At 73.3% G+C, this 55,416-nt stretch carries 54 protein-coding genes, 1 pseudogene and 1 riboswitch (1 of these 56 only partly in view); of the genes and pseudogenes, 24 read left to right on the top strand and 31 right to left on the bottom strand.

The window, feature by feature from the left end:
• The 4 genes from ACIQUR_RS21495 to lnt form a co-directional block, all read left to right on the top strand.
• On the top strand, positions 1–395 hold the 3' end of the coding sequence (locus tag ACIQUR_RS21495) for an undecaprenyl-diphosphate phosphatase (protein ID WP_403666413.1). The gene continues 478 nt to the left of window position 1, outside the view; 395 of the gene's 873 nt are visible here — the last part of the coding sequence; the start codon falls outside the window, past its left edge; the stop codon is at positions 393–395.
• 121 nt (positions 396–516) lie between these two features.
• The gene (locus ACIQUR_RS21490; protein ID WP_399957075.1) at positions 517–684 is read left to right on the top strand and encodes a hypothetical protein; all 168 of its coding nucleotides are present in this window, start codon (positions 517–519) and stop codon (positions 682–684) included.
• 78 nt (positions 685–762) lie between these two features.
• Complete coding sequence (locus ACIQUR_RS21485) at positions 763–1,260, top strand: nuclear transport factor 2 family protein (protein WP_403666410.1); 498 nt, start codon at positions 763–765, stop codon at positions 1,258–1,260.
• A 31-nt stretch (positions 1,261–1,291) separates the two neighbouring features.
• The gene (gene lnt / locus ACIQUR_RS21480) at positions 1,292–2,857 is read left to right on the top strand and encodes an apolipoprotein N-acyltransferase (RefSeq protein ID WP_403666406.1); all 1,566 of its coding nucleotides are present in this window, start codon (positions 1,292–1,294) and stop codon (positions 2,855–2,857) included.
• On the opposite strand, the gene ACIQUR_RS21475 is transcribed toward lnt, so the two are convergent.
• Entirely contained in the window at positions 2,802–3,707 is a 906-nt protein-coding gene (locus ACIQUR_RS21475) for a Gfo/Idh/MocA family protein (protein WP_403666403.1), read from the bottom strand. The genes lnt and ACIQUR_RS21475 overlap by 56 nt on opposite strands.
• Positions 3,708–3,782: 75 nt before the next feature.
• Here ACIQUR_RS21475 and ACIQUR_RS21470 point away from each other — a divergent pair, with 75 nt between their 5' ends.
• Both ACIQUR_RS21470 and ACIQUR_RS21465 read left to right on the top strand, forming a co-directional pair.
• Complete coding sequence (locus tag ACIQUR_RS21470) at positions 3,783–4,307, top strand: DinB family protein (RefSeq protein WP_403666400.1); 525 nt, start codon at positions 3,783–3,785, stop codon at positions 4,305–4,307.
• Positions 4,308–4,406: 99 nt separating this feature from the next.
• Positions 4,407–4,982, top strand: a complete 576-nt coding sequence (locus ACIQUR_RS21465; RefSeq protein WP_403666398.1) for a hypothetical protein — start codon at positions 4,407–4,409, stop codon at positions 4,980–4,982.
• A 35-nt stretch (positions 4,983–5,017) separates the two neighbouring features.
• Here ACIQUR_RS21465 and ACIQUR_RS21460 read toward each other — a convergent pair whose 3' ends face one another.
• The 7 genes from ACIQUR_RS21460 to ACIQUR_RS21430 form a co-directional block, all read right to left on the bottom strand.
• The gene (locus tag ACIQUR_RS21460; protein WP_403666395.1) at positions 5,018–5,521 is read right to left on the bottom strand and encodes a hypothetical protein; all 504 of its coding nucleotides are present in this window, start codon (positions 5,519–5,521) and stop codon (positions 5,018–5,020) included.
• A gap of 84 nt (positions 5,522–5,605) precedes the next feature.
• Entirely contained in the window at positions 5,606–6,274 is a 669-nt protein-coding gene (locus ACIQUR_RS21455) for a uracil-DNA glycosylase (RefSeq protein ID WP_403667200.1), read from the bottom strand.
• Positions 6,275–6,371: 97 nt separating this feature from the next.
• Positions 6,372–7,955, bottom strand: a complete 1,584-nt coding sequence (locus tag ACIQUR_RS21450; RefSeq protein ID WP_403666392.1) for an ABC transporter substrate-binding protein — start codon at positions 7,953–7,955, stop codon at positions 6,372–6,374.
• Between the two features lie 152 nt (positions 7,956–8,107).
• Complete coding sequence (locus tag ACIQUR_RS21445) at positions 8,108–8,869, bottom strand: SDR family oxidoreductase (RefSeq protein ID WP_403666389.1); 762 nt, start codon at positions 8,867–8,869, stop codon at positions 8,108–8,110.
• Positions 8,870–8,889: 20 nt separating this feature from the next.
• Complete coding sequence (gene fabG, locus ACIQUR_RS21440; protein ID WP_403666386.1) at positions 8,890–9,651, bottom strand: 3-oxoacyl-ACP reductase FabG; 762 nt, start codon at positions 9,649–9,651, stop codon at positions 8,890–8,892.
• 158 nt (positions 9,652–9,809) lie between these two features.
• Positions 9,810–10,193 (bottom strand): DUF3037 domain-containing protein, encoded by a 384-nt coding sequence (locus ACIQUR_RS21435; protein ID WP_403666383.1) that lies wholly within the window; start codon positions 10,191–10,193, stop codon positions 9,810–9,812.
• Positions 10,190–11,035 carry a HipA family kinase gene (locus tag ACIQUR_RS21430; RefSeq protein ID WP_403666380.1) on the bottom strand — a complete coding sequence of 282 codons (846 nt, stop codon included), beginning with the start codon at positions 11,033–11,035 and terminating at the stop codon, positions 10,190–10,192. Before ACIQUR_RS21430 ends, ACIQUR_RS21435 begins: the two co-directional genes overlap by 4 nt.
• Positions 11,036–11,226: 191 nt before the next feature.
• On the opposite strand from ACIQUR_RS21430, the gene ACIQUR_RS21425 reads away from it, so the two are divergent.
• Positions 11,227–13,005: a protein kinase gene (locus tag ACIQUR_RS21425; protein WP_403666378.1), complete on the top strand. Its 1,779-nt coding sequence runs from the start codon at positions 11,227–11,229 to the stop codon at positions 13,003–13,005.
• Between the two features lie 75 nt (positions 13,006–13,080).
• Here ACIQUR_RS21425 and ACIQUR_RS21420 read toward each other — a convergent pair whose 3' ends face one another.
• Both ACIQUR_RS21420 and ACIQUR_RS21415 read right to left on the bottom strand, forming a co-directional pair.
• Positions 13,081–14,475, bottom strand: a complete 1,395-nt coding sequence (locus ACIQUR_RS21420; protein ID WP_403666375.1) for an NAD(P)/FAD-dependent oxidoreductase — start codon at positions 14,473–14,475, stop codon at positions 13,081–13,083.
• Positions 14,476–14,607: 132 nt separating this feature from the next.
• Positions 14,608–15,336, bottom strand: coding sequence for a TetR/AcrR family transcriptional regulator (locus ACIQUR_RS21415; RefSeq protein ID WP_403666372.1), 729 nt, complete (start codon positions 15,334–15,336; stop codon positions 14,608–14,610).
• Between the two features lie 94 nt (positions 15,337–15,430).
• Here ACIQUR_RS21415 and ACIQUR_RS21410 point away from each other — a divergent pair, with 94 nt between their 5' ends.
• Positions 15,431–17,065, top strand: a complete 1,635-nt coding sequence (locus ACIQUR_RS21410; RefSeq protein ID WP_403666369.1) for an amidohydrolase — start codon at positions 15,431–15,433, stop codon at positions 17,063–17,065.
• A gap of 30 nt (positions 17,066–17,095) precedes the next feature.
• Here ACIQUR_RS21410 and ACIQUR_RS21405 read toward each other — a convergent pair whose 3' ends face one another.
• A complete protein-coding gene (locus ACIQUR_RS21405; protein WP_403666366.1) occupies positions 17,096–18,247 on the bottom strand; it encodes a LacI family DNA-binding transcriptional regulator in 1,152 nt (383 codons plus the stop codon).
• A gap of 131 nt (positions 18,248–18,378) precedes the next feature.
• On the opposite strand from ACIQUR_RS21405, the gene ACIQUR_RS21400 reads away from it, so the two are divergent.
• The 5 genes from ACIQUR_RS21400 to ACIQUR_RS21380 are packed head-to-tail and all read left to right on the top strand — an operon-like array spanning position 18,379 to position 23,687.
• Positions 18,379–20,022 carry an ABC transporter substrate-binding protein gene (locus tag ACIQUR_RS21400; protein ID WP_403666363.1) on the top strand — a complete coding sequence of 548 codons (1,644 nt, stop codon included), beginning with the start codon at positions 18,379–18,381 and terminating at the stop codon, positions 20,020–20,022.
• A complete protein-coding gene (locus ACIQUR_RS21395; RefSeq protein ID WP_403666360.1) occupies positions 20,019–20,972 on the top strand; it encodes an ABC transporter permease in 954 nt (317 codons plus the stop codon). Before ACIQUR_RS21400 ends, ACIQUR_RS21395 begins: the two co-directional genes overlap by 4 nt.
• Positions 20,969–21,871, top strand: a complete 903-nt coding sequence (locus ACIQUR_RS21390) for an ABC transporter permease (protein WP_403666358.1) — start codon at positions 20,969–20,971, stop codon at positions 21,869–21,871. The genes ACIQUR_RS21395 and ACIQUR_RS21390 overlap by 4 nt, the downstream gene beginning before the upstream one ends.
• Before the next feature lie 5 nt (positions 21,872–21,876).
• Complete coding sequence (locus ACIQUR_RS21385) at positions 21,877–22,860, top strand: ABC transporter ATP-binding protein (RefSeq protein ID WP_403666356.1); 984 nt, start codon at positions 21,877–21,879, stop codon at positions 22,858–22,860.
• Entirely contained in the window at positions 22,857–23,687 is an 831-nt protein-coding gene (locus tag ACIQUR_RS21380) for an ABC transporter ATP-binding protein (protein WP_403666353.1), read from the top strand. Before ACIQUR_RS21385 ends, ACIQUR_RS21380 begins: the two co-directional genes overlap by 4 nt.
• A gap of 60 nt (positions 23,688–23,747) precedes the next feature.
• Here ACIQUR_RS21380 and ACIQUR_RS21375 read toward each other — a convergent pair whose 3' ends face one another.
• On the bottom strand, positions 23,748–24,377 hold the full coding sequence (locus ACIQUR_RS21375; RefSeq protein ID WP_403666350.1) for a cysteine hydrolase: 630 nt from the start codon (positions 24,375–24,377) through the stop codon (positions 23,748–23,750).
• 89 nt (positions 24,378–24,466) lie between these two features.
• Here ACIQUR_RS21375 and ACIQUR_RS21370 point away from each other — a divergent pair, with 89 nt between their 5' ends.
• Positions 24,467–24,925 (top strand): pyridoxamine 5'-phosphate oxidase family protein, encoded by a 459-nt coding sequence (locus ACIQUR_RS21370; RefSeq protein ID WP_403666347.1) that lies wholly within the window; start codon positions 24,467–24,469, stop codon positions 24,923–24,925.
• A gap of 98 nt (positions 24,926–25,023) precedes the next feature.
• Here ACIQUR_RS21370 and ACIQUR_RS21365 read toward each other — a convergent pair whose 3' ends face one another.
• Positions 25,024–25,932 (bottom strand): LysR family transcriptional regulator, encoded by a 909-nt coding sequence (locus ACIQUR_RS21365; protein ID WP_403666344.1) that lies wholly within the window; start codon positions 25,930–25,932, stop codon positions 25,024–25,026.
• 74 nt (positions 25,933–26,006) lie between these two features.
• On the opposite strand from ACIQUR_RS21365, the gene ACIQUR_RS21360 reads away from it, so the two are divergent.
• On the top strand, positions 26,007–26,990 hold the full coding sequence (locus ACIQUR_RS21360) for a DMT family transporter (protein WP_403666342.1): 984 nt from the start codon (positions 26,007–26,009) through the stop codon (positions 26,988–26,990).
• Positions 26,991–27,059: 69 nt separating this feature from the next.
• On the opposite strand, the gene ACIQUR_RS21355 is transcribed toward ACIQUR_RS21360, so the two are convergent.
• Entirely contained in the window at positions 27,060–28,391 is a 1,332-nt protein-coding gene (locus ACIQUR_RS21355; protein ID WP_403666339.1) for an aminotransferase class I/II-fold pyridoxal phosphate-dependent enzyme, read from the bottom strand.
• A 37-nt stretch (positions 28,392–28,428) separates the two neighbouring features.
• On the opposite strand from ACIQUR_RS21355, the gene ACIQUR_RS21350 reads away from it, so the two are divergent.
• Complete coding sequence (locus ACIQUR_RS21350) at positions 28,429–29,088, top strand: pyridoxamine 5'-phosphate oxidase family protein (protein WP_403666337.1); 660 nt, start codon at positions 28,429–28,431, stop codon at positions 29,086–29,088.
• A gap of 138 nt (positions 29,089–29,226) precedes the next feature.
• Here the strand turns inward: ACIQUR_RS21350 and ACIQUR_RS21345 are convergent, their stop codons facing one another.
• Together ACIQUR_RS21345 and ACIQUR_RS21340 are read right to left on the bottom strand one after the other, a co-directional pair.
• A complete protein-coding gene (locus ACIQUR_RS21345) occupies positions 29,227–30,315 on the bottom strand; it encodes a DMT family transporter (protein WP_403666334.1) in 1,089 nt (362 codons plus the stop codon).
• Between the two features lie 180 nt (positions 30,316–30,495).
• Positions 30,496–31,563, bottom strand: coding sequence for an EamA family transporter (locus ACIQUR_RS21340; RefSeq protein ID WP_403666332.1), 1,068 nt, complete (start codon positions 31,561–31,563; stop codon positions 30,496–30,498).
• Between the two features lie 181 nt (positions 31,564–31,744).
• Between ACIQUR_RS21340 and ACIQUR_RS21335 the strand changes: the two genes are divergently transcribed.
• Positions 31,745–32,173: an SRPBCC family protein gene (locus tag ACIQUR_RS21335; protein WP_403666329.1), complete on the top strand. Its 429-nt coding sequence runs from the start codon at positions 31,745–31,747 to the stop codon at positions 32,171–32,173.
• A gap of 85 nt (positions 32,174–32,258) precedes the next feature.
• Here the strand turns inward: ACIQUR_RS21335 and ACIQUR_RS21330 are convergent, their stop codons facing one another.
• Positions 32,259–32,870, bottom strand: coding sequence for a PadR family transcriptional regulator (locus ACIQUR_RS21330; RefSeq protein ID WP_403667198.1), 612 nt, complete (start codon positions 32,868–32,870; stop codon positions 32,259–32,261).
• Positions 32,871–32,980: 110 nt separating this feature from the next.
• Here ACIQUR_RS21330 and ACIQUR_RS21325 point away from each other — a divergent pair, with 110 nt between their 5' ends.
• Both ACIQUR_RS21325 and ACIQUR_RS21320 read left to right on the top strand, forming a co-directional pair.
• Positions 32,981–33,445: a hypothetical protein gene (locus tag ACIQUR_RS21325; protein WP_403666326.1), complete on the top strand. Its 465-nt coding sequence runs from the start codon at positions 32,981–32,983 to the stop codon at positions 33,443–33,445.
• On the top strand, positions 33,417–33,761 hold the full coding sequence (locus ACIQUR_RS21320) for a hypothetical protein (protein ID WP_403666324.1): 345 nt from the start codon (positions 33,417–33,419) through the stop codon (positions 33,759–33,761). Before ACIQUR_RS21325 ends, ACIQUR_RS21320 begins: the two co-directional genes overlap by 29 nt.
• 287 nt (positions 33,762–34,048) lie before the next feature.
• On the opposite strand, the gene ACIQUR_RS21315 is transcribed toward ACIQUR_RS21320, so the two are convergent.
• The gene (locus ACIQUR_RS21315) at positions 34,049–34,528 is read right to left on the bottom strand and encodes a hypothetical protein (RefSeq protein ID WP_403666321.1); all 480 of its coding nucleotides are present in this window, start codon (positions 34,526–34,528) and stop codon (positions 34,049–34,051) included.
• A 148-nt stretch (positions 34,529–34,676) separates the two neighbouring features.
• On the opposite strand from ACIQUR_RS21315, the pseudogene ACIQUR_RS21310 reads away from it, so the two are divergent.
• Positions 34,677–35,538, top strand: a pseudogene (locus ACIQUR_RS21310) (PhzF family phenazine biosynthesis protein).
• A gap of 29 nt (positions 35,539–35,567) precedes the next feature.
• On the opposite strand, the gene ACIQUR_RS21305 reads toward ACIQUR_RS21310, so the two are convergent.
• Positions 35,568–36,392, bottom strand: coding sequence for a CPBP family intramembrane glutamic endopeptidase (locus ACIQUR_RS21305; RefSeq protein WP_403667195.1), 825 nt, complete (start codon positions 36,390–36,392; stop codon positions 35,568–35,570).
• Between the two features lie 135 nt (positions 36,393–36,527).
• Between ACIQUR_RS21305 and ACIQUR_RS21300 the strand changes: the two genes are divergently transcribed.
• Positions 36,528–38,297: a substrate-binding domain-containing protein gene (locus ACIQUR_RS21300; RefSeq protein WP_403666319.1), complete on the top strand. Its 1,770-nt coding sequence runs from the start codon at positions 36,528–36,530 to the stop codon at positions 38,295–38,297.
• On the opposite strand, the gene ACIQUR_RS21295 is transcribed toward ACIQUR_RS21300, so the two are convergent.
• Positions 38,275–39,822, bottom strand: coding sequence for a glutamate--cysteine ligase (locus tag ACIQUR_RS21295; protein ID WP_403666317.1), 1,548 nt, complete (start codon positions 39,820–39,822; stop codon positions 38,275–38,277). The two genes, ACIQUR_RS21300 and ACIQUR_RS21295, sit on opposite strands and share 23 nt — an antisense overlap.
• 493 nt (positions 39,823–40,315) lie before the next feature.
• Between ACIQUR_RS21295 and ACIQUR_RS21290 the strand changes: the two genes are divergently transcribed.
• On the top strand, positions 40,316–40,903 hold the full coding sequence (locus tag ACIQUR_RS21290; RefSeq protein ID WP_403666315.1) for a hypothetical protein: 588 nt from the start codon (positions 40,316–40,318) through the stop codon (positions 40,901–40,903).
• A gap of 288 nt (positions 40,904–41,191) precedes the next feature.
• The gene (locus ACIQUR_RS21285) at positions 41,192–41,389 is read left to right on the top strand and encodes a DUF5999 family protein (RefSeq protein WP_399958352.1); all 198 of its coding nucleotides are present in this window, start codon (positions 41,192–41,194) and stop codon (positions 41,387–41,389) included.
• A gap of 101 nt (positions 41,390–41,490) precedes the next feature.
• On the opposite strand, the gene gcvP is transcribed toward ACIQUR_RS21285, so the two are convergent.
• On the bottom strand, positions 41,491–44,376 hold the full coding sequence (gene gcvP, locus ACIQUR_RS21280) for an aminomethyl-transferring glycine dehydrogenase (protein ID WP_403666312.1): 2,886 nt from the start codon (positions 44,374–44,376) through the stop codon (positions 41,491–41,493).
• 185 nt (positions 44,377–44,561) lie between these two features.
• Positions 44,562–44,671: riboswitch (glycine riboswitch) on the bottom strand.
• A 113-nt stretch (positions 44,672–44,784) separates the two neighbouring features.
• Between gcvP and ACIQUR_RS21275 the strand changes: the two genes are divergently transcribed.
• Positions 44,785–45,171 carry a PRC-barrel domain-containing protein gene (locus ACIQUR_RS21275; protein ID WP_403666309.1) on the top strand — a complete coding sequence of 129 codons (387 nt, stop codon included), beginning with the start codon at positions 44,785–44,787 and terminating at the stop codon, positions 45,169–45,171.
• Here the strand turns inward: ACIQUR_RS21275 and ACIQUR_RS21270 are convergent.
• From ACIQUR_RS21270 to ACIQUR_RS21225, 10 genes are all read right to left on the bottom strand, one after another.
• Positions 45,078–46,724: a DNA polymerase IV gene (locus ACIQUR_RS21270; protein ID WP_403666307.1), complete on the bottom strand. Its 1,647-nt coding sequence runs from the start codon at positions 46,722–46,724 to the stop codon at positions 45,078–45,080. The genes ACIQUR_RS21275 and ACIQUR_RS21270 overlap by 94 nt on opposite strands.
• A 67-nt stretch (positions 46,725–46,791) precedes the next feature.
• On the bottom strand, positions 46,792–47,427 hold the full coding sequence (locus ACIQUR_RS21265; RefSeq protein WP_403666305.1) for a MerR family transcriptional regulator: 636 nt from the start codon (positions 47,425–47,427) through the stop codon (positions 46,792–46,794).
• A 168-nt stretch (positions 47,428–47,595) separates the two neighbouring features.
• A complete protein-coding gene (locus ACIQUR_RS21260) occupies positions 47,596–48,069 on the bottom strand; it encodes a bifunctional nuclease family protein (RefSeq protein WP_399958364.1) in 474 nt (157 codons plus the stop codon).
• A 53-nt stretch (positions 48,070–48,122) separates the two neighbouring features.
• The gene (locus tag ACIQUR_RS21255; protein WP_403666302.1) at positions 48,123–48,866 is read right to left on the bottom strand and encodes a MerR family transcriptional regulator; all 744 of its coding nucleotides are present in this window, start codon (positions 48,864–48,866) and stop codon (positions 48,123–48,125) included.
• Between the two features lie 43 nt (positions 48,867–48,909).
• Positions 48,910–49,827: an FHA domain-containing protein gene (locus ACIQUR_RS21250; RefSeq protein ID WP_403667192.1), complete on the bottom strand. Its 918-nt coding sequence runs from the start codon at positions 49,825–49,827 to the stop codon at positions 48,910–48,912.
• A 94-nt stretch (positions 49,828–49,921) separates the two neighbouring features.
• Complete coding sequence (locus ACIQUR_RS21245; RefSeq protein ID WP_403666299.1) at positions 49,922–50,728, bottom strand: DUF881 domain-containing protein; 807 nt, start codon at positions 50,726–50,728, stop codon at positions 49,922–49,924.
• Between the two features lie 5 nt (positions 50,729–50,733).
• Positions 50,734–51,066, bottom strand: coding sequence for a small basic family protein (locus tag ACIQUR_RS21240; RefSeq protein WP_003970459.1), 333 nt, complete (start codon positions 51,064–51,066; stop codon positions 50,734–50,736).
• Positions 51,063–51,956, bottom strand: a complete 894-nt coding sequence (locus tag ACIQUR_RS21235; protein WP_403666296.1) for a DUF881 domain-containing protein — start codon at positions 51,954–51,956, stop codon at positions 51,063–51,065. Before ACIQUR_RS21235 ends, ACIQUR_RS21240 begins: the two co-directional genes overlap by 4 nt.
• Positions 51,957–52,036: 80 nt before the next feature.
• Complete coding sequence (locus ACIQUR_RS21230) at positions 52,037–54,541, bottom strand: sugar phosphate nucleotidyltransferase (RefSeq protein ID WP_403666293.1); 2,505 nt, start codon at positions 54,539–54,541, stop codon at positions 52,037–52,039.
• Between the two features lie 96 nt (positions 54,542–54,637).
• On the bottom strand, positions 54,638–55,228 hold the full coding sequence (locus ACIQUR_RS21225) for a CDP-alcohol phosphatidyltransferase family protein (protein WP_403666290.1): 591 nt from the start codon (positions 55,226–55,228) through the stop codon (positions 54,638–54,640).
• Positions 55,229–55,416: the final 188 nt, after the last annotated feature.

Here is a 55,416-nt window from a genome sequence, read left to right as displayed (position 1 = left end):
TGCGCGACGGCCTCATCTTCGGCTTCTGCCAGGCGATGGCGCTGATCCCGGGCGTCTCCCGGTCCGGCGCGACCATCAGCGGCGGCCTCCTGATGGGGTACACGCGTGAGGCCGCGGCGCGTTACTCCTTCCTGCTGGCGATTCCGGCCGTGCTCGCGTCGGGCGCGTACGAGCTGAAGAGCGTGGGCGAGGGGCACGTCTCCTGGGGCCCGACGATCTTCGCGACGGTCATCGCCTTCGTGGTCGGCTACGCGGTGATCGCGTGGTTCATGAAGTTCATCACCACCAAGTCGTTCATGCCCTTCGTGATCTACCGGATCGCGCTCGGCATCGCCATCTTCGTGCTGGTCGGCACGGACGTGCTCAGCCCCCACGCGGGCGAGTCGGCCGGCTGACGGCCGGCCCGCCGCTTCGCGGGGCCCGTCCGGGAACGTTCCCGGACGGGCCCCGCGTCGTTGTGCCCAGGGAGGCGGTTCGCGTCGGGGCGGCCGCCGGACGAGGAACCGGGGGTGCCCGATGGGCGGCCGAGTGGTGCTGGAGCGTTTCCCGGCGGGGAGTCCGCACGGGAGCTGGCCCGCCGAGGAGTACGCGGCGGAGCGGATGCGGGAGGGAGTGGCGGCCGAGGTGGTGATGGACCTGGCCTCGGACGCCTTCCTGGTGGTGGTGCGGCAGCGGGAGCCGTGACGCCGGTTCCGGCCAGTGCCGGAGACCGGTGGCCGCACGGCTCTTGGCCTCGGGGGCCCGCTGTCCCACACTGACCCGATGACGCAGCGTGTGGACCTCGCGACGGTGATGGACCGGATGGCGGTGGACGCCGTGGTGACCGGGTACGCGGTGGCCGTGGACGACGGCGACTGGGTGGCCTACCGGGCCCTGTTCACCCGGGACGGTCGGGCCGACTACACCTCCGCGGGCGGGATCGAGGGACCCGCCGGAGAGGTGGCGGACTGGCTGGCCGAGACGATGCGGATCTTCCCGGTCCGCCAGCACCTGATCGTGAACCGGCGGGTGGAGCTGGAGGACCTGGGGGGTTCGCCGGGGGACCGTGCCGAGGTGCGCGCGGACTTCGTCAACCCGATGCGGCTCACCGACGGCACGGACGGCGCCGGCGGCCCGGACCTCTCCACCGCCCCCAATTTCGTCGCGGGGGGCCGGTACACCTTCGAGCTGGCCAGGACGTACGAGGGCTGGCGGCTGCGGAAGGTCACGGTGCACGAGAAGTGGCGGCACCTCGCCCCCGCCGGGGCGCCGGTCTCCTGACCGGGGCCCACACTGGGAGCGGAGGCGCCTGATGCGGTGGTGGCCCTGGCGGCGGTTCGCCGCCTCCCCGTGGTGGCGCGCGGCTGCCGCGTTCGCGGCCGGCGCGCTGCCCGCCCTCGCGTTCCCGGCGCCGGGGCTGTGGTGGTTCGCCTCCGTGGCCCTGGTGCCCTGGATGCTGCTGGCCCGCTCGGCGCCGACCGCCCGGCGGGCCGCGCTGGACGGGTGGCTGGGCGGGGCGGGCTTCATCGTGGCCGTGCACCACTGGCTGCTGCCCAGCCTCCACGTGTTCCTGCTGCCGCTGGCCGGGCTGCTGGGGGCGCTGTGGGTGCCGTGGGGCGTGCTGGTGCGGCGGATGCTGGCCGGCCGGCCGCCGCCGGTGCGCGCCGCCTGTTCCCTGCTGGTGCTGCCCTCGGCCTGGCTGCTGTCGGAGCTGGTCCGGTCCTGGGAGGGGCTGGGCGGGCCCTGGGGGCTGCTGGGGGCGAGCCAGTGGCAGGTGCCGGCGGCGCTGCGGCTGGCCTCGGTGGGCGGGGTGTGGCTGGTGAGCCTGCTGGTGGTGGCCGTCAACTGCGGCTGGGTGCTGTTGCTGTGCGGGGGCCGTCCGGCGCGGGCCGTCGCGGTGGGCGGGGCGACCGCCTGTGCGGTGCTGACCGGCTCGGTGTGGAGCTGGGCGCCGCGGCCGGAGCCGTACGAGGGGATACGCGTGGCCCTGGTGCAGCCGGGGGTGGTGGGCGGCGCCGACGCCGTGGAGCGGCGGTTCGCCGAGGGTGAGCGGCTGACCCTCGCGCTGGTGGGTCAGCGGCCGGACCTGGTGGTGTGGGGCGAGTCGAGCGTGGGCGCGGATCTGGCGGCGCGGCCGGACCTGGCCCGGCGGCTGGCGGCGCTCTCGGCGCGGGTCGGCGCGCCGCTGCTGGTGAACGTGGACGCGCGGGCGGCGGACCGGGCGGGCATCTACAAGAGTTCGGTGCTGGTGGGCCCCTCGGGGCCGACCGGGGACCGGTACGACAAGATGCGGCTGGTCCCGTTCGGGGAGTACGTGCCGGCCCGGGCGGTGCTCGGCTGGGTGACGTCGTTCGGCAAGGCGGCGGGCGAGGACCGCAGGCGCGGCACCGGGCAGGTGCTGATGGAGCTGCGGGGGCCGGCGGCGGGGGTCCGGGTGGGGCCGCTGGTGTGCTTCGAGTCGGCCTTCCCCGACATGTCGCGCCGGCTGGTCCGCGAGGGCGCCGGCCTGCTGGTGGCCCAGTCGGCCACGTCGAGCTTCCAGGACAGCTGGGCGCCGGCCCAGCACGCCTCGCTGGCGGCGCTGCGGGCCGCCGAGACCGGCCGGCCCTTCGTGCACGCGACGCTCACCGGCGTGAGCGTGGTCCACGGTCCCTCGGGCGAGCGGCTGGGCGCCCCGCTCGGCACCGGGGACCGGACGGCCGCGGTGTACGGGGTGCCGCTGGCCCGCGGCACCACCCTGTACGTGCGGTTGGGCGACTGGCCCGTGTGGGGCGCCCTGCTGGTGCTGGCGGGGGTGTGCGCCGCCGAGGGGGCGCGCGCCCTCAGGAGGCCTGCTCCAGCGCTTCCCGCACCACCCGCTCGCACAGCTCGTGGGTGAGGAGGGCGTCCCGGGCGCTGAGGACCGTACCGAGCTCGACCGCGGCCAGGAAGGTGTCGACGATCTGCTCGATGCCGCGCTGGCGGGCCACCGGCACCCAGTCGCCGCGCCGGCGCACGGTGGGCTGGCCCTTGTGGTCGATGACCTCGGCCAGGTTCACGACCTGGCGCTTGGTGTCCTGGCCGGACACCTCCAAGACCTCCTCGGTGGAGCCGGAGAGCCGGTTCATGACGCCCAGCGCCGTGAAGCCGTCGCCGGAGAGCTGGAGCACCACGTGTTCCATCAGGCCGTCGCGGATCCGGGCGCGGACCCCGACGTGGTCGGCCTCGCCGGGCAGCAGGAAGCGCAGGGTGTCGACGACGTGGATGAAGTCGTCGAGCACCAGGCTGCGCGGCTCCTCGGGGAGACCGACCCGGTTCTTCTGCATGATGATCAGTTCGCGGGGGTGCTCGGCGCACTGGGCGTAGCCGGGCGCGTGGCGGCGGTTGAAGCCCACCATGAGGGTCACGCCGCGCTCCTCGGCCAGTTCCACCAGCCGGACCGAGTCCTCGTAGGCGTAGGCGAGCGGCTTGTCGACGTACGTCGGTACGCCGGCCTCCAGCAGCCGCGTGACGATCTCGGGGTGGACGGCGGTCGGGGCGTGCACGAACGCCGCGTCCAGGCCGCTCGCCAGCAGCGAGTCGAGGCCGGTGTGCCGCTGCGCGGCGGGGATCCTGAGCTGGTCGCCGACCCGGTCGAGGGTGGCCGGGGTGCGCGTCTGCAGGTGCAGGTCCAGTTCCGGACGGGTGCCGAGGACCGGCAGGTACGCCTTCTGCGCGATGTCGCCGAGTCCGATGACGCCGACCTTCACCCTGGGACCTCCTGTGCACGTGGGGGGGACGTGGGCAGCTTAATCCCTGGTGCGGAGCGGGACCGTTGATCCAGGATGGCGGCCATGACGATCATCGAACGTACCGAACCCGCCACCACCGCCGACGAGCGCACCAGCCTGGAGGGCTGGCTGGAGTACCACCGGGCCACCCTCGCCGTGAAGTGCCAGGGCCTGACCGACGAGCAGCTGAGGGTGCGCGCCGTCCCGTCCTCCGAGCTGACCCTGCTCGGCCTGACCCGCCACATGGCCGAGGTGGAGCGCTTCTGGTTCCAGGAGATCACCCTCGGCCAGGAGGTCCCGGACCTCTACTGCTCGCGGGAGGACCCGGACGGCGACTTCCACGTGACGGAGGCGGACGGGTACGCCGAGGCGGAGGCCGCCCGGCAGGAGGCGATCGCCCGGGCCCGGGAGATCGGCGCCGCGCGCCCGCTCGACTCGGTCTCCGAGGGCCGCCACCCGCGCTCGGGCGAGGGCTTCGACCTGCGCTGGGTGTACACCCACATGATCGAGGAGTACGCGCGCCACAACGGGCACGCGGACCTGCTGCGGGAACTGATCGACGGCGTCACCGGGGAGTGACGGCGGGCGGCGTCACCCTGTGGTGACCGATCACCCGTGCGGGGTGAATTTCCGCTCCTGGTTTCCGTAAGGGGGCCGGAGCACAGCAGAGTTGCGCGGGTGCACCCAACCCGAACCACGACAAAACTGCTGCTCGGAGTGGCCTGTGCGGTTTCGGCCGTCTCCGGCTGTGTGAACGTGAACCCCGTCGCCGTGCAGCCCGCCGCCACCGCCGGGCCCCCGGACGCCGATCCGCGGCATGCGCCGCGCGGCGGTGCCGGGGCGGCCCCGGTGGTGGTCCAGGCGCCCGCGCTGGAGGCGCTGGAGGCCGTACCCGCCGAGCGGCGCCGTGCCGGCTCCGGGGACGGAGCCGCCGTGCGGGACCGGACGGAGCGCGCCGCCGGCGACCGGGCGGCCGCCGGGGCCGGGCAGGACGAGGCGGCACCGCGGCCGGTGCCCGCGGCGGAACCCGGGGCGGACGTGGAGCCCCCGCTGCCGGTGCCCGTGGCGGAACCCCCCGGCCGGGAGCACCCCGGCACGGGCGGCCCGCGCAAGGGCGGCAAGGGGAAGCCGGACGCGCTGCCGGCGCAGGTGCCGGTCCGGCCGGCCGACGTGTGCGCGCTGGGGCGCAAGTACGGGCAGTGGAAGAAGGACAGCCCCGAGGGACGCATCTGCTCGGGGGTCTACGGGGAGTAGAGCGCCGCGCCGGTCCCCAGGGGCCGGCAGGGGGCCTAGCGTCCCTCGACGCCCCGCAACCGGAGGTCGAGCCGCTCGATCGCGGCCCGCACCCCGTTGCCGTACCCGTCGTCGCCCAGCGCGCCGGACGCGGCCCGTGCCCGGTCCAGGTGGACCCGGGCCGCGTCCGGCCGCTGGAGCTTGACGTAGTCGGCGGCCAGGTTGAGGTGGAGCGAGGGGTAGAGGGCGCGGACGGCCACGGCCGGTGCGCGGCCGGCCGCCGGCCCGTCGTCCCGGGCCGGCCCCCCGGCCCCCAGGCCCTCCGCAGCGGTGAGGGCGCGGAGGTCCCAGGCGAGCTCGTCGGAGGGGTCGTCCTGGGCGTCGGCCATGTAGTGCGCCAGCGTGCACAGGTGCAGCGGGGCGCCCTCGCAGCCGATCTCCGTCCAGATCGCGGCCAGCCGCTCGCGCGCCTCGGCGCGGTCCCCGGCGTGCAGGAGCATGACCGCCTGGCCGATCCTGGTCATGACGGCGTCCTCCGACGCCTGCTGCTGCTCCGTCACCGCGGCCTCCCGTGCGTACCACCCGTGTGATCACGCCGACGCTATCCGCCGCGGGCGGACTTGCCCCTCAGGCGCGGGCCCGCGTCAGCCGAGGTTCGGGATCCGCCAGTCGATCGGCTCATGGCCCTGGGCGGCGACGGCCTCGTTGATCTGCGTGAAGGGGCGGGAGCCGAAGAACTTCTTCGCCGACAGCGGCGAGGGGTGGGCGCCCTTGACCACCACGTGGCGGGTCTCGTCGATGAGCGGGAGCTTCTTCTGGGCGTAGGCGCCCCACAGGACGAAGACCGCCGGGTCGGGGCGGGAGGCGACCGCGCGGATCACCGCGTCGGTGAACTTCTCCCAGCCCCGGCCCTTGTGCGAGTTGGGCTCGGCCTCACGGACGGTGAGGACGGCGTTGAGCAGCAGGACGCCCTGCTCCGCCCACGGCATGAGGTAGCCGTTGTCCGGGACCGGCAGGTCCAGCTCCGCGTGCATCTCCTTGTAGATGTTGCGCAGCGACGGCGGGGTCTTGACCCCCGGCTGCACCGAGAAGCACAGGCCGTGGCCCTGGCCGGCGCCGTGGTAGGGGTCCTGGCCGAGGACGAGGACCTTGACCCGGTCGAACGGGGTGGCCTCCAGGGCCGCGAAGACCTGCTCGCGCGGCGGGTAGACCGGCCCGTTGGCCCGCTCCTTCTCGACGAACTCGAGAAGCTCCGTGAAGTAGGGCTTCTCGAGTTCCTCGCCGAGGACGGGGAGCCAGGACTCGGGCAGCATGTCGGTCACGTCAACAACCTCCAGGACACGTTCAGTACGTACCCCAGAACCTACCGGCGCCCACTGACAACGCCGCCCGTGCCCCGGAATCCCTGCGTCACCAACTGGTCTTGCGGTAAAGCTCCCACATCTGCATGACGGTCTGCGGGTCGAGGGCGCGCTCGCCGCCGCCGATGTCCTCACCGGCCGCCACGTACAGCTTGCCCTGCCACAGCGGAAGCAGCCGGACGTCCTCGGCGAGGATCTCCTGGGCCCGCTCGAACTGCTTGCCGACCGCGCCGCGGTCGCCCTGGCGGCGCGACTGGGGCAGCAGCTCGGTGGTGATCTCCTTGGCCTCGTACGGCGTACCGACGGCGTTCTCCTTGCCGACGAACGGCGCGATGAAGTTGTCGGGGTCCGGGAAGTCGGGGAACCAGCCTCGGCCGAAGACGGGGTACTCGCCGCTCTTGTAGCCCTCCTGGAAGACCTTCCAGGGCTTGCCCTGGATGGTGACCTCGAACAGGCCGCTGGCGTCGAGCTGCCGCTTGATCTCGGCGAACTCACCCGCGGTGGAGGAGCCGTAGCGGTCCGTGGTGTAGAAGAGGGTCAGCTTGACCGGGTCGGTGATCCCGGCCTCGCGCAGGATGGCCTTGGCCTTGGAGACGCTGGGCTGGCCGAAGCGGTCGTAGAAGGGCGTCTTGTGGCTGGCCACGCCCTTGGGGACCATCGAGTACAGCGGCTCGGCGGTGCCCCGGTAGATCTTGGCGACCAGCGCGCCGCGGTCGATGATCTGGGCCACGGCCTCCCGGACCGCGGTCTTGGCGACCGCGGGGTCCTTGGGGTTGAAGACCAGGTAGCGGATCTCCGCGCCGTAGCCCTCGACCACCTGGATGCCCTGCTTGCGGGCCTCCGCGCCCTGGAGGTCCTTGATCTCCTCGGCCGTGAGGCCCCGGTAGGTCGCGTCGATCTCCTTGGCCTTCAGCGCGGCCACCATCTTCGCGGAGTCGTCGAAGTAGGTGATCGTGACCGAGTCGTTGCGGCGGTTCGCGAAGCCCGTGTAGTCGGGGTTGCGCACCAGCTCGGCGCGCTTCTTGTCCTCGTAGGCCTGCAGCAGGTACGGGCCGGAGCCGGTGACCTTGCCGTCGGTGCGGAGCGAGTCGGCCGGGTACTCCCGGGGCGCGACGAGCGAGGCGGCCGGCGAGCCGAGCACGAAGGGGAAGGTGGCGTCGGGGGTGCTGAGGTGGAAGACCACGGTCAGGTCGCCGCTGGTCTCGATGCGCTCCAGGGAACCGAAGAGGTCCTTGGGACCGACCTTGGAGTTGATCGTGCGGATGCGGTCGAAGGAGTGCTTGACGGCCTTCGCGTCGAGCGCCTCGCCGTTGGAGAACTTCAGGCCCTTGCGCAGGACGCAGCGGTAGGACTCGTTGGCGGAGTCGGTGAACTCGCAGCTCTGCGCGGCGTCGGGCTGGGGCTTGGTGGAACCCGTCGGGAAGGCGAGCAGGGTCTGGTAGACGTTCCGGTAGAGCTCCCAGGAACCGTCCCATGCGGCGGCGGGATCGAGGGTGCTGGGCGAGCTCGTCGTGCCTACGACGAGTTTCTGATTGCCCTTTTCGTCATCTTCCGAAAGCACGCCGCATCCGGCGAGCAGGGATATGGACGCAAGGGCCGCAGCAGTCTGCAGACATCTGGTCCGGTTGAACACGTGCACGCTCCTCGATCAACCACGGTTCGGCCGACCATACCGCAGTACCCCACCGTTCCAACCAGCAGGTTCGGTGGGGTACTTGATCATTTAGACGCCCTATTAGGGGTGCTTTTGCCACCCTTTAGCAAAGCGGTCCGTCCGAATACCGGTCAGCCAACTCCGGCATTCAGAAAGATTCCCCCATCCACGACCAGCGTCTGTCCCGTGACCCATTCCGACTGGTCGGATGTGAGAAATGCGGCAGCTCCGCCGATGTCCGACGGAAGCCCCAGGCGGCCCAGCGGATAGGCCGCGGCGGCTTCCGCTTCGCGCCCCTCGTAGAGGGCCTGGGCGAACTTCGTCTTCACCACGGCGGGGGCGATCGCGTTCACCCGGACCCCCGGTGCCATCTCGTGCGCGAGCTGGAGGGTCAGGTTGACCATCGCCGCCTTGCTCATCCCGTACGCGCCGATGAAGGGCGAGGCGGAGACGCCCGCGATGGAGGCGATGTTCACGATCGCCCCGCCGTTGTCCTTCTGCCAGGCGTGCCAGGTCCGCTGCGCGAAGCCGAGCGCGGAGATCACGTTGGTCTCGAAGACCTTCCGGGCCACTCCCAGGTCCAGGTCCGCGAGCGGACCGAAGACCGGGTTGGTCCCGGCGTTGTTCACCAGGAAGTCCACCCGGCCGAAGGCCTCCATCACCCGGTCGACCGCCACCCGCTGGTGCTCCTCGTCGTGGGCCTTGCCCGCGACGGCGATCACGCGGTCCGACCCGAGGCGCTCGACGGCCTCCTTCAGGGTGTCCTCGTTGCGCCCGGTGATGCAGACCCGGTCACCGCGGGCGACCAGGGCCTCCGCGATGCCGTAGCCGATGCCGCGGCTGGCCCCCGTGATGAGCGCGACCCTGCCGCTGTCCGTGCCGTCGTACGTCATGTCGTACGCCCTCCCCTTCGTCAGTTGAGCGGGCCGCCGGCCACGTACAGGACCTGGCCGGAGACGAAGCCCGCGTCGTCGCCGGTGAAGAAGGCGATGGCGTTGGCGATGTCGTCGGGGCGGCCGACGCGCTGGACCGGGATCTGGGTGGCGGCGGCGGCCTGGAAGTCCTCGAAGCCCATGCCGACGCGGGCGGCGGTCTGGGCGGTCATCTCGGTGACGATGAAGCCGGGGGCGACGGCGTTGGCGGTGACGCCGAACTTGCCGAGCTCGATGGCGAGGGTCTTGGTGAAGCCCTGGAGGCCGGCCTTGGCGGCGGAGTAGTTCACCTGGCCGCGGTTGCCGAGCGCGGAGCTGCTCGACAGGTTCACGATGCGGCCGAACTTGGCGTCGACCATGTGCTTCTGACAGGCCTTCGACATCAGGAAGGCGCCGCGCAGGTGCACGTTCATCACCGTGTCCCAGTCGCTCTCGCTCATCTTGAAGAGGAGGTTGTCGCGCAGCACGCCGGCGTTGTTCACGAGGACCGTCGGGGCGCCGAGGGTGGCGGCGACCCGCTCCACGGCGGCCTCGACCTGGGCGGCGTCGGAGACGTCGCAGCCGACGGCGATGGCCTTGCCGCCCGCCGCGGTGATGGCCTCCACGGTGTCCTTGCAGGCGGCCTCGTCGAGGTCGAGTACGGCCACGGCGCGGCCCTCGGCGGCCAGGCGCACGGCGGTGGCGGCGCCGATGCCCCGGGCCGCCCCGGTCACGATGGCGACGCGCTGCTCGGTGGTGGACATGCTGGATCTCCTCGCCCTTGGGTGCGGCGCCCCGATGCCTGCGCGGTGCGGCGACATTCTCTGAGCAACCGCTTAGTAGCTTCAGCGTGGGAGACGCTAGAAGCCCCGGCACCCGGTGTCAACGGCACCGGGCGCCAGGGCTCCCGGACGGCGTCCGGTCAGCGCACCAGCAGGTCGAGCAGGCGCTCCACCTCGGCTTCGGGATCGGCCGTCAGGCCGGTGTGCACCGGACCCGGCTGTACGACGGTGCTGCGCGGCGCGATCAGCCAGCGGAACCGGCGCCCGGCGTCGTCGCCCGCGGCCTGCCCGGCCCGCTCGCCCCCCGCGCACACCCCCTCGACGGCGTGCAGGGCGGCCCGTACGCCGACCACGTCGGCACCCGGGTCCAGGGCCAGCAGCTTCGCCTCGTCCAGGTGGGTCCTGGCGGCCACGAAGGCCTTGGCGCGGCAGTAGACCACCACGCCGGCGTTGAAGAGTTCACCGCGCTCCATGCGGGGAACCACCCGCACCAGCGCGTACTCGAAGACGTCCCGCTCGCTCACTTGCCTTCGCTCTTCTGCTTGACGGGGTGGGGCCACTCGGTGAGGTGGTCGGTCAGCCAGCCGGGCGGGCCCTGCGGGGCCTTGGCCGGCTTCTCCATGGAGATCCGCTCGTGGATGGTCGCGGCGCGCGGCAGCAGCGCGTCGACGTAGGCCCGGCGCACCTCGTCCGCGGTCGCGAACCCGGGCTCGTCGGCCAGCCACTCGTCGGGCACGTCGGCGGCGACCTCCTCCAGGAGTTCGCGGGTCACCCGGGGCGCCAGCTCGGCGGCCGCGGCCGCGACGTCGGGGCCGGCGGGGGCGAGCACGTGGTCGTGCGCGTTGTACGGCTTGGCCGAGGCGGCCTGCGCGGTGGGCCAGTTGTGGTGCCAGATCATCGTGGCGCCGTGGTCGATGAGCCACGGCTCCCCGTGCCAGACCAGCATGTTGGGGTTGCGCCAGGACCGGTCCACGTTGTTGATCAGCGCGTCGAACCAGACCACGCGGCCCGCCTCGACCGGGTCCACCTGGTACGCGAGGGGGTCGAACCCGATCGAACCGGGGAGGTAGTCCATGCCGAGGTTCAGCCCGCCGCTCGCCTTGAGCAGCTCCTGCACCTCCTGGTCCGGCTCGCCGAGCCCGATGACCGGGTCGAGCTGGATCGCCACCAGCTCGGGCACCCGCAGCCCCAGCCGCTGCGCGAGCCGCCCGCAGACGACCTCGGCGACCAGGGTCTTGCGGCCCTGCCCGGCACCCTTGAACTTCATGACGTACGTACCGAGGTCGTCGGCCTCGACGATCCCGGGGAGCGAGCCGCCCTCACGCAGGGGCGTGACGTAGCGGGTCGCGATCACTTCTGTGAGCATCCGCCCAGGCTAACCCTCCGGCCCGGCATCGCGGCGCGGGCCGGGCGAGCGGAGGCGCCCTCGGCGGCGGAACGGTGCGAACACGACACCCGGCGGCGGGAATCGGCCGCGCGGACCGTCCCCGCACTGCCATGATGACGGCACTACGGCGGGCCGTGGCCCCTTCGCGGCCGGGCCCGGGAGGGGGCAGCGTGAGGCGCGAACCGGAGGCCCTGCGGGCCGGGGATCCCGTGCAGGTCGGCCCGTACCGGATTACCGGGCGGCTGGGCGCCGGCGGGATGGGCTCCGTCTACCTCGGGCGGTCCCGGGGCGGCCGGGCCGTCGCGGTCAAGGTGGTGCGGCCGGAGCTGGCGGAGGACCCGGTCTTCCGGCGTCGGTTCGCCCGCGAGGTCAGTGCGGCGCGGCAGGTCAACGGGGTCTTCACCGCCGGGCTCGTCGACGCCGACCCGGACGGCGATCCGCCCTGGCTGGCCACCGCGTACGTGTCCGGTCCCTCCCTGAACGACGCAGTGCGCGCGCACGGCCCCTGGCCCGAGCAGTCGGTGCTGGCGCTGGCCGCCGGTGTGGCCGAGGCGCTGGAGGCCATCCACGCCCAGGACGTCGTGCACCGCGACCTGAAGCCGTCCAACGTGCTGCTCTCGCCGGACGGGCCGCGCGTGATCGACTTCGGCATCTCGGTGGTCGCCGACGGCGCGACGGACCTGACCAGGACCGGCTTCATGGTCGGCACCCCGGGCTTCATGTCACCGGAGCAGCTCACCGGCGAGCCGGTCACCGCAGCCGCCGACGTGTTCGCGCTGGGCGCGCTCCTTACCTTCACCGCCACCGGTACGGGGCCCTTCGGCGCCGGCACGGTCTCGCAGCTGATGTACCGCGTCGTGCACCACGAGCCGGACCTCGGCGCGCTCCCGGCCCGGCTGCGGGACGTGGTCGGCAGATGCCTGGCCAAGGACCCGGGGGCCCGGCCCACCGTGTCGGCGCTGCTGGAGGAGCTGGCCGGCGACACCGAGGCGACGGCCGCCGACCGCTGGCTGCCCGCGTCGCTGGCGGCGCTCCTGTTCGCCGGGCACACCGGGGGCGGGGCACCGGATCCCGACGAGCCGCGGACGCCGACGGCGGTCGACCCGCGCACCCCCGCGGGAGGGGGCGCCAGCCCCTCCGCCGTCACCAAGACCACGCCGGCCGGGGTCCCGGGTCCCCCGCCGCCCCCGGCCCCGCCGCGCGGCCCGGGCGGGTTCGGACCCGCCCCGGGCGGGTTCGGGCCGCCGCCGGACGTACGGCCCCTGCCGCCCACCGTTCCGCAGGGACCGCTGCCCGGCCCGGCCCCGTACCCCCACCCGCACGAACCGCGGCCCGCGTCGCGCGGCAAGGGCGCGGCGGCCGTCACCGCCGCCGCGGTCGCCGCGGTGGTGATCGGTCTGCTGGCCTGGCTCCTGCCCCGGGCCTGGGAGGACACCGGTTCGGGGAACGGGGGCGGACGCGACGACGCCAGGAACGGCAGCAGTCCGGCCCCCGAGCGGTCGGCCTCGTGGTCGCGCGATCCCGCACCCGCCACCCCGGGGGCCTCGGCCTCCGGACCCACGGTGGCCCCGCAGACGGATCCCTCCCCCTCCGAGGCGGCGGGTCCCGGCGTGGTCGGCACGTGGCGCGGCACCTACCGTTGCACCCAGGGCCTGACCCGGCTCGACCTGACCATCAGCGGGGCGGGCGGCAACGCCCTCCAGGCGGTGTTCGCGTTCTCGGCCCACCCCGACAACCCGACGGTGCCGAACGGCTCGTTCACCATGATCGGGTCGTACGAGGACGGGCGGATGGTGCTGCGCGGCGACAAGTGGATCGTCCGGCCGCCGGGCTACCTCACGGTCGACCTGGAGGCCGAGGTCACCGGCGGCAGTCCCGCCGTCATCAACGGCACGGTCGCCGCGGACGGTTCCACCTGCACCACGTTCGCGGTGGAGCGGCAGAGCTGACCCCCGGCCTCCCGAGCCGCCCGGCACCGGCCCCCGCCCCTGCCCCTGCCCCCCGGCATCGCTCCCCCGGCGGCCTCAGCTGTCGAAGCCGAGGCCGAAGCGGTCCAGGGTCCTGAGCCAGAGGTTGCGCCGGCCCTCGTTGCGGTCGGCGCGGGCCATGGACCACTTGGTGATGCCGATGCCCGCGGCGCGTACCGGCTCGGGAGGGAAGGGGAGCGGCTTGCGGCGCACGAGGTCGAGTCCGGTGCGCTCGGTCCGCTCCCCGGCGAGCAGGTCCAGCATCACCTCGGCTCCGAAGCGGCTGGCGCCGACGCCGAGTCCGGTGTAGCCGGCGGCGTAGGAGACCCGGCCCTGGTGGCTGGTGTCGAAGAACACGCAGAAGCGGGTGCTGGCGTCGATCGCGCCGCCCCAGGCGTGCGTGAACCGGACGCCGGTCAACTGCGGGAAGGTGGTGTGGAAGTGCCGCGCCAGGGTCGCGAACGTCTCGGGGCGCTGGTCGTGTTCGGCGCGGACCCGGCCGCCGTAGCGGTACACGGCGTCGTAACCGCCCCACAGGATGCGGTTGTCGGCGGAGAGCCGCACGTAGTGGAACTGGTTGGTGCTGTCGGCGAAGCCCTGGCGGCCGCGCCAGCCGACCGAGGCGAGCTGCTCGGCGGAGAGCGGCTCGGTCATCAGCGCGTAGTCGTAGACCGGGACGGTGTACGGGCGGTGGCGGCGCAGCAGGGACGGGTGGGCGTTGGTCGCCAGGGCCACGCGCCGGGCGGTGATCCGTCCGTAGGGCGTGCGCACCCCGATCGCGGCGCCCCGTTCGCGGAGCGAGAGCGCGGGGGTGTGCTCGTGGATGCGGACGCCGAGGGCGAGGCAGGCCCGCTTGAGCCCCCAGGCGAGGCGGGCCGGGTTGACCATGGCGACGCCTTCCCGGTCCCACAGTCCGCCGAGGAAGGTCGGCGAGTCGATCTCGGCGCGGACGGCGTCGCGGTCGAGCAGGACGGGCTTGCTGCCGTACCGTGCGGCGGTCTCGGCCCCCTCGCGGAGGCCTTCGAGCTGGTAGGGCTCGGTGGCGACGACGATGGAACCGGTGCGCTCCCAGGCGCAGTCGATGCCGTGGCGGGCCACGGTGTCCTCGATGGCCTGGAGGTTCGCGTGGCCGAGCCGTTCGAGGCGGGCGATCTCGTCGGGCCAGCGCTGGAGCCCGTTGAACAGGCCGTGGGTCAGGCTCGCCTCGCAGAAGCCGCCGTTGCGGCCGGAGGCGGCGCCGCCGGTCTCGCCGGCCTCGACGAGCACGACGTCGGTGGAGGGGTCGCGTTCCTTGGCGACGAGGGCGGTCCACAGTCCGGTGTAGCCGCCGCCGACCACGAGCAGGTCGCAGTCGGTGGCGCCGGTCAGGGCGGGGGCGGGTTCGGGCCGGTCGGGGTCGTCGAGCCAGAACGGGGTCGGTACGGCGTCCCGGAGCGAGGTGAGGTGGTCCATGGGGCGGGCTCCTTCGGGTCGCGGAGGTACGGGCCTCCGGAGTGCCGCCATGAGATCTCTCCCGCCCGGACAACGTCAATGGTGTTGTCATAAGGCGTCCGCGCTGCCCCGTGGTCCCACTGTTTCCCCAGTTCAGGCCGGGTTCTGCCGCTCCTCCGGGTCCGGTGCCGGCAGCCGCGCCGCGGCCGCGTCCAGCAGCAGTTCCAGGGCGAACGGGTAGGCGCTGCCGCGCATGTCGGCGGCGAGCAGCGGGAAGGTGGCCGCGATGTTCGGGTGGGTGTCGGGCGACAGCTTCCCGTACACCGCGTGCCAGACGTCCTCGTCGGCCTCCCGCGCCTGAGGGGGCAGCGCCAGGGCGGCGGCCTCCTGGGCGGCGAAGGCCAGCGCCTGGTCGACGAAGGCGTGGTACAGCCGCACGGCCAGCGGGTCGGGGAAGCCGGCCCGCCGCAGCACCCCGAGGATCGCCTCGACGGCGCGGGTCTCGTACGCGCGGCCGGTCGTGCGGTGGGCCGCGAGCGCCGCGGCCCGCGGGTTGGACTGGTACGAGGCGAGGATCCGCAGCCCGATCGAGCGGAGGTCGGCGCGCCAGTCGCCGGTCGGCCGCCAGCCGTCCTGGGCGCGTCCGACGAGTTCGTCGGCGATGGCCAGAAGCAGTGCGTCGGTGTTGCGGAAGTACCGGTAGATCGCGCTCGGGTCGGCGCCGAGTGCCGCACCGAGCCGCCGTACGGAGAGCGCGTCCGCGCCGTGCTGCGCGACCAGCCGCAACGCCGTGTCGACGATCAGCTGCGCGGAGAGCAGGGCGCCCTGCTTGGTGGGCCTGCGGCGCCGCCGCTGTCCCTCGGGAACCACACGTTCGGCCATGGCCGGAACCTTATGACAACACCATTGACGTGTAAACGGCCGTCCCGCTTCCATGGCGTCCACCTCAACGACACCTCACGTTCTGGAGCAGCCCATGACCCAGGCCGATCTGGTCTTCACCGGCGGGCCCGTGTTCACCGCCGACCCGGCCCGCACCCGGGCCACCTCGCTCGCCGTCGTCGGCGACCGGATCGCCGCCGTCGGGCACGACGAGGTCCGCGAGCTCGTCGGACCGGGCACCGAGGTCGTCGACCTGCGCGGGAAGCTGCTGGTCCCGGGCTTCCAGGACGCCCACGTGCACGCCGTGTACGGCGGGTCCGAGCTGGCCGAGTGCGACCTCTCCGGCACGGTCGGCGTCGGGGAGTACCTGGAGCTGGTCCGGGCGTACGCCGACGCGCACCCGGACCGCACCTGGATCACCGGGGGCGGCTGGTCCATGGAGAGCTTCGACGGCGGCCTGCCCACCCGCGCGCTGCTCGACTCCGTGGTGCCCGACCGCCCGGTGCTGCTGGCCAACCGGGACCACCACGGCGCCTGGGCCAACACCCGCGCCCTGGAACTCGCCGGGATCACCGCGGACACGCCCGACCCGGCCGACGGGCGCATCGAGCGCGAGCCGGACGGCACGCCCAGCGGCATGCTCCAGGAGGGCGCGACCGCGCTGGTCTCCCGGCTGGCCCCGGCCAGCACGCCCGCCGACCGCCTCGCCGGCCTGCTGCGCGCCCAGGAACTGCTCCACTCCCTCGGCATCACCGGCTGGCAGGACGCGCTGCTCGGCCCCTTCAACGGCAAGCCCGACCCGTCGGACGCCTACATGACGGCGGCCCGGGACGGTTCGCTGACGGCCCGGGTGACCGGCGCCCTGTGGTGGGACCGGGAGCGCGGCGGCGAGCAGGTCGAGGAACTGGTGGCGCTGCGCGAGAAGCTGAGCCACGGCAGGTTCCGCGCCGGCTCGGTGAAGATCATGCAGGACGGCATCGCCGAGAACTTCACCGCCGCCATGACGTCCCCGTACCTGGACGGCTGCGGCTGCGCCACCGGGAACAGCGGCCTCAGCTTCGTGGACCCCGACGCCCTGCGCGGGTATGTGACCGCGCTCGACGCCCTCGACTTCCAGGTGCACTTCCACGCGCTGGGCGACCGCGCGGTGCGCGAGGCGCTGGACGCGCTGGAGGCCGCCGTGGCCGCCAACGGGCACCGCGGCAACCGCCACCACCTCGCGCACCTCCAGGTCGTGCACCCCGACGACCTCCCCCGCTTCGCCCGGCTCGGCGCGATCGCCAACATCCAGCCGCTGTGGGCCGCCCACGAGCCGCAGATGGACGAGCTGACCATCCCGTTCCTGGGGCCCGAACGCTCCGCCTGGCAGTACCCGTTCGCCTCCCTGGTCGCCGCCGGCGCCACCCTGGCCGCCGGCAGCGACTGGCCGGTGAGCAGCCCGAACCCCATCGAGGGCATCCACGTCGCCGTGAACCGGCGGAACCCGGACGCCGCCGACGGCCGGGTGTTCCTGCCGGAGCAGCGCCTCGACCTGCCGACCGCGCTGGCCGCGTACACCGCCGGCACCGCGCACGTGAACGGGCTGGACGACACCGGCAGCCTGCGCGCCGGGCACCTCGCCGACCTGGTGGTGCTCGACCGCGACATCCTCACGGCACCGCCGGAGGAGATCGCCGAGGCCCGGGTGGAGCGGACGTACGTCGGCGGCGCCCTCGTCCACGGGAGCTGACCCGCCGTGTCCCGCCGACCGCCGGCCGGCTCACCCCGCGTCCGGGCGCAGCGAGGACGCCCGTACCTCCAGGGAGGTGGGCACCAGCACGCCCGACGGTTCCTCGCGGCCCTGCTCCAGCGCGGCCACCAGGAGTTCGATGCCGGCCTCGGCGATCTCGCGGGGGCGCAGGCTGAGCGTGGTCACCGGCGGCACGGTGTGCGCGGCGGTCTCGTCCTCGCTGACGCAGACCACCAGCAGGTCGCCGGGCACGTCGTAGCCGTGGCGGCGGGCCGCGTCCAGCACCAGGGGCGGGCTCGCCTCGGCGACGACGAGCAGCGCGTCGGGCCGGCCGGCGGCTTCGGCGGGCAGCGCGTCGGGCCGCCCGGCGGCACCGGAAGCGGGCGCGGCACCGCCGGCCGGATCCGGGGCCCCGCCCGTACGGTCCCCTCCCCCGGCCAGCACCGCCTCCACGGCCCGCACCACCGGTCCGTTGCCGATCTCGCCGGCCAGTCCGGTCCGTTCCGGCACGCCGTGCTCGGCGCACCAGCCGCGGTAGCCGGCCAGTGCCCCGGCGTGGAAGCCGGTGGTGCTGTCCGGCAGGACCATCGCGGGCCGGCGGGCCCCCTGCCCCGCGAGGTGGTCGAGCACCTCCCGGACGGCCCGCGCCGCGTCGACGTCCACCCAGTGGGCACCCGGCCGCCCCTCCACGGAGCGGTCGCTGAACACCGGGATCCGGGCGGCGAGCAGGTCCTCGACGATCCGGTCGTCGGCCACCGGGTCGGCGACGATCACGGCGTCGAGCGGCAGGTCGCCCCACTCCTGCTGGAGCGAGCCCGAGGGCAGCAGCACCAGGGCGTAGCCCCGGCGGAGCGCCGCGGCGGCCGTCGCGCTGGTCAGCTGTGCGAAGTACGGCGACTCCAGGAAGGTCCAGGGGGCGCCGGCGAACTCCCCCACGACGTACCCGATCAGCCGGGCCCGTCCCGCGCGCAGCTGGCGCGCGGTGGCGTTGGGCCGGTAGCCCATCCTCCGCGCGGTCTCCCGGACCCTCTCCCGGACGGCCGGCGAGAGCCGCCCCGTGCCGTTGAGGGCCGCCGAGACGGTGGTCTTGGACAGGCCCGCCTCGCGGGCCACGTCGACGAGCCGGACGCGGGGCGGATTGGGCGGCGAGGTGTGCCCGCCGGGCCGTGCAGCTTCGGTCATGAGGCCGATGCTGCCACCCTCGCGACCTGCGCAAAACCGTTCCCGCAAGGCCTTGTGCGGGAACGTTCCCGCATCAATACTCGCTCCATCCCCCAGCGCCCGTCACTACACCCGTAAAGGGGTGGGTCCCCATGCGCATGCCCAGAGCCCTGACATCGCTCCTCTGTACCGCGGCCCTCGCGGCCACCGCCACCGCCTGCTCCGGCGCCGAGAACCCCGCAGGAACCGGGACCGGCACCGGCCCCGCCTTCCAGGTCACCCCGACCTCCGCGCCCGCCAAGGGCCCGCTGGACTCCCTCACCTGGTCCCTGTACGCCGAGCCGTACACCCTCGACTACGCGCTCGCGTTCGACTACCCGCCGAACACCGTGCTCGCCAACGTCTGCGAGCAGCTCCTCCGGGTCACCCCCGAGGGCAAGCTCGAACCGGGCCTGGCGACCGGCTACCGGCAGACCGACCCGCGCACCGTGGTCTTCACCCTCCGCCCCGGCGTGAAGTTCCACGACGGCACCACCATGACGGCCGACGACGTGGTCGCCTCCCTCAAGCGCCACATGGACCCCGCCACCGGCTCCCCGTGGACCTCCTCCTTCAAGCGCGTCAAGGCCGTCGAGAAGACCGGCCCGCTGGAGGTGACCATCCGCCTCAACCGGACCGACGTGCTGCTGACCGAGCTGATGGCCGCCTCGCCGGGCACCGTCGAGAGCGCCGCCACCCTCGCGAAGTACGGCAAGGACTACGGGACCCCCAAGGGCTCGGTGAACTGCACCGGCCCGTACGCCCTCGACACGTGGGCGCAGGGCGACAGCATCACCCTCAAGAAGAACCCGGCCTACTGGGACCCGAAGCTGACCCCGAAGACCGGCACGGTCCGCTTCACCTTCATCGAGGACTCCGCCGCCCGCACCAACGCCTTCCTCTCCGGCACCGCCGACGGCGGCTACCTGGTGCCCTCCACCTCCTACGGGCAGCTCAAGTCCAGCGGCAAGGGACAGCTCCTGTTCGGCCCCAACACCGCCGCCGCCGACCTCTCCGTCCTCAACTACGAGGGCACCCTCGGCGACCTCAAGGTGCGCCAGGCCCTCTCCCTGGCCCTCGACCGCAAGGGGATCATCAAGGCGGCCGCCGGCGGTGTCGGCGTCCCGGCCAAGGCCCCCGCCGCACGCGGCGCCTGGTCGCTCGTCCCGGAGAAGACGGCCGGCTACTTCGACGCCCTGCCGGAGCCCGAGTACGACGTCGAGAAGGCGAAGAAGCTGATCGCCGAGGCCGGCGCCAAGGGCAAGAAGCTCGTGATGGTGACCAGCCCGCTCGCGGCCGAGATCAGCGTCGTCGCCAACGCCGTCCAGGCGGCCGGCCGGCAGATCGGCCTCGACGTCGAGCTGAAGACCGTCGCGCCCGACGCGTACAGCTCCCTCTTCGTCGACCCCAAGGCCCGCGCCGGCTACGACCTGCTGGTCACCAACGGCTACATCAACACGCCCGACCCGCTGGAGTTCTACCAGTACCTGCGCACCGGCGACTTCGGGAACTACGGCAACTGGTCCAACGACGAGTTCGACTACGTCTTCGACCGCGCCAACGCCGAGACCGACCCGGTCAAGCGCTCGGACCTCACCGCCCGGCTGCAGAAGATAGCCATGGCCGAGCTGCCGGTCATCCCGCTCTACGAGGCGCCGTACCCGGTCTTCCTCGGCAAGCGGATCACCGGCGCCCCCACCGGCATCCAGCAGCTGTACTACCCCTGGGCCGCGACGATCGGGGCGGCGCAGCCATGACCCGCTACCTCGTCGGACGGCTCCTCGGCCTGGTGACGGTGCTGTTCGTGACCTCGCTCCTGGTCTTCGGCGCCCTCCACCTCGCCCCCGGCGACCCGGTGTCCTTCCTGCTCCACGGCCGCCCCGCCACCCCGGAGACGGTGGCCGCGCTGCGCGACCAGTACCACCTGGACGAGCCGCTGCCCGTGCAGTACGCGAAGTGGCTCGGCGGCGTCCTCCAGGGCGACTTCGGCCGCTCCGCCCAGTACCACCAGGACGTCGCCGGCCTGCTCGGCTCCCGGCTCCCCGGTACCGCCCTGCTCGTCGGGTACGCCGCCCTGCTCGTCACGGTCCTCGGGGTGGGCGCGGGCCTCCTCGCCGCCCTCCGCCCCGGCGCCGCCGACCGGACCGTGCTGCTCGGTACCGGCGTGGCCACCGCCACCCCGTCGTTCGTCACGGCCATCGCGCTGGTCTCGCTGTTCTCCGTACAGCTGGGCTGGTTCCCCGGTCCCGGCGGCACTCCGGAGGGGTTCGGCGACCGGCTGTACCACCTGACCCTGCCGGCCTTCGCGCTCGCGCTCACCTTCGCCGGCCTGCTGGCCCGGGTGACCCGCTCCGCGATGCTGGACGAGCTCGGCCGCGACCATGTCGAGGTGGCGCGCGCCCGCGGGGTCGCCTCCCGGGCCGTGGTCCGCCGGCACGTGCTGCGCAACGCGCTCGCCCCGGTCGTCACGGTCGGCGGCACGCTGCTCGCGTCGCTGCTGATCAGCACCTCGATCGTGGAGACGGCCTTCGACGTCCCCGGCATCGGTTCGCTGCTGGTGCAGTCCGTGACGGCCAAGGACTTCGCCGTCGTGCAGGCCGTCACCCTGCTCAGCGTGACGGCGTTCGTCCTCGTCAACCTCGTCGTGGACCTGGTCGCCCCGCTCATCGACCCCCGGCTGTCCCTCCACGGGGAAGGCACGTCATGACCCTCACCGCACCCCCGGCCGCCGGCGCCCCCGGCGACGCGCTGCGCCGCCGGCCCGGCCTGCGCGGGCTGCGCCGGCTGACGGCCCTCGGGCAGGGCCCGCTGTTCACGGCGGCCCTGACCGTACTGGCCCTGCTCGTCCTGGTGGCGCTCCTCGCACCGGTGCTCGCCCCGTACGACCCCGAGGCCGTCGACCTGTCGGCCAGCCTCGCCGGCACCTCGGGCGACCACCTCCTGGGCACCGACCAGTCGGGCCGCGACATCCTGTCCCGGCTGCTCCACGGCGCCCGGACCGGCCTGCTCGGACCGCTGCTCGTGGTCGGCGTCTCGACCCTGCTGGGCACCCTGCTCGGCGTGGTCGCGGCCTGGCGCGGCGGCTGGACCGACACCGTGCTGTCCCGCTCGATGGACCTGGCCTTCGCGATACCCGGCCTGCTGCTGGCCATCCTGCTGGTCGCCGTCACCGGCCCCGGGATGACCGCGCCGGTGATCGCCATGGCCGTCGCCTACACCCCGTACGTGGGACGGCTGGTGCGCGGCATCGCCCGGCAGGAGAAGGCCCGCCCGTACATCGAGTCGTACCGCGTGCAGGGCTGGTCGGGCTGGACGATCTGCCTGCGGCACCTGCTGCCCAACATCGCGCCCACCGTCTTCGCCCAGTCCGCGATGAACTTCGGGTACGCGCTGATGGACCTGGCCGCGCTGTCCTTCCTCGGCTTCGGTGTGCAGCCGCCCACCGCCGACTGGGGAGCCATGATCAACGAGGGGCAGGCCGCGATCCAGCAGGGCGCGATGCTGCCGGCCCTCGCGCCGTCCGTGTGCATCGTCCTGGCCGTCGTGGCGTTCGGTGTCGTCGGCGAGGGGCTCGCCGACCGGATCGCGAGGCGGGAGGAAAGGTGAGCACCATGAACGACCGGACGCCGGCTCCGGTGCTGGAGATCGACGGGCTGGGCATCAGGCTGCCCGACGCCAGGGCGGCCCGCCCCATCCTGGACGGCGTCAGCCTGCACGTGCGCCCCGGGGAGACCGTGGGCCTGGTCGGCGAGTCCGGCTCGGGCAAGTCCGTGGCCTGCCGCAGCGTCCTCGGCCTGCTGCCCGCCGGCGCCTCGGCGAGCGGCGCGGTCCGGGTCGGCGGCCGGGACGTCCTGACCATGAACCGCGCCGAACTGGCCGCCCTGCGCACCCGCCGGGTCTCCATGGTCTTCCAGGACCCGCGGGCCTGCGTCAACCCGCTGCGACGGGTGGGCGACTTCCTCACCGAGGGGCTGCGCGCGGCCGGGGTGCCGGCGGCCCGCGCCACCGCCCGGGCCGAGGAACTGCTCGACGCCGTCGGCATCCGCGACCCGCGCGGCGCACTGCGCCGCCACCCGCACCAGTTCTCCGGCGGGATGCTCCAGCGCGTGGTCATCGCCGCAGCCCTCGCGGGCGAGCCGGACCTGATCGTCGCCGACGAGCCGACCACCGCCCTCGACGTCACCACGCAGGCGGAGATCATCTCGATCCTCACCCGGCTGCGGGCCGAACGCGGCACCGGGCTGCTGTTCGTCACGCACGACCTGGAGCTGGCCTCGGCCATCTGCGACCGGGTGTACGTGATGTACGCGGGCCGGATCGTCGAGACCCGCGGCACGGACGAGCTGTTCGACCGGCCGCGCCACCCGTACACCGCCGGGCTGCTCGCCTGCACCCCGCGCATCGAGGCCGGCGCCCCCGCCCCGCGGCCCATTCCCGGCCGCCCGGTCTCGCTGGCCGAGGCACCTCCCGGGTGCGCCTTCGCCGCGCGCTGCGCCCACGCGCTGCCGCGCTGCTCGGCGGAGACGCCCGTACTCGCGCAGCACGGCGGTGGTTACGCCGCGTGCCACCGCGCCGACGAAGGGATCACGCTGTGACCACTCCACCGAAGGCGCCGGCGGCCCCCCGCGGGCTGGTGGTCGAGGGGCTGTGCAAGCGGTACGGGGACCACGCCGCGGTGGACGACGTGTCGTTCACCCTGCCGCCCGGGGGCTCGCTGGCCCTCGTCGGCGAGTCCGGCAGCGGGAAGACCACGACGGTACGGATGCTGGTCGGCCTCGAACACCCCGACGCGGGCGCGGTCTCGCTGGACGGCCGCGACCGCTCGGCCCGCCCGCGCGGCCGTGCGGGCCGGCTGGCGCGGGCCCGGGAGATCCAGATGGTCTTCCAGGACCCGTACCTGTCGCTGGACCCCCGGGTCCCGGTGGCCGGCTGCGTCGACGAGGTGCTGCGCCTGCACACCACGCTCGACGCCGCCGCCCGCCGGGCCCGGGTGACGGAACTCCTGGACCAGGTCGGCCTCGGCGAGCGGGAGGCCACGGCACTGCCCCGCCGGCTGTCGGGCGGCCAGCGGCAGCGGGTGGCCATCGCCCGCGCCCTGGCCGTCGAGCCGCGGGTGCTGGTCCTCGACGAGGCGGTGGCCGCGCTGGACGTGTCCGTCCAGGCCCAGATCCTGGACCTGCTGGCCACCATCCGCCGGGAGGCGGGGGTGGGCTACCTCTTCGTCACCCACGACCTCGCCGTGGTGCGGCACATCGCGGACGAGGTGCTGGTCCTGAAGTCGGGACGGGTCGTGGAGTCCGGGCCCACGGGCCGGGTGCTGGACGCGCCGGAACACCCGTACACCCGGCTGCTGCTGGGCTCGGTGCCGCGGCGCGGCTGGGACCCGTCCGCCGCGGCTCCGGTCAGGCGAACGCTGGGCTGACGGGCGCCGGGCCGACGGGCGCCGGGCGCCGGGCCGAGGAGCCGAGGGGATGCCGGCTTGCTACGCCTTCCAGCAGCCCAGGACCTCCTCGGTGGTCGCGACCGTCGCGACCAGGGCCAGCGAGTGGCGCAGCACCTGCGGGGCGTAGTCGGCCGGTACGCCCGCGATCGCGTCGGAGGGGACGACGACCGTGTAGCCGAGGTTCACCGCGTCGAACACGGTGTTGGGGATCGCCACGTTGGCGGAGACCCCGGTGACCACGAGGGTGCGGCAGCCCAGGTTGCGGAGGAGGGGGTCGAGGTCGGTGCCCGCCATGGGTGAGAGCCCGTGCAGCCGCCGGACCACCAGGTCCGCCTCGGCCACCGCGATCGGGTCGGCGACCTCGACGGCCCGGGTGCCGGTGAGCTGCTGGACGGGCAGCCTGCCGGCGGCCCGGAAGAGCCGGGCGTTGCTGTTGGCGCCCCGCCCGTCGGGGCGCCGCTCGGCCACGGCGTGCACCACCTGCACCCCGGCCGCGTGCGCGGCGTCGACCAGGGCGGCGATCCGGTCCAGGGCGCCGGACGAGCGGGCCGCCCCGGCGAGTTCGGGCAGCGCGCTCTCCTCGCCCACGACGCCCCGCTGGCACTCCACGGTGAGCAGCACGGTGGTGGCGGGGTCGAGCTGGCCGGCGAGGCGGTCGTTCCCTGTCATGGCACTCCCTGGGGTGCGTGCGTTGCGCGGCGCGGGAAGAGGCCCCATGCTTCCTGACACATAGTCAGATGTGAAGGGGTGGAGTGCAGATGGACGCCACACAGCGGCGCGGCCGCCGGATCATGATGACGGGCGCGGAACTCGACGCGTTCCTGGCCGGGCAGCGCACGTGCCGGGTGGCGACGGTGTCGGCGGACGGGCGGCCGCACGTCGGCGCGCTCTGGTTCGCCTGGGACGGCACCGCGCTCTGGCTGTACTCGATCACCCGCAGCCGCCGCTGGTCGGACCTGCGCAAGGACCCCCGGGTGTCGGTGGTGGTCGACGCGGGCGAGGAGTACGCGGAGCTGCGCGGCGCGGAGCTGTCCGGCAGCGTCGAGTTCGTGGGCGAGGCACCGCGGACGGGCGAGCCGAACCCGGAACTGGAGGCGCCCGAGAGGCTGTTCGCGGCGAAGAACTTCGGCCTGGAGTCGATGCCGCACGACGGCCGGCACGCCTGGCTGAAGCTGGTCCCGGAGTCCATCGTGACCTGGGACTTCAGCAAGATCTGACGGGGGCCGGGGCCGAGCCGATGCGGGCCGCACCCGCCTCGGCCACGCCGCAGGCCGGTCGGCCGCGGAACGAGAACCGCCCGCCGCCCGCGCCCACGTCAGGCGGCGGCGTGCCGCGCCCCGGACGCCCGCAGCGCGTCCACCGCCGCCCGGATCGAGGGGCGGCGGTCGGCGTCCGCCCGCCACACCACATAGATGTGCCGGCGCACGGCCTCCCGCACGGGCAGCAGCCGCACGCCGGCCGGGACCGGGCCGCGCCCGAGCCGGGGCGTCACGCACACGCCGAGCCCGGCGGCCACGAAGGCCAGCTGCGTCTGGTGCTCCTCCGCGATGTGCCGGATCCGGGGCTCGATGCCCTCGCCGCGCAGGGTGAAGACCAGCCACTCGTAGCAGAACTGGCCCTCGTTCCAGGAGATCCAGTCGTCGTCCGCGAAGTCCGCGAGGTCCACCGCGGGACGGTCCGCGAGCAGGTGGGTCGCGGGCACCGCCACGTCGGCCGCGTCGTCGAGGAGGTCCGCCCGCACCAGCTCGCCGGGCACCGGCATCCGCTTGTTGTACCAGTCGATCGCGACGGCGAGGTCGAGGTCGCCGCGGACCACCGCGGCCATGCTCTCCTCGGGCTCCAGCTCCCTCGTCAGCACCCGCAGTTCGGGGTGCTCGGCCCGCAGCGCGCACAGCGCGTCCGGGAACAGGCCGCGCAGGGCGGTCGGGAAGGCGCCCACCCGCAGTTCGCCGACCGCGCAGCCGCGCTGCGCCTCGACGTCGGCCTGGGCCAGCTCGACCTGGGAGATGATGCGGGCCGCGTGGTCGGCGAGCAGCCGGCCGGCGTCCGTGAGCCGGACCCCGCGGCCGTTCTTGACCAGCAGCGGCTGGCCGACCTCGCGCTCCAGCTTGGCCATCTGCTGGGAGACCGCCGAGGTCGTGACGTGCAGACCGCCCGCCGCGCCGCTGACCGAGCCGTGGCGGGCGAGGGCGTCGAGGGTGCGCAGGCGCTCCAGGTTCAACATGTAAGCGATCCTACGCTTTCAGGTCCAAGAATTCTCGCTTGTCCTAAGAAGTTGAGCGGGCCAGAGTGATGGTCATGAGCGCACCCGCAGCCCCCCGCCCCCTCGCCTCACCCCCCGCCACCCCCTCCCCCACGACCGTCGCCACACCCGACGCGCCCGCCGCCCCGCGCCGGCGGCGGCTGACGGACTGGCGCGTCCGCTTCGCGGTGCTCTCGGTCGTCTGGGGCTTCAGCTTCCTGCTGATCAAGGTGGGCACGGAGGCGTACGCACCGCTCCAGGTGGCCTTCGGCCGGGTGCTCTTCGGTACGGCCGTCCTGGGCGCCGCGCTCGCGCTGCGCCGGGAGCGGCTGCCCCGCGGCCTGCGCACCTGGGGCCACCTGACGGTCGCGGCCCTGCTGCTCAACGCGCTGCCCTTCACGCTCTTCGCCTACGCCGAGCTGACCATCCCCTCCAGCCTGGCGGGGATCTGCAACGCCACCTCTCCCCTGTGGGGCATGGTCCTGTCGCTGGTCGCGCTCTCCGAGGACCGCCCGACCCGGCGCCGGTTCGCCGGCCTGGTGATCGGCTTCCTCGGCGTCCTGACGGTGCTCGGCGCGTGGCAGGGCTTCTCGGGGCTGGACGCCAAGGGCACCGCGATGGCGCTGCTGGCCAGCCTGAGCTACCCGGTGGGCTGGATCTACGTACGCCGCACCCTGGCCGGCCGCGAGGGCTCGCCGCTCGCGATGACCGGGGCGCAGCTGCTGCTGGCGACCGTGCAGCTCGGGGCGCTGCTGCCGTTCTTCACGTCGGCACCGTCGGGGCTCCCGCTCTGGCCGACGCTGTCGGTGGTCGCGCTCGGGGCCCTGGGCACCGGTTACGCGCTCCAGACGCAGTACGGGCTGGTGGCCGAGATCGGCCCGACGACCGCACAGATGGTCACGTACTTCATCCCGGTGATCGCCACCGCGGCGGGCGTCCTCGCCCTGGGCGAGGACCTCACCTGGAACACCCCGGTGGGCGCGGCGATCGTCCTGACCGGCGCGTTCCTCACCCAGAGCCGCCCCCGCCCGACCCGCTGACCACGCCGCGGGCGGGGCGCTGGCGGTCCGCGGCCGGCCCGCCCGCGCGGCCGCACGCCGGTCGGCGCGTCAGTCGTACCGCACCCCCCGCGCGGGGCGGACGGCCTCCGCCACCGCGTCCGCCAGCGGCTCGACGTCGGCCGGTGTGAGGGTGGAGACGGTCAGGCGTACGCCCGGCGGCGAGGCAAGCCGGAACCGCGCGCCCGGCGCGACCGCCCAGCCGGCCGCCAGCAGCCGGGCGACCGCGGCGGTCTCGTCGGGCACGGGGACCCATACGTTGAGCCCGCTGCGCCCGTGCGCCCGCACCCCGCGCCGCGCCAGCGCCACCACCAGCGCGTCGCGCCGCTCCGCGTACGAGCGGGCCACCTGTACGGGATCCACCGCCCCGCTCCGCCACAGGTCGACCACCGCGTACTGGAGCAGCCGGCTGACCCAGCCGGGCCCGAGCCGGTGACGTCCGACCACCCGGTCCAGGGTCTGCGGGTCCCCGGTGAGCACCGCGAGCCGCAGGTCGGGCCCGTACGCCTTGGCGGTCGAGCGCACCATCGCCCAGGACCGGGTGGCTCCGGCGAGCGGGTGCACCGGCTCGTCCACGATCGCCTGCCCGTGGTCGTCGTCGATCACCAGCACGTGCGGGTACCGCGACAGCAGCTCCCGCAGCTCGGCCGAGCGCGCGGCGCCGATGACCGCGCCGGTGGGGTTCTGCGCCCGGTCGGTGACGATCAGCGCCCGCGCCCCGCGCTCCAGCGCGACGGCCACCCCGGCCGGGACGGGCCCCTCGTCGTCCACCTCGACCGGCAGCACCCGCAGGCCCATCGCCGGCACCAGGTCCAGCAGGCTCCCCCAGCCCGGGTCCTCGATCGCGACCGCGTCACCCGGCTTCACGTGGGCGGCCAGCACCCGCTCGATCGCGTCGAGCGAACCCGAGGTCACGGCCACCGGCCCCGGAGGCACCCCGTCGTCCTCGAAGGCCGCCCGGGCCCGCTCCGCCAGCTCGGGCAGCACGCCCTCCTCGCCGTAGAGGCCGGGGTGTGCGTCGTGGTGCCGGGCCGCGGCCGCCAGCGCGTCCGCGAGCCGGGGCAGCAGGGCGGCGTCGGGGTTGCCGTCGCCGAGGTCGCGGGTGCCCGGCGGCCCTTCCACCCGCAGCGATTCCCGCGGGGTGGTGGCGGGCCGGGCGCGCACCCTGCTGCCCCGGCGGCCGTCGGTCTCGATGACCCCGCGCTCGCGCAGCGTGCGGTAGGCGGCGGCCACGGTGTTGGGGTTCACCCCGAGCCGGGCCGCCAGTTCGCGCATGGGCGGCAGCGGTTGGTTCGGCGCGAGCTCTCCGGTGGAGACACCGTGCTCGACGCTGGCGGCGATATCCGATGCGCCCCGACCTGTGATTGTGTACTCTCCTAGCACAAAGCCGAGTATGCACTAGTACAAAGGATTTCCGCAAATGCGCAACGCCGCCTACGCCCCCACCGAGCGCACCGTTCCCACGCGTTCCGCGCAGCGCGCCGCGTACGACCGCGAGACGGTGCACTCCATACTCGACACGGCCTACGTCTGCCACCTCGGCTTCGTCCGCGACGGCGCGCCGGTCGTCCTCCCGACGCTCTACGCCCGGGTGGGCGAGACGCTGTACGTGCACGGCTCTACCGGCTCCCGCCCGGTGCGGATGGCCGGTGCCGCCGACCCCGGCCTGCCGGTCTGCCTGACCGTGACCCACGTCGACGGCCTGGTGCTGGCCCGCTCCGCCTTCCACCACTCCATCAACTACCGCTCGGTCGTGGTGCACGGCACCGCACACCGGGTGACGGACGAGGCCGAGCGCCGGACGGCGCTGGACGCGCTGGTCGACCACGTGGTGCCGGGCCGCTCCGCCGACTCCCGCCCGGCCAACGCCAAGGAGCTGGCGGCCACGGCGGTGCTGCGGCTGGAGCTGGACGAGGTGTCGGCGAAGATCCGTACCGGCGGCCCGAACGACGACGCCGAGGACCTGTCGCTCCCCTACTGGGCCGGCGTCGTCCCGGTCGCCCCGGCGTACGGCACCCCGCTGGCCTCCGACGACCTGGACCCGGCGGTCGCGCTGCCGCCGTACCTGGCCCGCGCCTGACGGGTCGCGGCCCGGTACGCGGAACCGGGCCGGTACGGGCGACGCGCCGCCGCACGGGGGTGGGCGGCGCGTCCCCGGGGCCGCCGAGGTCGCCGGACGGCACGCACGCACGCGCGCCGTCCGGCGGTCCGGACCCCGCTACGAACGCACCGCGTCCCGCCCCTCGGCCGGTCCGGCGTCCGCCCCGGCGCCCGCCCGGGCAGGGTGCGCCGGCCGCCGCGCCTCGCTCGCGGTGAGCGCCCCGACGGCGGCGAGCAGCAGCAGCGTCCCCGCGACGGTGGCCCCGGTCAGCCGCTCCCCGAGCCCGAGCACCGCGATGGCGGCCGCGCTCACCGGCTCGATCAGCATGATCACGGACACGGTGGCCGCCGGTACCCGGGCCGCCCCGGTGAAGTAGAGCGCGTACGCCAGTGCGGTCGGCACCGCCGCCACGTACACCAGCAGCCACACGACCCGGCCCGGCGCCTCGGTGTGCGGCAGCAGCCCCTCGGCGAGGGCGAGGGGCAGCAGCGCGACGGTGCCGACGGCGAGCGACCAGGCGGTCGTCACCAGCGGGTCGCCCGCCAGGCCTGAGCGGCCGAGCCTGCGGGTCTGGAGGGTCATCCCCGCGTACGCCGCCCCGGAGACCAGCGCCCAGACCACCCCGGCCGGCCGCACCGTGCCGCCGCCGCTGCCCAGCACCAGCACGATCAGCCCGGCGAGCGCGCCCGCCACGGCGAGGGCACCGCCGAGGCCGAGCCGCTCACCCGTCCACCACCGTGCCCCGAGCGCGATCAGGACCGGACCGGCGCCTAGGGTGACCACGGTGCCGACGGCCAGGCCGGTGCTCTGGACGGCGGCGAAGTAGGCGGCCTGGAACAGGGTGAACAGCGCACCCGTGAGGATCATCCGGCGCGCTCCGGGACCGGGCGCGGCGGACCGCCGGGGCCGTACGGCCAGCACCCCGAGCAGCAGTACCAGCCCGCCGGCGCAGCGCCAGAAGGTGAGGGCCAGCGGACCGAGGTCGCTGGCCAGGAAGAGCAGGGAGGCCGCCGCGCCGGCGGTGCCCCAGGCGGCGCCGGCGACGACGAGGGCGAGCAGACTCCGCCCGGCCGGGACGGAACCGGAACCGGACGTGGCGCCGGAGCCGGAAGGGGAACCGGCGGGGGCGCCACCGGCGGACGCCGGGGCGGGCCGGGAACCGGCCGGGGAAACGGACAGGGCAGGGGAATCCTGCAGGTTCGACATGCGTACTTCTCCGCTGAACGGCGGGACAGGGACGAGGATGGGCGTCGCGAGTCCGTCGCGCGGGCAGCGTCAACCGGCCCGGGGACGCCCCCGGGCGGAAAACCCGATCTCTCGGCCTGACCAGGCCGCCCGCGCTAGGCGGCCGGCGGAGAAAGCACGGTCGAATACATGGTCGCCACCCTAGGTGGCCTTCGCGCCCGGGTCCAGCACGCGCCCGTCCAGCCCGGCACCGTCCAGCCCGGCACCGTCCAGGTCCCCGCCGGCCGTCCCGGCGTCCGGCAGCGGGCCCGGCTCCGACACCACGACCACCGGACCGCCCTGGGCCACCGGCTCCGCCGGGGCCCCCGCGGACCGCGCGGTCTGGGCGATGAAGGCACCGCACAGCACCAGCGCACCGCCGACCACCTGCGGTGTGGACAGCTGCTCGCCCAGCAGGATCCAGGCGAACACCACGGCGGTGACCGCCTCCAGGAACGCCACCACGCCGGCGACCTGCGGGGAGAGCCTGCGCACCGACACCACGCCGGTGACGTACGCGAAGCAGGTGGCGACCAGCACGACCCAGGCCAGCAGCAGCCAGGCCGGGACCGCGGTGCCGTCCATCGACGCCTCGCCGCCCAGCACCTGCCAGTCGAGGTTCCAGGGCCGCGCGACGACGGTCAGCACCAGCGCGCCGACGATCATCCCGTACGCGATCACGCCGAGCGGGTCGGGCGCGTCCTCGCCGGCGGAACCCTGGTCGGCCAGGATGAAGTAGCAGGCCTGGCAGCAGGCCGCGGCCAGGCCGAGCAGCACGCCGAGCGGGTCCAGGCTCAGGCCGGCCCAGATCTCGACCACGAAGGCCAGGCCGGCGACGGCGATGGCGGCCCCGCCCGCGGCCGCGCGGCTCACCGGCTTGCGCTGCACGAAGCGGATGTAGCCGAGCAGCAGCGCCGGGCCGAGGTACTCCAGCAGCAGCGCCACGCCGACCGGGATCCGGGAGATGGAGGCGAAGTAGAAGGCCTGGACGCCCGCGACGGCGAGCAGCCCGAAGCCCGCCAGCAGCGCGGGTTTGCGCAGCACGAGGTCACGGTGGCGCCAGGCCAGCGGGGACAGCACCAGTGCCGCCCCGGCCACCCTGAGCCAGACCATGTGGAGCGGGTCCAGACCCGCCTCGATCAGCGGCTTTGCCGCCACACCGGAACCACCGAACGCGAGCGCCGAAACCAGGGCCAGGCCCAGTCCGGCGTTTCTCCCAGACGCTTGCATCCGGCCATCATGACAGCCTCCGTCAGGAGCGTCACCACCGTGACGCCTGTTGAGATGCCGTCGCGACCTCTCCGTGACGCGGCTCGTCGTTCCGACCATTTCTGACAGGTCGTCAGTATTGAATGTTCCGCCCGCCGGGGCTACCTTCCGCCGCACGAACCGACGACAAAGGGGTGGTCGCATGGCCGAAGTCACCGCGGAATCGCGCATCGAGGCGCCCGCCGCCAAGGTCTGGTCCCAGCTGGTGGACTGGGACGCGTACGGCCAGTGGAGCCAGACCCACACGAACTTCCCGAAGGGCGGCCCGGAGAACCTCGCGGTGGGCTCCACCTTCGAGGAGAACATGAAGATGATGGGCTTCCCGGCCGAGGTGCTCTGGACGGTCGAGGCCCTGGAGGACGAGCGCGTCCTCGCCATCCGGGGCAAGGGCCCGATGGGCGTGGTCGTCGGCACCCGCTACACCCTGATCCCGGACGGCGACGCGACCACCGTGCGGATCGACGGCGAGTTCACGGGCGCCGCGGTCTCGCTCATGGCGGGCAAGCTCAAGGACTCGGCGACGGCCGCGCTGACGGAGTCCCTCCGCAAACTGGGCACGCTGGTCGCCTGACACCCACCCCCTGGCACCCACACGCACGAGCGCCCCGCGGCTGCTGCCGCGGGGCGCTCGTGCGCGGGGGACTCCGGCCGGCGCATCAGTGCTCGTCGGCCAGGATCAGGTACATCTTCTTGCGGGCCTCGTTGACGACCGCGACGGCCTTCTCCCGCTGTTCGGGCGTGCCGGTCTTCCAGACCTGCCCGAACGCCTCCATCAGGCCGAAGCCCGCCTGCCGGATCTCGTTCATCGAGTCCCAGTCGACGCCGCGCCCGGCCTCTTCCCAGGGGGCGCCCGAACCGGCCTCGGCCTCGGCGCGGCCGGTGTCGGTGAGCGTGAACAGCTTCTTGCCGCCCTCGCTCGCGCTGGTGATCAGCCCCTCGTCCTCCAGCATCTGGAGGGTCGGGTAGACCGAGCCGGGGCTGGGCTTCCAGGCCCCGCCGCTGCGCTCGCCGATTTCCTGGATCATCTCGTAGCCGTGCATCGGGCGGTCCGCCAGCAGGGCCAGGATCGAGGCCCGTACGTCGCCGCGCCGCGCCCTCCCCCGCATGCCGTGCCGGCCCCCGCGGCCACCGCCGAAGGGCCCGCCGAACGGCGGCCCGAACCCCCCGAACGCCGCCCGCGGCCCCGGCCCGCCACCGGGCCCGAACCCGGGCCCCCGCCCGCGCCCCCGCTCGAATCCGTGCTCGTGTCCATGTCCGTGTGAACGTATGACGCGCTCCTTTCGCTTTCGCTTCTCTGATCGGTTGCGATGCCTCAACGATATATCGGAACCGCTCGCACGACAAACCCCCAGCTCACCGGTCCCGTTACGCTCGCTGCGTGCCCCGCCACCCGAGGAAGCCCCGCCGACTGGTCGCCGACGGCCACACGTACGTCTGGACGCTGCGCCACGCCCACCGGCGTGATGGTGACGGCCGGTGGGCGGACTGCCGCCAGATCCTCACCCTGCACCCGCAGCCCCCGGCCGCCGGCGGCCCGCTGCGCATCGTCTTCGCGGAGGGCCCCGGCCGCTACGTCCCGGGCGGTGCCCCCCTGGGCTCCGGGGACGTCGGCTTCACCCACGGCCCGGGCCTGAACCTCCACGAGCCGGGCGCCGTCCGCTCCCTGCTCGACGCGGCCCTGTCCCACGGCTGGCACCCGTCCCACCCGGATCCCCGGGAACTGGACGGCTGGCCCCTCCTGCACGCGGCGCCCGCCGCGCGGTCCGACGACGCCGGCTCCCCGGCTGTCGGCGCCGACCGTCACCATGGGACCCATGGCGACCCCGGACCCCACCACCCGTGACCTCTGGCGACTGCACCACGGCGACCAGGAGATCGCCCGACTGACCGTGACCGGCACCGACATGCCCTGGACACACGCCTCCGTGGAGGAACTCCCCGGCTTCGAGGACTTCCGCCCCCTCTTCGGCGAGCAGGAACGTGCCGTCGACGAGGAGGACTGGGGACGGGCCGAGGACTGCCACGCCCGCCTACGCGGCGCACTCACCCTCACACCCCCGGACGCCGGCCCGGTCGCGGAGTTCCTGCTGTACGTCCACGACGACGGCACCGCCTCATGGCGTTGGCACGACGAACCCTTCGACGAGCACGACCAGTGACCCCGGCACCCGCGCCACACCGACCGGCGTCGCCCCAGCAGACGTCGCGGCACGCCCCCCCGCCAGCCCTACCTGGCTGGAGGTCTGCGACTGGAGCGGCGGCGCCGAAGTCACCCTCACGCTGGCCCGGAACGCCCCCTGACCCACGCCCGCACCTCCCGCCAGGCATCCCGCGCCTCCGCCTCGGTCCCCCACCACCAGACGAAGGGCGGGTCGCCGGACACCAACTCCTCGCTCCACCAGCGGAGTCCGTCAGCCAGATGACTGCGAGCGACGACACACTCCCCCTACGCCGCCCAGCGACGGAGCCACGGGACCACCGAAGAGCTCGCGGTCACACAGCTCTCGAACACCGCGTACGCCGGCACGGGCGGCGAAACCGTCCGCAGCGTCCACCTCCACCACTCGTCCAGGAACCCCGCCACCGCCGCCCCCTGCTCGCCGGGCCACCCCTGCCACCCGGCCGCCGCCAGCCCCCGGGCCATGAGATCGGGCTCGTCGTCCCCCTCGGCGAGCACCACCACGAGCTGAGGCAGGATCCGTTGCACGACCGAGCGCCGGTCGTCCCAGTGGAAGGGGTCCTTCCGCGCCACCTGGCGGACCAGGTCTTCGGGGAGCGGGACACCCGGAGTCCGCAGCAGTGCGACCTCTTCCGCGCCGAAGCACCGGCCACAGCCGTCCTCCTCGGCTCGGGCCGTCACGCCCTCGAAGGCCTTCGCTACCCTCTCCACCGCACGGTCCAGCGCGTCGGCGTCCGGCAACGTCACGGGGCTCCCCTTCCTCCCGTCGGCATCGGGCTCCACAGTGCCGCGATCGCCGTGAGAACCCCACGGGTTTTCGGGGCAGCCCGCGCCGCGCGCTCGCCCCGCGTGATCCCTTTGGCCGGAAAGCGACCTCCCGCGTAGGTTTCACGGCATGCGCATCCGTACCGTCAACGCCTTCACCGACCGGCCCTTCTCCGGGAACCCCGCCGGGGTCGTGGTGCTGGACGGGGCCCGGTTTCCGGCCGACGGGTGGTTGCAGCGGGTCGCGGCGGAGGTGAACCTGCCCGAGACCGCGTTCGTGCACGCCCTGCCACCGGGCGGCACGGCCGACTGGGCGCTGCGCTGGTTCACGCCGCTCACCGAGGTCGACATGTGCGGGCACGCCACCCTCGCCGCCGCCCACGTCCTGACCACCACCGCCGCCGGCACACCCACCACCGCCGCCACAAACACCGGCACCGGCACCGGCACGCTCCGCTTCTCCGCCCGCTGTGGTGCGCTCACCGCGTGGGCCGCGGGCGACGGCACGTACACGCTCGACTTCCCCGCCTCCCCCCCTCACCCCGGTCCCCGCCCCGCCGGAGGTCGTGGCCGCCCTCGGCGCCGAGGTGCTGTCCGTCCACGACACCGCCGCCCACATCGGCGACCTCCTCGTGGAGGTGGCGGACGAGCGGACCGTACGCGCACTCGCCCCCGACCTCGCCGCCCTCCGCGCCTACGGACGGCACGGCGTCATCGTCACCGCCCCCGCCGAGGACCCGTCGCGCGGGTACGACTTCGCCTCGCGCTGCTTCTTCCCCGCGCTCGGCATCGACGAGGACCCGGTGACCGGCAGCGCCCACACCGCCCTCGCCCCCTTCTGGGCCGCCCGCCTCGGCCGCGACACCCTCACCGGACTCCAGGGCGGCACCCGCCGGGGCACCGTCCGCGTCCGGCTCGACGGCGACCGCGCCCTCCTGACCGGCGCCGCGGTCACCGTCCTGGACGGCGAACTCCTGCCCGCCCCCTGGTGAGCCGGCGCCCCCGCCACCCCACCCCCGCGTCAGCGGGTCGGCAGCCAGTCCACCCGCCCCGCCAGCACCGCGTACCCCACGAACGCGACGACGTCGAGCAGCGCGTGCGCGGCCACCAGCGGACCCACCCGCCCCCACCTGCGGTACAGCAGCACGAAGACGACGCCCATCACCGCGTTCCCGATGAACCCCCCGATGCCCTGGTACAGGTGGTACGACCCGCGCAGCAGCGAGGAGGCCAGCAGCGCACCCATCGGCGTCCAGCCGAGCTGCCCGAGCCTGCGCAGCAGGTACCCGAGCACGATGACCTCCTCCACCACGGCGTTCTGCACCGCGGAGAGGATCAGTACGGGGAACTTCCACCACACGTCCGGCAGCGCCTCCGGCACCACCGTCAGGTTGGCCCCCGAAGCCCGCGCCACCAGGTAGAACGCCAGCCCCGCACTGCCGATCCCGGCCGCCACCAGCGTCCCGCGCCCCAGGTCCCACCAGGGCCGCGACCGGTCGAAGCCCAGCACCCGCAGCCCCGGGGCGCCCTCCCGGTTCAGCAGGTGCGCGACGAGCAGCACCGGGACGAGCGCCGAGGCGATGCCGAACAGCTGCCACGCGAGGTCGAGCCACGGACGGCCGGGCGCGTGCGAGGCGTTGAGGGTGGCGGCCTGGTCCTTGAGGCCCCCCGGCTTCGTCACCGAACCGATGAAGCTGATCAGCGCGGACAGCGCGCTCGCCCCCAGAGACAGCGCCAGGACCAGCAGCGTCTCCGTCCTCAGGACCCCCTTTTCCTGCTCCACCGCCCGCAATGCCCCGACCTCTGTTCCCGGCTGCGCCCGCACGACTGACTCCGATTCAGCAATCCCGTTCCATCCGCACCGCCTCCCCGCTAGGGTCTCGCCAGCGCGCACGAAGATCGCGTGCGCCGGCGGGGAGCGCTGCCTTCCCATACTGCCTGCCCGGCTTCGCCTCGGGGTTCATGGAAGGGCACGACCAGCATGGGACGTCACAGCCTGCCCGACTCGCGCGCCACCGCGGAAGAGCGGCCCCCGCGCCGGACCGGCCGCCGTTCCGTGGTGATCGGCACCGCCCTCGCGCTGGCCGCCGGCACCTGCGCCGTGGCCGCCGCGCAGGGACTGCTCCCGTCCTTCGCCGACTCCTGCGCCGACCGGTCCGTGAAGCTGCGGATCGTCGCCAGCCCGGACATCGCCCCCGCGGTACGGGAGACCGCCGAGCGCGCCCGCAGGCAGCGCATCACCTCCGACGGACAGTGCCTGGCGCTGACCGTCACCGCCCGCGAGTCCCGCGAGGTCTCGCTCGAACTGGGCACCGGCCGCCGGGACCCCGGGTACGACGTCTGGATCCCCGACTCGGAGGCCTGGGTCGAACGCACCCGCCTCCAGCCCGAGTCCCTGCCGGTGGCCGGTCTCGGCGAGGTGGCCTCCTCACCCGTGGTGCTCGCCGCGGCCCCGTCCGCCGCCGGGATCATGGGCTGGCCCAAGACCACGTACACCTGGGCCGGCCTGGCGGCGGCCGGCCTGCGCTCCGACCAGCTGCGGATGGGCGCCGCCGACCCGGCGAACAGCGCCGCCTCCCTGCTGGCCCTCGGCCGGATCGCCGCCTCCGCCCGGGCCATGGGCCCCGACGGCGACGTGGTCGCGGCCGGCGCGGCCAAGGTCCTCTCCCAGCGGGTGGCCGAGACCGACGCGCTGGTACCCGGGACCCTGCCGCGCGACGAGACGGACGCCGAGCGCACCAACCCCCGGCGCAGCCAGGCGGTGATCCTCTCCGAGCAGGCGGCGCACGCGCACAACGCCCGGGACGAGGGGGTCCCCCTCGCCCTCTTCTACCCGACGGACGGGGCGCCGCTGCTGGACTACCCGTACACGCTGGTCGACGAGCGGCGGCTGGACCTGGACGAGAACCGGGCCGCCATGCGCTTCCTCCGGCTCCTCGGCGACACCGAGGGCCGCGCCACGCTCGCCCGGCACGGCTTCCGCGACCGCCGCGCCACCCCGGCGCCCGCCGTGGTCCGGCGTGCGGGCGGCGACGCGGCGCAGCCCGCCTCGGCCACGCTCAGCCAGCCGCCCACCGCCAAGGAGGTGCGGGAGGCCCTGGCGATGTGGACGATCACGGTGCAGGCCGCCCGGCTGACCACGGTGGTCGACGCCTCCGGTTCGATGGCGGCGCCGGTGCCCGGGCACGGCGACAGCTCCCGCATGGAGGTGACCCGCGCCTCGCTGCTGCAGGGGCTGGCCACCTTCACCCCCGAGGACGAGGTGGGCCTGTGGGAGTTCGCCACCCGGCTCGACGGCGAACGCGACTACCGGGAGCTGGTGCCGGCCGCCCGCCTCGGCGAGCGCGCCGCCGACGGGTCCACCCAGCGGCAGCGGCTGGTGGCCGCCTTCAACGGGCTGAGCCCCGAGCCAGACGGTGCGACCGGCCTGTACGACACCACGCTCGCCGCGTACCGGGCGGCGCGGGACTCGTACGCGTACGGCAAGTTCAACGCGCTGGTCGTCCTCACCGACGGCGTGAACGAGGACCCGGGCTCCGTCTCCCGCCAGGCGCTGGTGGCGCAGCTGAAGGCGCTGGCGGACCCCGAGCGCCCGGTACCGCTGATCGCCCTCGCGATCGGCCCCGACGCGGACCTGCGGGAGCTCGGGCCGATCGCCGCCGCCACGGGCGGGGCCGCCTACCGCGTCAGCGACCCCGCCCAGATCCACGCGGTGATCCTGAAGGCGATCACGGCCGTCGGGCGCGGCTGACCGCCGCGGCGGCGGCCGGCTCCTCGTCGGGCAGGCCGACCGGCCAGGTGTGCACCGGGTCCCCGCGGTGGCTGAGCTCGGCGTAGCGGCGGGTCAGCGCGGCGAGCGCCTGGTCCCGGCGCATGCCCGCGGAGCGGGCCCGGTGGTACGTCTCCACCTGCCAGGTGGCTCCGTTGGCCCGGCGGCGGCACCGCTCCTCGATGATGCCGAGGTAGCGGTCCCGGTCGGCCGGCTCGATCCCCCAGGCGTCCAGGCCCGCCGCGGCCATCGGCAGCAGTTCGTCGAGGACCAGCGTGGCGGCCGGCACACTGCCGAGGCCCCCGCCGCGGCCCTTGCGGGGCCAGCGCAGCCGGGCGTCGATGCCGTAGCGGCAGGCGGCGTCGAAGTTGGCCTCCGCCTCGGCGAACGGCATCCGCGTCCAGACCGGGCGCGGCTCCTCCGCCAGGGTGCGCACGAGCCCGTAGTAGAAGGCGGCGTTGGCGACCACGTCGACCACCGTGGGGCCGGCCGGCAGCACCCGGTTCTCCACCCGCAGGTGCGGTTTGCCGTCGGCGACCCCGTACACCGGGCGGTTCCAGCGGTAGACGGTGCCGTTGTGCAGCACCATCTCCTGGAGCCGGGGCACGCCGCCCTCGGCCAGCACGCGCAGCGGCTCCTCCTCGTCGCAGATGGGCAGCAGCGCCGGGAAGAAGCGGACGTTCTCCTCGAAGAGCTCGTACGCGGACTCCACCCACCGCTCGCCGAACCAGGTGCGCGGCCGCACCCCCTGGGCCTGGAGCTCGGGCGGCCGGGTGTCGGTGGCCTGGGTGAACAGCGGGGGCCGGGACTCGCGCCACAGCTCGCGGCCGAAGAGGAAGGGGGAGTTGGCCCCGACGGCGATCTGGGCCGCGGTGACGCACTGCGCCGCGTTCCACACCGCGGCGAAGCGCGCGGGGGTGACCTGGAGGTGCAACTGCACGGAGGTGCAGGCCGCTTCGGGGACGATCGAGGTCGAGGTGCAGCTCAGCCGCTCGACCCCCTCGATGTCGAGTATGAAGTCCTCGCCCCGGGCCGTGACGATCTGCTCGTTGAGCAGCGAGTAGCGGTCCACGTCGGACAGGTTGGCCGTGACGACGTCCGCGTGCGCGATGGTCGGCAGGATTCCGATCATCACGACGCCCGCGTCGATCTCGGCGGCCATCCGGTGGGCATATCCGAGCCCGGTGCTCAGTTCTTCGACGAGCCGGTCGAATACCCGGCCGTCCAGGCGGTGCGGGACGATGTTCACTTCCAGGTTGAACATGCCGAGTTCCGTCTGGAAATCCGGACTCGCTATTCGGTCCAGCACCTGCGCATTCATCATTCGCGGCAGCCCGTCGGGGCCCGCGAGATTCAGCTCGATCTCCAGCCCCATCAGGTTCTTGGGACGATCGAACCTCTTCTCCGCCAGCAGCCGCCCCAGTCCCTCCAGGCACTCGTGGAGCTTCCTCCGGTACCGTTGCCGATCGGACAGGTCGAATCCGCCTGCCACGACCTTCTCCCCCATCGAAGCGTCCCTCCTCGAATGGCGGGCCCGGGGCCCGCGTTACGGTCGATGATGCCCCGGGGCGGTGATCGATAACGCCGCGCGGGCGCTTGTGGCGGGGAGCGTGCGCCGGTTTGGCCGAAGCGGCGCTTCGGCATCTCCCTCCGGCATGTGACAGAGAAATACGGCAACCCGCAATTACCTTGCGACCGTGCCGCTTTATACGACCACCGCTTTTCAGCCGAGCCCCCTTCCGGTAATCTCCGAGGTCAACGAGCGAATCGCGCGAGCATGCGGTATGAAATCCACGACAGCGGGACCGGTAAGCGCCTTGTCCGCAATGGGCGGGACAGCTAGCCGAAACACTGCGTGAACACATGTCGTATAAACTCCGCAAACGAGGCAGAGAGTTGGCGCCCGGCCATTGCCCCACAGCCCCCCTCTGGCCCCAGAATGCGACAGCGCCGTCCGCACCTGCCCCGTTCCACACCTCCCATGTGAGAGGCGACCCACTATGCCGCTGCATGTCCCCCCGGCCCCCGCGCCCGCCCTGCGCAGCGTCCTCGCGGCACTCCGGTCCCCCGCGGCCGTCCACGAGGCGCACACCCCGGCCCTGCGCGCGCTCCGGGGCGGCCAGGTCACCGCCGAGCTGCCACTGCCGGTGCACGTCCTGGACCGCGTCACCGCCGGGGGCCGCCCGCCCCGCACCCGGCTCACCGGCTGGCGCTTCCTGATCCGCGGCGGCGACCGGTTCGTGGCCGCGGCGGACACCATGCTCACGCCCGACGGCTGGGCCTTCTCGCACTTCTTCGAGGGCCCCTACGTCGCCGCGACCGAACGCGCCCTGCGCCAGGCCGAGTCGGTGGCCGGGCACTACCAGGCGCGCCTGCTCTCCGTACCGGAGCTGTACATGCTAACGCTGTGGCTGCACGGCTCGGCCGGCGCGGACGCCGCCTCGGGCCTGCCCGCCGCGGCCGACCTGCTGGTGCCGCTGGCCCCGGCCCCGCCGGGGATCGCCGCGTACCGTCCGCACCCGGTGTCCGAACTGCTGCCCGTACTGACCCACCGGCTGGCACCGCCCGCGCTGGCCACGCCCGCCTGACCCGGTTGCGCCATTCGGGCTAGTCCACCGGGACCATCCGCGAACCATCCGAAGAGACAGGGTAGTTGGGCTGAACCGCCCGCAAGGGTGATGCGTCATCAATCAGTGAGGACAGCTGCCAGGAAATCCCTGCGGACCGACCTCCGTAGGGCAACACTGGGGTCCTGCTCCCGCTTTTGCGGGAAGACCCCTCTGGGGAACTGACCGACCGATTGACGGGGGGCGGCCATGAACACCGATTCGAGCCGCAGGACGACACTCACCACACCGCAGCGAAAGAACGCATCCATGTGCCAGCACCAGCCTGCCTGCCCTTCAGCCGACTCAGCCGACCGGGAGGCCGCCCAGCTCGTGGCGCACCACCCGGAGCAGGGCTGGAGCCTGCTGTGCAACGGCGTCGTCGTCTTCGAGGACACCGGTGAGCTGCTGCCGGACGGCCAGATCATCGCGCCGCACCGCCCGCTCGCGGTGGCCAAGGCGGCCTGAGCACGCGGCACGACGGAAGGGGCCGGCCCGGAGGATCTCCTCCGGGCCGGCCCCTTCCGTCGTCATCCGGGGTGCGGCAGCCCACGGCCGCCGCTCACCGGTCAGTTGTCGTACTCGTCCAGCGGCGGGCAGGAGCAGACCAGGTTCCGGTCGCCGAAGGCACCGTCGATGCGGCGCACCGGCGGCCAGTACTTCTCGGCGGCCGTGACACCGGCCGGGAAGACCGCCTCGTCGCGGGTGTACGGGTGGTTCCACTCGCCGCCCAGCGCCGCCGCGGTGTGCGGGGCGTTGTGCAGCGGGTTGTCGTCCGCCGGCCACTCGCCGGAGGCGACCCGCTCGATCTCGGCGCGGATGGCGATCATCGCGTCGCAGAAGCGGTCGAGCTCGATCAGGTCCTCGGACTCGGTCGGCTCGATCATGAGCGTGCCGGCCACCGGGAAGGACATGGTCGGGGCGTGGAAGCCGTAGTCGATCAGGCGCTTGGCGATGTCGTCCACCGAGACGCCGGTCGACTTCGACAGCGGGCGCAGGTCGATGATGCACTCGTGCGCGACCAGGTTGGCCGGGCCCGTGTAGAGCACCGGGAAGTGCGGCTCCAGGCGCTTGGCGATGTAGTTGGCGCCGAGCACGGCCACCTGGGTGGCGCGCTTGAGGCCCTCGCCGCCCATCAGGCGCACGTACGACCAGGAGATCGGCAGGATGCCGGCCGAGCCCCACGGGGCGGCCGAGATCGGGCCGACACCGGTCTCCGGGCCCGCGGTGGGCTGGAGCGGGTGGTTCGGCAGGTACGGCGCGAGGTGCGACCGGACCGCGACCGGGCCGACGCCCGGACCGCCGCCGCCGTGCGGGATGCAGAAGGTCTTGTGCAGGTTCAGGTGCGAGACGTCGCCGCCGAAGTGACCCGGCTTGGCGAGGCCGACCAGGGCGTTCAGGTTGGCGCCGTCGACGTACACCTGGCCGCCGGCGTCGTGCACCTGGGCGCAGATGTCGGCGACGTGCTCCTCGAACACACCGTGCGTGGACGGGTAGGTGATCATCAGCACGGCGAGCTCGTCGCGGTACTGCTCGATCTTGGCGCGCAGGTCGTCGGCGTCGACCTCGCCGTCGTCGGCGGTCTTGACGACGACGACCTTCATGCCGGCCATCACGGCGCTGGCGGCGTTGGTGCCGTGCGCGGAGGACGGGATGAGGCAGATGGTGCGCTGCTCGTCGCCGTTCGCGCGGTGGTACGCGCGGACCGCGAGCAGACCGGCCAGCTCACCCTGCGAACCGGCGTTCGGCTGGATGGAGACCCTGTCGTAGCCGGTGACCTCGCAGAGACGTTCCTCCAGCTCGTTGATGAGCGTGGCGTAGCCCTGGGCCTGGTCGATCGGGGCGAAGGGGTGCAGCTGGCCGAACTCGGGCCAGGTCACCGCCTCCATCTCGGTGGTCGCGTTGAGCTTCATGGTGCAGGAGCCCAGCGGGATCATGCCGCGGTCCAGCGCGTAGTCCTTGTCCGAGAGCTTGCGCAGGTAGCGCAGCATCGCGGTCTCGGAGCGGTGCTGGTGGAAGACCGGGTGGGTCAGGTACTCGTCGGTGCGCAGCAGCGCCTCCGGCAGGGCGTCCGCGGTGGCGGCGTCCAGCGCCTCGACGTCGCCCTCGGCACCGAAGGCGGCCCACACGGCGGCGAGCTGCTCGCGGCCGGTGGTCTCGTCACAGGAGATCGAGACGTGGTCGGCGTCGGCCAGGTGCAGGTTGACCCCGCCCTGGCGGGCGGCGGCGACGACCTCGGCGGCGCGGCCGGGGACGTGCGCGGTGAGGGTGTCGAAGAACGCGCCCTGGACCAGCTCCACACCGGCGGCGGTGAGGCCCGCGGCCAGGATGGCGGCGTAGCGGTGGGTGCGCTGGGCGATCTGCTTCAGGCCGTCCGGGCCGTGGTAGACCGCGTACATGCCGGCCATGACGGCGAGCAGCACCTGCGCGGTGCAGATGTTGCTGGTGGCCTTCTCGCGGCGGATGTGCTGCTCGCGGGTCTGGAGGGCCAGGCGGTACGCCTTGTTGCCGTCCGCGTCGACGGAGACGCCGACCAGGCGGCCGGGCAGGGAGCGGGCGTGCTTCTCCTGGACGGCCATGTAGCCGGCGTGCGGGCCGCCGAAGCCCATCGGGACGCCGAAGCGCTGGGTGGTGCCGACGGCGATGTCCGCGCCGAGGGAGCCCGGGGAGGCCAGCAGGGTGAGGGCGAGCAGGTCGGCGGCGACGGTGACGATCGCGCCCAGCTCGTGGGCCCGGTCGATCAGCGGCTTGATGTCGCGGACCGCGCCGGAGGCGCCGGGGTACTGGATCAGCACGCCGAAGACACCGCGCTCGACGGCCTCGGCCGGGATGCCCTCGGAGAGGTCGGCGACGAGGACCTCGATGCCGGTGGGCTCGGCGCGCGTCTCGATGACGGCGATGGTCTGCGGCAGCGCGTCGGCGTCGACGAGGAAGACCCCGCCCTTGACCTTGCCCACGCGGCGGGCCAGCGTCATGGCCTCGGCGGCCGCGGTGCCCTCGTCGAGCAGCGAGGCGCCCGAGGTGGGCAGACCGGTGAGGTCGGCGACCACGGTCTGGAAGTTGATCAGGGCCTCGAGGCGGCCCTGCGAGATCTCGGGCTGGTACGGCGTGTACGCGGTGTACCAGGCCGGGTTCTCCATGACGTTGCGCAGGATCACCGGCGGCGTGAAGGTGCCGTAGTAGCCCAGACCGATCATCGGGGCCAGCACCTCGTTGCGGGAGGCGAGCTCGCGCAGCTCGGCCAGCACCTCGGCCTCGGTGCGGGCGCCGGGGAGGTTCAGGGCCTCGGCGCTCTTGATCACGTCAGGCACAGCGGCCGCCGTGAGCTCGTCGAGCGAGCCGTAGCCGACCTGGGCGAGCATCTTGGCCTGGGCCTCGGTGTCGGGGCCGATGTGGCGCTGCTCGAAGGGAATACCGCGCTCCAGGTGGGAGAGCGGAGTACGACTGGCGGTCATGGGCGGAGGCCTCCTGGTCTGACGACCTGCGAGGGGTGCCACGGCGCGGGCACCCGGACGGCCTCCCCCTCTGTCATCTCAACCTGAGAGCTTCACCGGCGCTCCACGAGGGGTCGCCGGCTTTCACCGTCGGTGAGGAGGGGTTCCGGAGTACGTCCGACGCCCGCCCTGCTTTCCAGAGTGGCCTCGTCCGAGCGGTACGTCTGCCTGAGAGATTCCGGGGAGGATTTGCTCCTTCGGCGCCACCGGTCGAGCCTTTCGCGACTCGTTCGGAGGACTCTCCCGCACGGGGTCAGCAGCCGGAAACCAGACTACCAGCGAGGTCTCCGGGGCTCCCTCGAGTGGCCCCCTCTTCGAATATGCACTTTTGTAGTCGTAACGGAGGAGTTGCGACCAATTGGAGGGACCGTGCAGACCGACATCGATCCGCGCAGCCTGATCGGCCGCAAGGCGTTCGACCGCAACGGCACCAAGATCGGCACCATCGACGAGGTCTACCTCGACGACGCCACGGGTGAGCCGGAGTGGGCCGCCGTCCGTACCGGACTCTTCAGCCGGGACGCCTTCGTCCCCCTGGAGCCCAGCCAGGTGGTCTCCGGCACCCTGCACGTCCCCTTCGACCGCGCCCTGATCAAGGACGCCCCGGACTTCGGCGTGGGACGCCACCTCTCCCCGGAACAGGAACTCCAGCTCTACCACCACTACGGGCTGGACGTCGCGCTCCCCGGAGAACTCGCCGCCCCGCCGCCTCCGGACCGCGATTTCGGCCGCCTGGCGGGCTCCGAGGAGGCCTGAGCGGCGCCCGCGGCCCCCTCCGGGGACGACCGGCCGGCGCCCGGACCCGCCCCCGCCGAGGACCCCTCGCCCACGGCACGGTCCGCCCCCTCCCGCACCGCCGGAGCCGCCTCCTCGGTACGTCCGTCCCGCGCCGGAGCCCCGGCCGCCGCGGCCTCCCGCCGCGCGGCACGGGCTCCGGCGCGCTCGGGGTCGACCAGCGGCAGCGGCTCGCCCGGCGCCAGCTCCGGATCGTCGACGAGGAACGTACGCACCCTCCCCGGCCGCTCCGAACCGGGCTCCTCGAACCGCACCGTCACCCTCCCCACCCCGCTGCCCTGCACCCACCCGGCGCCGTACTCGGTGTGCCGGACGTCACTCCCGGCCGGCCAGCGCCGCTCCGCCACCACCCCTGACCGGTGTGCCGGGGTGTCCCCCTCAGCGCCTCCCAGGGCCTCCGGCACCCCTTCCCGGGGCTCTTCCGCGGCATCCCGCCCCTCCTCCGCGGCCTGCGCGAAGAGGTCCTCCTGGGTGTAGTCCGCGAGCCCCGAGACCCCGACCCCCAGCAGCCGCACCCCGCCGGTGGTGTCCACCGCGTCGAGCAGCCGCAGCGCGGCCTCCCTGACCACCGCCGGGTCGTCCGTGGGCCCCCGCAGCGTCTCCGACCGGGTCAGCGTCGAGAAGTCGTACCGGCGCACCTTGAGCACGATGGTCCGCCCGGAGTGCCCCGAGCCCCGCAGCCGCTCCACGCACCGGTCGGCCAGCCGCTGCACCTCGAACCTGATCCGCGTCCGGTCGTGCAGGTCCACGTCGAAGGTGTCCTCGACGGAGACGGACTTGGCGTCCCGCTCCGCCACCACCGCCCGGTCGTCCAGACCCAGCGCCATGCGGTACAGCGCCACCCCGTGCGCCCGCCCCAGCAGCCGCACCAGTTCGTCCTCGCCGGCCCCGGCCAGCTCCCCCACCGTGGTCATCCCGGCCCGCCTCAGGTGCTCCCCGGTCGCCGGGCCCACCCCCGGCAGCGTCCGCACCGGCATCGGCGCCAGCAGCTCCCGCTCCGTCCCGGGCCGGATCAGCACCAGCCCGTCCGGCTTGGCCTGCTCCGAAGCGATCTTGGCCAGCATCTTGGAACCGGCCAGCCCCACGGACCCGCTCAGCCCCGTGACCTCCCTGATGTCCGCCCGCAGCCGCTCGCCGGCCGCCCTGGCCGACGGCGCGTCGAAGGCGACCCCGCCCGCCTCCAGGTCCACGAACGCCTCGTCCAGGCTCAGCGGCTCCACGAGGGGGGACAGCTCTCGCAGCAGCGCCATGACCTGCTCGCTCACGGAGCGGTAGAGGGAGAAGCGCGGCACCAGGTACGCGCCGTTGGGGCAGAGGCGCCGGGCCTGGGCCATCGGCATCGCCGAGTGGACGCCGAACCGCCGCGCCTCGTACGAGGCGGTGGACACCACCCCGCGCGGCCCGAGGCCGCCCACGATCACGGGCTTCCCGCGCAGGCTGGGCTTCGCCGCCTGCTCGGCGGCGGCGAAGAACGCATCCATGTCCAGATGCAGGATGGTGGGCGCGGCTCTCACGGCCCCGATGCTGCCCTACGCCACTGACAACGGCCCGGAACGCTCGTACCCGTGTCCGGGCCGTCGGCTACCCGGCTCTGTTCCGCCGCCGGGCGAGCTCGTCGGCCGGGTTGTGGCCGACCAGCGTCTCGCCCGTGTCGACGCGCTCGCCGTGCAGCTGGGACAGCGCGTGCTCCACGTCGCGCCAGACCACGCCCACGGCGATACCGAAGATGCCCTGCCCGCCCTGGAGCAGGTCCACGACCTCGTCCGGCGAGGTGCACTCGTAGACCGTGGCCCCGTCGCTCATGAGCGTCATGCGATCCAGGTCGGCGAAGCCCCGGTTCCGCAGGTGCTGGACGGCGGTGCGGATGTTCTGCAGGGCCACGCCCGTGTCGAGGAAGCGCTTGACGATCTTGAGGACGACGACGTCGCGGAAGCTGTACAGCCGCTGCGTGCCGGATCCGTACGCGGGGCGCACGCTGGGCTCGACCAGCCCGGTGCGCGCCCAGTAGTCGAGCTGCCGGTACGTGATGCCCGCCGCGGCACAGGCCGTCGGCCCCCGGTAGCCGATCTCCTCGGATGCCGGGTCCTCGTTGACCACCGTGGGTTCCGGGAGCCGGCGCGCGGAGCCCACCGCACCGCCGTACAGCGGGTACGCCCCGCCCTCCCCCGGACCGCGCGCGGGGATGCCCCCGGTCGTACCGTCGCCGCTGGTTCTCACGCCGACCCTCCGTCCTTGACCTGCCATCTCGACGGTAGGCAGTCACCAGGGGTGCGTCAACGATCGCCACACTCGGCACGCCGAGTGATAATCACCCTGAGAGTGGTTTCCCGTACCCCTCCGCGGGGAAAGGCTACTCGAATGACTTGAGGTTCCCTTGAGGTCGGGTCACTGCGTGCCGGTGCCGAAGTCCTCGGGCGAGATCTGGTCCAGGAACTCCCGGAACTTCTCGACCTCGTCCTCCTGCTCGTCCGGAATCGCGATCGCGGCGTCGTCCAGCACGCGGTCGCTGCCGTAGATCGGCGATCCGGTGCGCAGGGCGAGCGCTATGGCGTCGGAGGGGCGTGCGCTCACCTCCACCCCGCTGGCGAAGACCAGCTCGGCGTAGAAGACGCCTTCCCGCAGGTCCGTGATGCGGACCTCGCTGATCTCCTCGCCCAGCGCTTCCAGCACGTCCTTGAAGAGGTCGTGGGTCAGCGGCCTGGCAGGGGCCATCCCCTGCTGGGCCAAGGCGATGGAGGTCGCCTCCCCTGGACCGATCCAAATGGGGAGGTAACGGTCGCCTCCCACTTCGCGCAGGAGCACGATCGGCTGGTTGGAGGGCATTTCCACCCGGACACCCACGACGTCGAGCTCGTTCACACAGCAACCCTAGGACCTGCCGCGTGGGTTTGGGTAGTCGGGGCCGCCCAAGATCAGTGCGGACGTACCCCGAGTGCGGTCCGGACCAGCGCCTCGTGCAGGCGTACGGACAGTCCCGCGAGCTCCCGCACGGTGGCCTCGGCATGCGCCCTGGTCTGCGGGTTCCGGTGCCTCCGCAGGGGCGCCACCACCTGTTCGACCAGCCCCGCCTCCCGGTCCGCGGCGGCCTTCATGGCGCGCAGGTGACGCGGCTCCAGACCGTACCGGCCGAGATCGGCCACCAGCCTGGCGACGGTGACGGCCTCGGCGTCGAACCCGCCGCCCGGGGCCTCGGCGACCAGCCCGTACGACTCCCACTCGGCCAGCTGGGCCTCGTCCACCTCGGCGGCGGCGAGGAGCTCGGCGCGGCCGACCCGGGCCACCGTGGACCGCGCGGCGCCGGCCTCGGCGCCGGACACCGCCGGGTCGCCCTGCGGGGAGGGCGCGGGAATGCGCACCTGCTCGCCCCGGTCGAGGGCGTCCAGCTGCTCGCGGATCACCTTCAGGGGCAGGTAGTGGTCGCGCTGGAGGCGCAGGATCCTGGCCAGCCGCTCGACGTCGTCGGGGCTGAACTTGCGGTAGCCCGAGGGCGTGCGCCGGGGCTCGACGAGCCCCTCGGCCTCCAGGAAGCGGATCTTGGAAATGGTGACTTCGGGGAACTCGTCACGCAGCAGGTTGAGCACCGTCCCGATGCTCACCAGCCGCCCGACCGAGCCGGCGGTGCCGTTTCCGGCACCGCCCGTCGGTGTACGCAGCATGGACCTTCCCTGGTGGGGATGCCCCCGATGAGGTCCGGGGGAGTCAGATGCCTCGCTGGCTCGCGTAGAAGACCAGTCGGTACTTGCCGATCTGCACCTCGTCGCCGTTGTTGAGCGCGACCGAGTCGATCGGCTCACGGTTGACGTACGTGCCGTTCAGGCTGCCGACGTCGGCCACGGTGAAGCGACCGTCCTGACCCCTGCGGAACTCGACGTGCCGCCGGGAGACGGTGACGTCGTCCAGGAAGATGTCGCTCTGCGGGTGGCGGCCCGCCGTGGTCAGCTCGCCGTCCAGCAGGAACCGGCTGCCCGAGTTGGGGCCGCGCCGGACGATCAGCAGCGCCGAGCCCGGGGGCAGGGCGTCCACCGCGGCCTGGGCCTCCGGCGAGAGCGAGGGCGCGAGCGTCTGCCCGGTCGCCTCCGCCTCGTAGGCCTCGAGACCCGAGATGGAGATGGTCGACGTGGTCTCCGAGGCACGCTCCGGCGTCAGACCCGGCCGCAGCGGTGCGCCGCAGTTCGAGCAGAAACGGCTGTCCTCGCCATTGCGGTGCCCGCACCTGCCGCACACCAACATGGACGGCTCCTCGCGCCGCGGCTGACCCGCGGAGGCATGGGTGGCGTACGGATCGGGGGCAAACCCTCCACCCGTACTAGAGGTTGATGGTTCACCGAAACCTATGCGCCCGGACCCGGCCGGGTCAACGGACGACGCGCCCGAATTGTCGCCCGATCCGGCGACCTCGTCGCGGAACAGCGGGCGGTCGCCCTGCTCCTGCACCTCATCGGGGCGCGCGGCGCGGTGCTTGCCGCTGTCCTCACGCGCCTTCTTGCCGAACAACTTCTCAAACAACTTCACGGGCGATTCCCCTTGACCGAAACAGACCCGCCCGTGGGGCAGGAATCCTGAATGCACACACCTGCCGACCCGGACATTCTCACAACGTCCGTAACCACCAGACAGTTTCCACCACGCACCGCCGTATCGGTGCGCCGACCCCCCGCAAGCACCCGCCCGCGTGGGGAGCTCCACAGCCCGCCCCGTCCCCCGGCGTTCCTCATGACGATGACGACCGAGCGTAGTCAGGCTGCTTCGCCGCCCGCAAGGCATCTACGACGATCTTGGCCGATCGGGTCACCATGGCGGTGGCCTGCTCCTTCTCCAGCGTCTGGATCACCCCGCCGGGGATGTTGAGGGCGGGTTCGAGGTCCTGCGGCCGGCCGATGACCTTGAACTCGTACGGTGGTGTGATCTTCCGACCGTCGACGGCGACCCCGCCGCCGTCCGCGTCGGAGAAGTACGTGTCGGCGACCACCCGGACGCCGTTGACCTGGATCGCCTCCGCCCCCGCGGCCCGCAGCTCCTGGATCGCGTCCAGCAGCATGTCCGACTCGACCAGGTTCTTCGGATCGATCACCCGCAGCGTGATCCCCGGCCCCTCGGCGGCCACCGTGCCCGCCAGGATGCCGAGTTGGCGCTCCTTCTCGACGGTCTGCTTCCGGGCCTCCTCGGCCTGGTCGGAGGAGTTCTCCAGCTCCCTGCGCTGGTCCTCCAGCCGCTGCTTCTCGTCCTCCAGGCGCTTGGTACGCCCGTCCAGCTCGTCCAGGATGCGGACCAGGTCCTCCTGACGGGCACCGCGCAGCGCACTGGAGTCGCTGTTGGACCGCACCTGGATCGCGAGTCCCAGACCCAGGACGAACAGCAGCAGCGCGACGACCAGTTGGGCGCGCGTCAGCCGCGGCGGCCACAGCCCCGCGGCCAGCCGCTGCCGGCCGGTCTCCTCGGTGGCCGGGCGCTCCTCGGCGGGCCCGCCCGGGACGTCCGGCTGCGAGGGCTCGGGGTTCTCGGGGTTCTGCGTGCTCATCGGCCTCACGCCCGGAACACGTGCCGGCGGATGGCGGCCGCGTTGGAGAAGATGCGGATGCCGAGGACGACGACCACGCCCGTGGACAGCTGGGCGCCGACGCCCAGCTTGTCTCCGAGGAACACGATCAGCGCGGCGACGACCACGTTGGACAGGAACGACACGACGAAGACCTTGTCGACGAAGATCCCGTCCAGCATCGCCCGCAGGCCGCCGAACACGGCGTCGAGCGCCGCCACGACGGCGATCGGCAGGTAGGGCTCGACGACGGCCGGCACCTCGGGCCGGACGAGAAGTCCGACCACCACTCCCACCACGAGGCCCAGTACGGCGATCACGATGCACCCTTCTTCGGTTCTGCTGTGCGTACGGTCAGACTCGACGCCGCCGGAAGCCGTACGTCGTCTTCAGTGGAGACGGTGTAACGGATGCCGTAGTTCTCCTGGAGCACGTGCAGGTACTGACCGTCGACGCTGTCCTGGAAGTCCGTGCGGAGCCGGTTCTTCTCCCCCACCGCGAGCACCTCGTACGGCGGTACCAGCGGCTTGTTGTCGACCAGTATCGCGTCACCCGCGGCCCGGATGGCCGACAGGGACGTCAGCCGCTGCCCGTTGATGGACACGGCCTCCGCCCCCGCCTGCCACAGTCCGTTGACGATCCGCTGCATGTCGCGGTCGCGCACCCGCCCCGTGTCGGAGAACCCGGCGCTCTCGCGCGGTCCCCCGCCACCCTGCTCGGCGTCCTTGGCGTCGTCCACGACCAGCTTCAGGCCGGGACCCCGCACCTCGGTGGCCCCGGACAGGAGGGCGACCAGTTCGCCCTGGTCCCCGCCGTGCTGCTTGAGCGCCGCCCGCTGACGTCCCGAGACGTCGGTGCGCAGCGACTCGATCTCCTTCTCCAGGCCGTCGGCATCGGCGTTCGCCCGCTCGACCCGGTCGATCAGCTCCTCGCGCTCCTTGGCGAGCACCGGAGCCTCTATCCGCGCCTGCGCCGCGCCGAGCGTGACGACCATCGCCGCCAGCACGAGACCGGCCGCGAGCGCGAGTTTCGCCTTGAGGGTGCGCGGCAGTCCCGCGGTGCCCTGGGCCGCCCGGCGGGCGGAGGCCTCGGCGTAGCCCTCGTCGAGGCTGTGGTCCATCACGTGCGTCAGCAGCGACATGGAGGCGTCCGGGCGCGACGGCCCCGGGGCCGAGCTCCTGTTGTTGGGCGGCTGCGACATGCGGCACATCGTCGCACGTCGCAGGGCCCGGCACCCAATGCGCCCCCGGTACGGGCCGGGGCGGCGGCCTGCGCCGCCCCGGCCCCGGGTCAGTCGGCCTGGTGGCCGGCGCCCTCCACCACGGCCGACCACTCGTCGAGCAGGGCCTGCGCGGAGGCGTCGTCGGGGCCCTCCGCCCACAGGTGCGTCACGGCCTCGGCCGGGTCGGGCAGCACCAGCGCCCACCGCCCGTCGGCCTCGACGACCCGTACCCCGTCCGTCGTGTCCACGGCACGGTCGCCGGCGGCCTCGACCACCCTGCGCATGACCAGCCCCTTGACGGCCCAGGGCGTGGCCAGGTCCCGCTTGAGGACGTGGGCTCGCGGTATCCGGGCGTCGATCTGGCTCAGCGTGAGCTGCGTCCGCGCGACCAGGCCGATCAGCCGGACGAAGGCCGCGGCGCCGTCGAAGACGCTGCTGAACTCGGGGACGATCAGACCGCCCTTGCCGTCACCGCCGAAGATCGTCGTCTCGGCCCGCCCGACCCGCGTCAGGTCGTCGGGCGAGGTCGTCGTCCACTCGACCTGCGTCCCGTGGTACGCCGCCACCTGCTCGGCGATACGGGTCGTGGTGACCGGCAGCGCCACCTTGCCGCTGCGCCGCTCCGCCGCGACGAGGTCCAGCAGGACCAGCAGGGCCCGGTCGTCCTCGATGATCCGGCCCCGCTCGTCGACCAGCGAGATCCGCTCGCCGACCGGGTCGAACCGGACGCCGAACGCGGCCCGCGCGGAGGCGACGATCTCGCCGAGCCGGACCAGGCCGGAGCGCCGCGACTCGGCGGTCTCGGTGGGCCGCGACTCGTCGAGTCCGGGGTTGATGGTCAGGGCGTCGACACCGAGCCGGCCGAGGAGGCTGGGCAGGACGAGGCCGGCGCTGCCGTTGGAAGCGTCGACGACGACCTTGAGCCCCGAGTCGGCGATCCCGGTGGTGTCCACCCGCCGCAGCAGCGACCCGGTGTACGAGTCGAAGACGCTGGACGGGAACTGCAGGTCGCCGATCTCGCCCGGGAAGGCACGCCGGTACTCCTGGCGCGCGTACACCCGGTCCAGCTTCCGCTGTCCCGCCTGGGAGAGGTCGGCTCCGCGCTCGTCGAAGAACATGATGTCGACCGAGTCCGGCACTCCCGGAGTGGTCCGCAGCATGATCCCGCCGGCGCTGCCGCGGGCGGTCTGCTGGCGGGCCACCGGCAGCGGTACGTTCTCCAGGTCGCGCACGTCGATCGCACTGGCCTGGAGCGCGGAGATCACGGCCCGCTTGAGCGCGCGGGCGCCCCGGGAGTGGTCGCGTGCCGTGGTGACGGTCGCGCCCTTCTTGAGGGTGGTGGCGTAGGCGCCCGCCAGCCGTACCGCGAGCTCGGGGGTGATCTCGACGTTGAGGATGCCGGAGACGCCGCGGGCCCCGAAGAGGTGCGCGGTGCCGCGGGACTCCCAGATCACCGAGGTGTTGACGAAGGCGCCGGCCTCGACGGTCTTGAAGGGGTAGACGCGTACGTTGCCCTGGACGATCGACTCCTCGCCGACCAGGCACTCGTCGCCGATGACGGCGCCGTCCTCGATCCGCGCGGCGCGCATGATGTCGGTGTTCTTGCCGATCACGCAGCCGCGGAGGTTGCTGTGCGGCCCGATGTACACGTTGTCGTGGACGACGGCTTTGTGCAGGAAGGCGCCGCTCTTGACGACGACGTTGGAGCCGACGACGGTGTGCTCCCGGATCTCGACGCCGGCCTCCACCTTGGCGTAGTCGCCGACGTAGAGGGGGCCGCGGAGCACGGCGTCCGGGTGGACCTCGGCGCCTTCCGCGATCCAGACGCCGGGCGAGATCTCGAAGCCGTCCATCTCGACCTCGACGCGTCCTTCGAGCACGTCGGCCTGGGCCTTGACGTAGCTCTCGTGGGTGCCGACGTCCTCCCAGTAGCCCTCGGCGATGTAGCCGTAGATGGGCCGGCCTTCCTTCATGAGCTGGGGGAAGACGTCACCGGACCAGTCGACGGGGACGTCGGGGTCCACGTAGTCGAAGACTTCGGGTTCCATGACGTAGATGCCGGTGTTCACGGTGTCCGAGAACACCTGGCCCCACGTCGGCTTCTCCAGGAACCGCTCGACCTTGCCGGCCTCGTCGACGATGGTGATGCCGAATTCCAGCGGATTGGGCACCCGGGTCAGGCAGACCGTGACCAGCGCGCCCTTTTCCTTGTGGAACCGGATCAGATCGGTGAGGTCGAAGTCGGTCAGGGCATCGCCGGAGATCACCAGGAAAGCATCGTCCTTGAGGGCTTCCTCGGCGTTCTTCACGCTTCCGGCGGTGCCGAGTGGCTTCTCCTCGTGGGCATAGGTGAGCTCCATGCCGAGTTCCTCGCCGTCGCCGAAATAGTTCTTGACGAGGGAGGCGAGGAACTGAACGGTGACCACGGTCTCACTCAGCCCGTGCCGCTTCAGGAGCCTGAGGACGTGCTCCATGATCGGCCGGTTGGCCACCGGCAGGAGCGGCTTGGGCATGCTCGAGGTCATGGGGCGCAGGCGCGTGCCTTCGCCACCGGCCATCACGACGGCCTTCATGTCGGAAGAATCCTCCTTGAAGAGACGACGGTCCAACCGACCGCACCCACGAGGACTCATCAGCCCCGCGAAGTCTTCACTGACTTCGCGGCGGGCTCAATCGGCCGCGGCGTCCGCCTTCACCAGGCGGCGGACCTGAACCACGTAAAGGATCCCTGCCCACCAATAGAGGGTTGTACCCCATCCGGCGAACGCCCATCCGAGAACGGAGGCCAACCACGCGAGTGCACCAGTGCCGTCACTCAGGAGAAGCAACGGGAAGGCGTACATGAGGTTGAACGTGGCCGCCTTGCCGAGGAAGTTCACCTGCGGCGGCGGATAGCCGTGCCGGCGGAGGATGAGCACCATGACGGCGAGCATCAGCTCGCGTGCGAAGAGTGCGAGGGTGAGCCACAGCGGGAGGATCTCGCGCCAGGTGAGGCCGATCAGCGTGGAGACGATGTACAGCCGGTCGGCGGCGGGATCGAGCAGCCGGCCGAGGTTGCTGATCTGGTTCCAGCGCCGGGCGAGCTTTCCGTCGAGGTAGTCGCTCACGCCGCTGAGCATGAGCACGAAGAGCGCCCAGCCGTCCTGCTCGGTGAGGATGAGCCAGAGGAACAGGGGAACGCCGACGAGGCGAGCCATGCTCAGGATGTTCGGGATGGTGAAAATTCGGTCCGTCTGGACCCGAGTCTCCTGGACCTCCACCCGGGGGCCTCCACTGGGAAACGTTTGAACGATGCCCCCTGACCCTACAGGAGAACATCCGTGCCCAGAACGCAGAAAAGCCCCGCACCAGAAGGTGCGGGGCTTTCCCACAATGATTGTTCGGCGGCGTCCTACTCTCCCACAGGGTCCCCCCTGCAGTACCATCGGCGCTGAAAGGCTTAGCTTCC

Source organism: Streptomyces sp. NPDC101132 (assembly GCF_044759225.1).
Lineage (GTDB): Bacteria > Actinomycetota > Actinomycetes > Streptomycetales > Streptomycetaceae > Streptomyces.
Note: the sequence above shows the minus strand (reverse complement) of the source record. Positions and strands in the feature narration are given on the sequence as shown.

What these genes read in the sequence shown, in the direction of transcription:
- ACIQUR_RS21490 (WP_399957075.1), top strand. Translation starts at nt 517, where the DNA reads ATGGGCGGCCGAGTGGTGCTGGAGCGTTTCCCGGCGGGGAGTCCGCAC.
- ACIQUR_RS21485 (WP_403666410.1), top strand. Translation starts at nt 763, where the DNA reads ATGACGCAGCGTGTGGACCTCGCGACGGTGATGGACCGGATGGCGGTG.
- lnt (WP_403666406.1), top strand. Translation starts at nt 1,292, where the DNA reads ATGCGGTGGTGGCCCTGGCGGCGGTTCGCCGCCTCCCCGTGGTGGCGC.
- ACIQUR_RS21470 (WP_403666400.1), top strand. Translation starts at nt 3,783, where the DNA reads ATGGCGGCCATGACGATCATCGAACGTACCGAACCCGCCACCACCGCC.
- ACIQUR_RS21455 (WP_403667200.1), bottom strand. Translation starts at nt 6,274, where the DNA reads ATGCTGCCCGAGTCCTGGCTCCCCGTCCTCGGCGAGGAACTCGAGAAG.
- ACIQUR_RS21445 (WP_403666389.1), bottom strand. Translation starts at nt 8,869, where the DNA reads ATGACGTACGACGGCACGGACAGCGGCAGGGTCGCGCTCATCACGGGG.
- fabG (WP_403666386.1), bottom strand. Translation starts at nt 9,651, where the DNA reads ATGTCCACCACCGAGCAGCGCGTCGCCATCGTGACCGGGGCGGCCCGG.
- ACIQUR_RS21430 (WP_403666380.1), bottom strand. Translation starts at nt 11,035, where the DNA reads ATGCTCACAGAAGTGATCGCGACCCGCTACGTCACGCCCCTGCGTGAG.
- ACIQUR_RS21420 (WP_403666375.1), bottom strand. Translation starts at nt 14,475, where the DNA reads ATGGACCACCTCACCTCGCTCCGGGACGCCGTACCGACCCCGTTCTGG.
- ACIQUR_RS21415 (WP_403666372.1), bottom strand. Translation starts at nt 15,336, where the DNA reads ATGGCCGAACGTGTGGTTCCCGAGGGACAGCGGCGGCGCCGCAGGCCC.
- ACIQUR_RS21410 (WP_403666369.1), top strand. Translation starts at nt 15,431, where the DNA reads ATGACCCAGGCCGATCTGGTCTTCACCGGCGGGCCCGTGTTCACCGCC.
- ACIQUR_RS21405 (WP_403666366.1), bottom strand. Translation starts at nt 18,247, where the DNA reads ATGACCGAAGCTGCACGGCCCGGCGGGCACACCTCGCCGCCCAATCCG.
- ACIQUR_RS21400 (WP_403666363.1), top strand. Translation starts at nt 18,379, where the DNA reads ATGCGCATGCCCAGAGCCCTGACATCGCTCCTCTGTACCGCGGCCCTC.
- ACIQUR_RS21395 (WP_403666360.1), top strand. Translation starts at nt 20,019, where the DNA reads ATGACCCGCTACCTCGTCGGACGGCTCCTCGGCCTGGTGACGGTGCTG.
- ACIQUR_RS21390 (WP_403666358.1), top strand. Translation starts at nt 20,969, where the DNA reads ATGACCCTCACCGCACCCCCGGCCGCCGGCGCCCCCGGCGACGCGCTG.
- ACIQUR_RS21385 (WP_403666356.1), top strand. Translation starts at nt 21,877, where the DNA reads ATGAACGACCGGACGCCGGCTCCGGTGCTGGAGATCGACGGGCTGGGC.
- ACIQUR_RS21375 (WP_403666350.1), bottom strand. Translation starts at nt 24,377, where the DNA reads ATGACAGGGAACGACCGCCTCGCCGGCCAGCTCGACCCCGCCACCACC.
- ACIQUR_RS21370 (WP_403666347.1), top strand. Translation starts at nt 24,467, where the DNA reads ATGGACGCCACACAGCGGCGCGGCCGCCGGATCATGATGACGGGCGCG.
- ACIQUR_RS21365 (WP_403666344.1), bottom strand. Translation starts at nt 25,932, where the DNA reads ATGTTGAACCTGGAGCGCCTGCGCACCCTCGACGCCCTCGCCCGCCAC.
- ACIQUR_RS21360 (WP_403666342.1), top strand. Translation starts at nt 26,007, where the DNA reads ATGAGCGCACCCGCAGCCCCCCGCCCCCTCGCCTCACCCCCCGCCACC.
- ACIQUR_RS21350 (WP_403666337.1), top strand. Translation starts at nt 28,429, where the DNA reads ATGCGCAACGCCGCCTACGCCCCCACCGAGCGCACCGTTCCCACGCGT.
- ACIQUR_RS21345 (WP_403666334.1), bottom strand. Translation starts at nt 30,315, where the DNA reads ATGTCGAACCTGCAGGATTCCCCTGCCCTGTCCGTTTCCCCGGCCGGT.
- ACIQUR_RS21340 (WP_403666332.1), bottom strand. Translation starts at nt 31,563, where the DNA reads ATGCAAGCGTCTGGGAGAAACGCCGGACTGGGCCTGGCCCTGGTTTCG.
- ACIQUR_RS21335 (WP_403666329.1), top strand. Translation starts at nt 31,745, where the DNA reads ATGGCCGAAGTCACCGCGGAATCGCGCATCGAGGCGCCCGCCGCCAAG.
- ACIQUR_RS21320 (WP_403666324.1), top strand. Translation starts at nt 33,417, where the DNA reads ATGGCGACCCCGGACCCCACCACCCGTGACCTCTGGCGACTGCACCAC.
- ACIQUR_RS21300 (WP_403666319.1), top strand. Translation starts at nt 36,528, where the DNA reads ATGGGACGTCACAGCCTGCCCGACTCGCGCGCCACCGCGGAAGAGCGG.
- ACIQUR_RS21295 (WP_403666317.1), bottom strand. Translation starts at nt 39,822, where the DNA reads ATGGGGGAGAAGGTCGTGGCAGGCGGATTCGACCTGTCCGATCGGCAA.
- ACIQUR_RS21290 (WP_403666315.1), top strand. Translation starts at nt 40,316, where the DNA reads ATGCCGCTGCATGTCCCCCCGGCCCCCGCGCCCGCCCTGCGCAGCGTC.
- ACIQUR_RS21285 (WP_399958352.1), top strand. Translation starts at nt 41,192, where the DNA reads ATGTGCCAGCACCAGCCTGCCTGCCCTTCAGCCGACTCAGCCGACCGG.
- gcvP (WP_403666312.1), bottom strand. Translation starts at nt 44,376, where the DNA reads ATGACCGCCAGTCGTACTCCGCTCTCCCACCTGGAGCGCGGTATTCCC.
- ACIQUR_RS21255 (WP_403666302.1), bottom strand. Translation starts at nt 48,866, where the DNA reads ATGCTGCGTACACCGACGGGCGGTGCCGGAAACGGCACCGCCGGCTCG.
- ACIQUR_RS21245 (WP_403666299.1), bottom strand. Translation starts at nt 50,728, where the DNA reads ATGAGCACGCAGAACCCCGAGAACCCCGAGCCCTCGCAGCCGGACGTC.
- ACIQUR_RS21235 (WP_403666296.1), bottom strand. Translation starts at nt 51,956, where the DNA reads ATGTGCCGCATGTCGCAGCCGCCCAACAACAGGAGCTCGGCCCCGGGG.
- ACIQUR_RS21230 (WP_403666293.1), bottom strand. Translation starts at nt 54,541, where the DNA reads ATGAAGGCCGTCGTGATGGCCGGTGGCGAAGGCACGCGCCTGCGCCCC.